The sequence below is a fragment of the Hominisplanchenecus faecis genome (assembly GCF_020687205.1).
Taxonomy (GTDB): Bacteria; Bacillota; Clostridia; order Lachnospirales; family Lachnospiraceae; genus Hominisplanchenecus; species Hominisplanchenecus faecis.
The window spans coordinates 57,672-115,342 of sequence record NZ_JAJEQE010000004.1 but is presented as its reverse complement, the minus strand read 5'-3'; the positions used below and the strand labels follow the sequence as shown (position 1 = coordinate 115,342).

49 protein-coding genes (2 of these 49 cut by a window edge) are annotated in these 57,671 nt (G+C 45.3%); 36 read left to right on the top strand and 13 right to left on the bottom strand.

Translation table 11 applies throughout. The features are described from left to right. The 3 genes in view from LKD42_RS02525 to LKD42_RS02515 are tightly spaced (each overlapping or abutting the next) and all read left to right on the top strand, a layout consistent with a single transcriptional unit that may run on beyond the window. Positions 1-909, top strand: the 3' end of a protein-coding gene (locus LKD42_RS02525) for an ABC-F family ATP-binding cassette domain-containing protein (protein ID WP_248834724.1). It extends 927 nt beyond the left edge of the window; the window shows 909 of its 1,836 coding nt (coding positions 928-1,836); its start codon lies off the left edge, out of view; it ends in the stop codon at positions 907-909. After that, on the top strand, positions 909-2,774 hold the full coding sequence (locus LKD42_RS02520; RefSeq protein ID WP_248834723.1) for a hypothetical protein: 1,866 nt from the start codon (positions 909-911) through the stop codon (positions 2,772-2,774). Before LKD42_RS02525 ends, LKD42_RS02520 begins: the two co-directional genes overlap by 1 nt. Beyond that, positions 2,728-3,270, top strand: coding sequence for a DUF5662 family protein (locus LKD42_RS02515; RefSeq protein ID WP_147631586.1), 543 nt, complete (start codon positions 2,728-2,730; stop codon positions 3,268-3,270). Before LKD42_RS02520 ends, LKD42_RS02515 begins: the two co-directional genes overlap by 47 nt. Here LKD42_RS02515 and LKD42_RS02510 read toward each other — a convergent pair whose 3' ends face one another. Beyond that, entirely contained in the window at positions 3,271-3,750 is a 480-nt protein-coding gene (locus LKD42_RS02510) for an S-ribosylhomocysteine lyase (RefSeq protein ID WP_248834722.1), read from the bottom strand. 210 nt (positions 3,751-3,960) lie between these two features. Here LKD42_RS02510 and LKD42_RS02505 point away from each other — a divergent pair, with 210 nt between their 5' ends. Next, positions 3,961-4,461 (top strand): heme-degrading domain-containing protein, encoded by a 501-nt coding sequence (locus tag LKD42_RS02505; RefSeq protein WP_022118942.1) that lies wholly within the window; start codon positions 3,961-3,963, stop codon positions 4,459-4,461. Here the strand turns inward: LKD42_RS02505 and LKD42_RS02500 are convergent. Beyond that, on the bottom strand, positions 4,406-5,326 hold the full coding sequence (locus tag LKD42_RS02500) for an RluA family pseudouridine synthase (RefSeq protein WP_022118941.1): 921 nt from the start codon (positions 5,324-5,326) through the stop codon (positions 4,406-4,408). The two genes, LKD42_RS02505 and LKD42_RS02500, sit on opposite strands and share 56 nt — an antisense overlap. A 103-nt stretch (positions 5,327-5,429) precedes the next feature. Between LKD42_RS02500 and LKD42_RS02495 the strand changes: the two genes are divergently transcribed. Then, positions 5,430-6,800, top strand: a complete 1,371-nt coding sequence (locus tag LKD42_RS02495) for a sodium-dependent transporter (RefSeq protein ID WP_248834721.1) — start codon at positions 5,430-5,432, stop codon at positions 6,798-6,800. Positions 6,801-6,929: 129 nt separating this feature from the next. On the opposite strand, the gene LKD42_RS02490 is transcribed toward LKD42_RS02495, so the two are convergent. The 4 genes from LKD42_RS02490 to LKD42_RS02475 are packed head-to-tail and all read right to left on the bottom strand — an operon-like array spanning position 6,930 to position 11,211. Then, on the bottom strand, positions 6,930-7,436 hold the full coding sequence (locus tag LKD42_RS02490; protein WP_248834720.1) for a flavin reductase family protein: 507 nt from the start codon (positions 7,434-7,436) through the stop codon (positions 6,930-6,932). A gap of 16 nt (positions 7,437-7,452) precedes the next feature. Beyond that, positions 7,453-9,336, bottom strand: coding sequence for an extracellular solute-binding protein (locus tag LKD42_RS02485; RefSeq protein WP_248834719.1), 1,884 nt, complete (start codon positions 9,334-9,336; stop codon positions 7,453-7,455). After that, positions 9,333-10,148 carry an ABC transporter permease gene (locus LKD42_RS02480; RefSeq protein ID WP_147631576.1) on the bottom strand — a complete coding sequence of 272 codons (816 nt, stop codon included), beginning with the start codon at positions 10,146-10,148 and terminating at the stop codon, positions 9,333-9,335. Before LKD42_RS02480 ends, LKD42_RS02485 begins: the two co-directional genes overlap by 4 nt. Beyond that, entirely contained in the window at positions 10,138-11,211 is a 1,074-nt protein-coding gene (locus LKD42_RS02475; RefSeq protein ID WP_248834718.1) for an ABC transporter ATP-binding protein, read from the bottom strand. The genes LKD42_RS02480 and LKD42_RS02475 overlap by 11 nt, the downstream gene beginning before the upstream one ends. 278 nt (positions 11,212-11,489) lie before the next feature. On the opposite strand from LKD42_RS02475, the gene LKD42_RS02470 reads away from it, so the two are divergent. Further along, on the top strand, positions 11,490-12,551 hold the full coding sequence (locus tag LKD42_RS02470; RefSeq protein ID WP_248834717.1) for a lactonase family protein: 1,062 nt from the start codon (positions 11,490-11,492) through the stop codon (positions 12,549-12,551). A gap of 168 nt (positions 12,552-12,719) precedes the next feature. On the opposite strand, the gene aroC is transcribed toward LKD42_RS02470, so the two are convergent. Beyond that, positions 12,720-13,823, bottom strand: coding sequence for a chorismate synthase (gene aroC, locus LKD42_RS02465; RefSeq protein ID WP_248834716.1), 1,104 nt, complete (start codon positions 13,821-13,823; stop codon positions 12,720-12,722). Between the two features lie 222 nt (positions 13,824-14,045). Here aroC and LKD42_RS02460 point away from each other — a divergent pair, with 222 nt between their 5' ends. The 27 genes from LKD42_RS02460 to LKD42_RS02330 all read left to right on the top strand — a co-directional run bounded on the left by LKD42_RS02460 (position 14,046) and on the right by LKD42_RS02330 (position 43,980). Beyond that, complete coding sequence (locus LKD42_RS02460) at positions 14,046-14,231, top strand: hypothetical protein (RefSeq protein ID WP_248834715.1); 186 nt, start codon at positions 14,046-14,048, stop codon at positions 14,229-14,231. Further along, entirely contained in the window at positions 14,189-14,428 is a 240-nt protein-coding gene (locus LKD42_RS02455) for a LysM peptidoglycan-binding domain-containing protein (RefSeq protein WP_248834714.1), read from the top strand. Before LKD42_RS02460 ends, LKD42_RS02455 begins: the two co-directional genes overlap by 43 nt. Positions 14,429-14,605: 177 nt before the next feature. Continuing rightward, a complete protein-coding gene (locus LKD42_RS02450; protein WP_248834713.1) occupies positions 14,606-15,439 on the top strand; it encodes a DUF1751 domain-containing protein in 834 nt (277 codons plus the stop codon). A 38-nt stretch (positions 15,440-15,477) separates the two neighbouring features. Then, positions 15,478-16,914: a pyruvate kinase gene (gene pyk / locus LKD42_RS02445; RefSeq protein WP_248834712.1), complete on the top strand. Its 1,437-nt coding sequence runs from the start codon at positions 15,478-15,480 to the stop codon at positions 16,912-16,914. 3 nt (positions 16,915-16,917) lie between these two features. Then, positions 16,918-18,933: an LTA synthase family protein gene (locus LKD42_RS02440; protein WP_248834711.1), complete on the top strand. Its 2,016-nt coding sequence runs from the start codon at positions 16,918-16,920 to the stop codon at positions 18,931-18,933. A 168-nt stretch (positions 18,934-19,101) separates the two neighbouring features. After that, a complete protein-coding gene (locus LKD42_RS02435) occupies positions 19,102-20,373 on the top strand; it encodes a diaminopimelate decarboxylase (RefSeq protein WP_248834710.1) in 1,272 nt (423 codons plus the stop codon). A gap of 390 nt (positions 20,374-20,763) precedes the next feature. Beyond that, positions 20,764-21,999 (top strand): CapA family protein, encoded by a 1,236-nt coding sequence (locus LKD42_RS02430; protein WP_248834709.1) that lies wholly within the window; start codon positions 20,764-20,766, stop codon positions 21,997-21,999. 159 nt (positions 22,000-22,158) lie between these two features. Further along, a complete protein-coding gene (gene spoVAD, locus LKD42_RS02425; protein WP_022119649.1) occupies positions 22,159-23,169 on the top strand; it encodes a stage V sporulation protein AD in 1,011 nt (336 codons plus the stop codon). A gap of 24 nt (positions 23,170-23,193) precedes the next feature. Further along, a complete protein-coding gene (gene spoVAE, locus LKD42_RS02420; RefSeq protein WP_022119648.1) occupies positions 23,194-23,550 on the top strand; it encodes a stage V sporulation protein AE in 357 nt (118 codons plus the stop codon). A gap of 21 nt (positions 23,551-23,571) precedes the next feature. Continuing rightward, complete coding sequence (locus tag LKD42_RS02415; protein WP_248834708.1) at positions 23,572-24,504, top strand: RluA family pseudouridine synthase; 933 nt, start codon at positions 23,572-23,574, stop codon at positions 24,502-24,504. A gap of 141 nt (positions 24,505-24,645) precedes the next feature. Further along, a complete protein-coding gene (glpK, locus tag LKD42_RS02410) occupies positions 24,646-26,160 on the top strand; it encodes a glycerol kinase GlpK (protein WP_147631559.1) in 1,515 nt (504 codons plus the stop codon). A gap of 162 nt (positions 26,161-26,322) precedes the next feature. Further along, entirely contained in the window at positions 26,323-28,062 is a 1,740-nt protein-coding gene (locus LKD42_RS02405; protein WP_248834729.1) for an ABC transporter ATP-binding protein/permease, read from the top strand. Beyond that, a complete protein-coding gene (locus tag LKD42_RS02400; RefSeq protein WP_248834707.1) occupies positions 28,059-29,714 on the top strand; it encodes an amino acid ABC transporter ATP-binding/permease protein in 1,656 nt (551 codons plus the stop codon). The genes LKD42_RS02405 and LKD42_RS02400 overlap by 4 nt, the downstream gene beginning before the upstream one ends. Positions 29,715-29,717: 3 nt before the next feature. Next, positions 29,718-30,512 (top strand): iron dependent repressor, metal binding and dimerization domain protein, encoded by a 795-nt coding sequence (locus tag LKD42_RS02395; RefSeq protein WP_248834706.1) that lies wholly within the window; start codon positions 29,718-29,720, stop codon positions 30,510-30,512. 15 nt (positions 30,513-30,527) lie between these two features. After that, on the top strand, positions 30,528-31,364 hold the full coding sequence (locus LKD42_RS02390; protein ID WP_248834705.1) for a hypothetical protein: 837 nt from the start codon (positions 30,528-30,530) through the stop codon (positions 31,362-31,364). Between the two features lie 307 nt (positions 31,365-31,671). After that, entirely contained in the window at positions 31,672-33,411 is a 1,740-nt protein-coding gene (locus LKD42_RS02385) for a fibronectin type III domain-containing protein (protein WP_248834704.1), read from the top strand. A gap of 34 nt (positions 33,412-33,445) precedes the next feature. Then, positions 33,446-35,404: an NEAT domain-containing protein gene (locus LKD42_RS02380; RefSeq protein ID WP_248834703.1), complete on the top strand. Its 1,959-nt coding sequence runs from the start codon at positions 33,446-33,448 to the stop codon at positions 35,402-35,404. 9 nt (positions 35,405-35,413) lie between these two features. After that, positions 35,414-36,412, top strand: a complete 999-nt coding sequence (locus tag LKD42_RS02375) for a heme-binding Shp domain-containing protein (RefSeq protein WP_248834702.1) — start codon at positions 35,414-35,416, stop codon at positions 36,410-36,412. After that, positions 36,405-37,352 (top strand): heme ABC transporter substrate-binding protein IsdE, encoded by a 948-nt coding sequence (gene isdE / locus LKD42_RS02370; protein WP_248834701.1) that lies wholly within the window; start codon positions 36,405-36,407, stop codon positions 37,350-37,352. Before LKD42_RS02375 ends, isdE begins: the two co-directional genes overlap by 8 nt. A 29-nt stretch (positions 37,353-37,381) precedes the next feature. Beyond that, the gene (locus LKD42_RS02365) at positions 37,382-38,395 is read left to right on the top strand and encodes a FecCD family ABC transporter permease (protein WP_248834700.1); all 1,014 of its coding nucleotides are present in this window, start codon (positions 37,382-37,384) and stop codon (positions 38,393-38,395) included. Beyond that, complete coding sequence (locus tag LKD42_RS02360; RefSeq protein WP_248834699.1) at positions 38,385-39,185, top strand: ABC transporter ATP-binding protein; 801 nt, start codon at positions 38,385-38,387, stop codon at positions 39,183-39,185. The genes LKD42_RS02365 and LKD42_RS02360 overlap by 11 nt, the downstream gene beginning before the upstream one ends. A 30-nt stretch (positions 39,186-39,215) precedes the next feature. Beyond that, entirely contained in the window at positions 39,216-39,674 is a 459-nt protein-coding gene (locus LKD42_RS02355; protein WP_248834698.1) for a YbaN family protein, read from the top strand. 289 nt (positions 39,675-39,963) lie between these two features. Continuing rightward, the gene (locus tag LKD42_RS02350) at positions 39,964-41,031 is read left to right on the top strand and encodes an ABC transporter substrate-binding protein (protein ID WP_248834697.1); all 1,068 of its coding nucleotides are present in this window, start codon (positions 39,964-39,966) and stop codon (positions 41,029-41,031) included. 12 nt (positions 41,032-41,043) lie between these two features. Continuing rightward, positions 41,044-41,934: an ABC transporter permease gene (locus tag LKD42_RS02345; protein WP_248834696.1), complete on the top strand. Its 891-nt coding sequence runs from the start codon at positions 41,044-41,046 to the stop codon at positions 41,932-41,934. Continuing rightward, positions 41,927-42,700: an ABC transporter ATP-binding protein gene (locus tag LKD42_RS02340; protein WP_248834695.1), complete on the top strand. Its 774-nt coding sequence runs from the start codon at positions 41,927-41,929 to the stop codon at positions 42,698-42,700. Before LKD42_RS02345 ends, LKD42_RS02340 begins: the two co-directional genes overlap by 8 nt. A 184-nt stretch (positions 42,701-42,884) precedes the next feature. Then, entirely contained in the window at positions 42,885-43,376 is a 492-nt protein-coding gene (gene nrdG, locus LKD42_RS02335; RefSeq protein WP_147631555.1) for an anaerobic ribonucleoside-triphosphate reductase activating protein, read from the top strand. 91 nt (positions 43,377-43,467) lie between these two features. Further along, a complete protein-coding gene (locus tag LKD42_RS02330; protein WP_248834694.1) occupies positions 43,468-43,980 on the top strand; it encodes a dUTP diphosphatase in 513 nt (170 codons plus the stop codon). 579 nt (positions 43,981-44,559) lie between these two features. Here the strand turns inward: LKD42_RS02330 and LKD42_RS02325 are convergent. The 5 genes from LKD42_RS02325 to LKD42_RS02305 form a co-directional block, all read right to left on the bottom strand. Next, positions 44,560-45,684 carry a DUF4340 domain-containing protein gene (locus LKD42_RS02325; RefSeq protein ID WP_248834693.1) on the bottom strand — a complete coding sequence of 375 codons (1,125 nt, stop codon included), beginning with the start codon at positions 45,682-45,684 and terminating at the stop codon, positions 44,560-44,562. Next, the gene (locus tag LKD42_RS02320) at positions 45,684-47,246 is read right to left on the bottom strand and encodes a GldG family protein (protein ID WP_248834692.1); all 1,563 of its coding nucleotides are present in this window, start codon (positions 47,244-47,246) and stop codon (positions 45,684-45,686) included. Before LKD42_RS02320 ends, LKD42_RS02325 begins: the two co-directional genes overlap by 1 nt. A gap of 12 nt (positions 47,247-47,258) precedes the next feature. Then, complete coding sequence (locus LKD42_RS02315; RefSeq protein ID WP_331464759.1) at positions 47,259-48,077, bottom strand: ABC transporter permease; 819 nt, start codon at positions 48,075-48,077, stop codon at positions 47,259-47,261. A 28-nt stretch (positions 48,078-48,105) separates the two neighbouring features. Next, positions 48,106-49,167 (bottom strand): ABC transporter ATP-binding protein, encoded by a 1,062-nt coding sequence (locus LKD42_RS02310; RefSeq protein ID WP_248834690.1) that lies wholly within the window; start codon positions 49,165-49,167, stop codon positions 48,106-48,108. Positions 49,168-49,323: 156 nt separating this feature from the next. Then, positions 49,324-50,001, bottom strand: coding sequence for a hypothetical protein (locus LKD42_RS02305; protein ID WP_173865840.1), 678 nt, complete (start codon positions 49,999-50,001; stop codon positions 49,324-49,326). A 202-nt stretch (positions 50,002-50,203) separates the two neighbouring features. Here LKD42_RS02305 and LKD42_RS02300 point away from each other — a divergent pair, with 202 nt between their 5' ends. Continuing rightward, positions 50,204-50,773, top strand: coding sequence for a TetR/AcrR family transcriptional regulator C-terminal domain-containing protein (locus LKD42_RS02300; protein WP_248834689.1), 570 nt, complete (start codon positions 50,204-50,206; stop codon positions 50,771-50,773). Here LKD42_RS02300 and LKD42_RS02295 read toward each other — a convergent pair. After that, entirely contained in the window at positions 50,736-51,680 is a 945-nt protein-coding gene (locus LKD42_RS02295) for a hypothetical protein (RefSeq protein WP_248834688.1), read from the bottom strand. The two genes, LKD42_RS02300 and LKD42_RS02295, sit on opposite strands and share 38 nt — an antisense overlap. Positions 51,681-51,959: 279 nt before the next feature. Here LKD42_RS02295 and LKD42_RS02290 point away from each other — a divergent pair, with 279 nt between their 5' ends. Beyond that, the gene (locus LKD42_RS02290) at positions 51,960-54,704 is read left to right on the top strand and encodes a YhgE/Pip domain-containing protein (RefSeq protein WP_173897120.1); all 2,745 of its coding nucleotides are present in this window, start codon (positions 51,960-51,962) and stop codon (positions 54,702-54,704) included. A 430-nt stretch (positions 54,705-55,134) separates the two neighbouring features. Next, positions 55,135-57,671: the 5' portion of a discoidin domain-containing protein gene (locus tag LKD42_RS02285; protein ID WP_248834687.1), read on the top strand. Its footprint extends 2,275 nt past the window's final position; 2,537 of the gene's 4,812 nt are visible here — the first part of the coding sequence; its start codon is at positions 55,135-55,137; the stop codon falls past the right edge of the window.

Below are 57,671 nucleotides of genomic sequence, written 5' to 3'. Positions count from 1 at the left end.
GGCATCATCGGACCGAACGGATGCGGCAAATCAACGCTGATCAAGATCATTGCCGGGCTGATCGAGCCGGACAGTGGGAGCGTGGAGATCGGTGAGACGATTCAGCTTGGATATTTTGCACAGGAAGTGCCGGATATGAATACCGAGCAGCGGGTGATCGATTACATCAAAGATGTGGCAGAGTATCTGCCGACAAAAGACGGGAAGATCTCGGCATCTCAGATGCTGGAGCGATTTCTGTTTACACCGGAAATGCAGTATGCACCGGTATCCAAGCTTTCCGGCGGGGAGAAAAAAAGACTGTACCTGCTGAAAGTTATTTTTACCGGGGCAAATGTATATCTGTTTGATGAGCTCTCCAATGATATTGATATTCAGACGCTGACGATTCTGGAGGATTTCCTGAACAGTTTTCCGGGGATTGTGATCACCGTATCCCATGACCGCTATTTTCTGGACAATGTGGTGGACCGCATTTTTGAATTTGACGGAAACGGTCATTTGCAGCAGTACGAAGGTGGTTATACCGACTATCTGGAAACAAAACAGAAAAGAACATCACAAGAAACATCGGAAAGCGGGAATGCACTTTTCAGGAAATCCGGAAAGGGAAAGTCTGAGGAAGGGAGTTCAAAATCTTCCAGAGACTGGAAGCAGAACCGTAAGACAAAACTGAAATTTTCCTATAAAGAACAGAAAGAATTTGAAACGATCGATGACGACATCGCACAGTTAGAAGATGGGATCGCCGCTCTGGAAGCTGAGATTCTGGCAAATGCAACAAATCCGGGAAAATTAAACGAACTGATGAAAGAAAAAGAAAAGGCGGAGCATGCACTGGAAGAAAAGATGAATCGATGGGTTTATTTAAATGATCTGGCGGAAAAAATAGAGTCACAGAAAGGTTGATGAAAGTGGAAACATTCCAGGCAATGGGAGCCGTTCCGGTCAAAGACGGAATCGTCTTTTCGATGGAACGCAAAAACAACGAAGAAGCCAGCCTGCTTCTTTATAAAAAAGGCAGTAAAGAAGTAATGCAGGAAATACCGTTTCCTGCAACAAACACGATTGGAGATATCGTCTGTGTCAAAGCAGAAAAAATAGCATCTGCACGATATGAATACAATTTTTGCATAGATGGAAAAGTAACTTTGGATCCTTATGCAAAAGTACTGATCGGAACCGGGAAATTTGGTGAGGAGCATCCGGAGGGACACGAAGTCCGCTGTGCGATGATCGCCGGAAATTACGACTGGGAGGATGACCGGAAACCGCAGATCGCATACGAAGATGCCGTGATGTACAGCTTTCATGTACGTGGGTTTACAAAACAGCGTTATTCCGGTGTGCGTCATAAGGGAACCTTCCTTGGAATCACCGAGAAGGCAGAATATTTCAAAGAGCTTGGCATCAATCAGATCAAGCTGATGCCGGCCTATGAATTCACTGAAATGGAGTCTGTGAAAACACATGCCCGGTACCGTAAAGAAGAAGAGCTTCCGAAGCGTCTGAACTACTGGGGCTATACAAAGGCCTTTCATTTTGCCCCGAAACGTGCCTATGCAGCGACAAAAGATCCGGTGCGTGAATTTAAAGATATGGTAAAGACCATGCACCGTCTTGGTATCGAAGTTCTGATGGAATTTTATTTTCCGGAAGGATGCAGCCCGCGTTATATTACAGAATGTCTGCAATACTGGGTGCAGGAATATCATGTGGATGGATTTCATGTCCGCGGCGTGCAGGGCATCTGTAACCTGATGGCGACGGATCCACTGTTTGCAGATACCAAGCTTTTAAATATTTATTTCCCGGTGGAGGAGATCTATGGCAAGAAGAATCTGCCAAAAAAACGGATGGTGGCAGAGTGCAACGATGGGTTTATGATCGATGTCCGGCGTTTCTTAAAAGGAGACGAAGAGAGCTTGAAAGCATTTGCAGAGCGGATGAGGCGGAATCCAAAGGGCAGCGGGCTGATCAATTACATAGCAAGCCATGACGGGTTCACATTATGTGACCTGGTATCTTATGAAGAACGTCACAATGAAGATAACGGCGAGCAGAACCGTGACGGAAGAGTGCAGAATTACAGCTGGAACTGCGGAGAAGAAGGAAAAAGCCGCAAAAAGAAAATTCTGGAGCTTCGAAACCGTCAGATGAAAAATGCATGGTGTATGCTGCTTTTGTCGGCAGGAACGCCGATGATCCTTGCCGGGGATGAGTTCTGCAACTCGCAGCTTGGCAACAACAATCCATATTGTCTGGACAATGAGATTTCCTGGCTTGACTGGAAAGGATATAAATCCGGAAACAGTGAAATGTTCCGGTTTGTAAAAGATCTGATCGCATTTCGCAAAAAGCATAAAATCCTGCATATGGGACAGGAACTGAGCATGACGGACAGCTTATCCTGCGGTTTTCCGGGGATTTCCTATCACAGCAGCAGTGCGTGGTATGGGGAACTGGACGGGCAGAACCGTAAGATCGGTGTCATGTACTGCGGCAAATATGCCGATGAGGATGAACTGATCTATATTGCCTATAATATGCACTGGATGGAGCATACTTTTGCACTTCCGGCTTTGCCGGGCGGCTATCGCTGGAATGTGGCTCTGGATACGAGTGAGGGCATTTTGGAAGAGGACAAATGGCGTCTGTTGCCGGACAGCAGACAGGTACAGGTATCGTCAAGGACGGTAATTGTGTTGATTGGAAGGAAGCATAAAGATGTTAAAGAAAGTAATCGGACACTTCACAACCATCACAAGGCATAAGATCCTGGTGATGAAAGAGTGTTTTAAAATCGGACTTTACAAACAGGGACTGACACACGACCTGTCAAAATATTCGCCGACGGAGTTTCTGGTCGGATGCAAATATTATCAGGGCAACCGCAGTCCGAACAATGCAGAGAGAGAAGAGACCGGCGTATCCAAAGCATGGTTGCATCACAAAGGACGCAACCGCCATCATTTTGAATACTGGATCGATTACAGTGTGGAAAAAGACGGCAACCCGATGACCGGTATGCCGATGCCGAGAAAATATATCGCAGAGATGATGATGGATCGTATGGCGGCATCCAAGATCTACAACGGAAAAAACTATAACGATCATTTCCCGCTGCAGTATTATGAAAAGGGGAAGCACCATTATATGATGCATCCCCAGACAGAAAAAGATCTGGTAAAACTGTTGACAATCCTCGATAAAAAAGGCGAAGATTATCTTTACCGTTATATCCGGCAGGTTTACCTGAAAGGAAAGTGATCATTCCGGATAGATCAGGCGGTCTGCTTTGATATCGGTCAGAACTTCATCTAAATATTTTTTTGCCAGGTAGTTTGCCATGGAAAGATTCATATCCAGATAATTGCCGCAGTCTTTTGGTGATGCCCCAGGTACTTCATCGTGGAAATCGCGGATAAAGGTAAACATTTCTGTGACCAGAGGGACGATCTCTTTGGATTCATAATCTCCTGCGAGAAGCAGATAAAAACCGGTGCGACAGCCCATCGGGCCAAAGTATACGGTTTTATCAGCAAAAGTCGGATGATTGCGAAGGAAAGTAGCTCCGAGATGCTCGATCGTGTGGAGTTCAGCGGTATTCATGACCGGTTCCTCATTTGGGGAAGTCATGCGAAGATCAAACGTTGTGATCGTATCTGCACCGATGTGATCCTTGCGGGATACATAAATGCCCGGCTGCAGTTTGATATGGTCTATGGTGAAACTTGCTATTTTTTTCAATGGAAAAACCTCTCTTTCTGTTTTTTTCAATATTTTTGATGTGGGTATCAGACGAGAAGGCACATATTGCGGCTTCCTGTTTTGATCCAGACATCCTGTCTTCAGTATAGCATTTTGAAAGGCATGTGAAAAGCAGAAATTTGTTGAGTCCGGACAAAAAGAGTGGTAGAATAAAAGACAGTCATAGTGATACAAAAGGAGTGATAGCATATGACGATTGATGAATTATTGGGGCTGCTTGATATGCAGGAAGAGATTTTGCAGTTTTCTCACTTTACAAATGCAGATGCATGGGAGGTGGGCAACTGTATCGTGGCGGAAGCAATCAAAAGAAAACTTCCGGTGGCAGTCAGTATCCGTCTGAATAACGGGCTGACGGTATTTCAGTATGCATCTGACAGTGTGAACCTTCAGAGCGAACGGTGGCTTCAGCGAAAAATGAATACCGTGCGTACCTTAGAGAGAAGTTCCCTTTATACGAGTGTGCTTCTGCGTAAAAGTGAAGAGACGCTCGCAGACTGGTATCTTGATGAGAAAGATTACGCAGCCTGCGGAGGAGGATTTCCGATCCGCATCGAAGAAGTAGGTGTGATCGGAGCCATTCTGGTCGAAGGGCAGGATCATTTTTCTGATCACGATCTGATCGTAAAGAGCATCAGCCGTTATCTGCATATTGATGAAGTTCCACGCATCCGCACGCAAATGTTTTAAAATCATCCGGAATCGGGGCAGTAAAATCCATGGGCTTTCCACTGATCGGGTGGCAGAAAGTCAGCCGACAAGAGTGGAGAGCCTGTCTTTTTATAAGCCGGTAATCCGGATTGTAAAGATAGTCTCCGGGAAGCGGGTGGCCGATGTGGTTCATATGAACCCGGATCTGATGCGTACGTCCCGTTTCCAGCTGTAAAAGCACAAGAGAATAAAAACCGTCAAATTTAAGCAGACGATAATGCGTTATTGCCCGTTCACCATGGACAAAATCAACCTGCCGCAGGATGGCAGAATCACAGGCTCTTGCGATCGGTGCATCGATCGTACCACATTTTGGAATCTCTCCTGTAGCAATGGCAAGATACTGCCGGTGGATCTTACGTTCTGCACTCATTCTGGAGAGCAGGGCACCGCTTAAACGGTTTTTGGCCAGGATCAGAAGTCCGGTGGTATCACGGTCCAGTCGGTTGATGCAGCGATAAACAAAATTTTCTCCTTTTTGCCCAAAATACCAGGCAGCAGCGTTGGCGAGTGTATTCTCATAATTATGGATCGATGGATGGATCGGCATATCCGATGGTTTATTGATGATCATCAGATCTTCATCTTCATAGACAACCGGAAAAGGAAGGTTTACAGGAACGATATGTTCCGACGGTGTTTCTTCCGGTATCACAATGGTCAGTCGGTCATCCGGCTGAAGGACATAGTTCATATAAACGCCTAAACCGTTTACAAGAACCGTGTCGTCGGTATGCTTCAGACAGGTCAGAATGTGGCGGGAATAGCCGTGATTTCTCAGGTAATCCGTTATTTTTGTGCCGGATTCTTCGGCAGATATGGAGTAAACAAATGTACGTGTCATAGAAAATCCTTTCAGAGTTACTTTTTGTAAAACTAAAGAAGAGTATAGGGCACAAATTTTTGCTTGTCAAAGAAAAGATGAAAAAGAAAGGAAAAAGTAAGAAATGGAACGAGAGAAGTTTGGTTCAAGACTTGGTTTTATCTTGATCTCGGCAGGATGTGCCATCGGTCTTGGAAATGTATGGAGGTTTCCGTACATTGTTGGAAAGTACGGAGGAGCGGCGTTTGTACTGATCTACCTGGCGTTTCTTCTGATCCTCGGTCTGCCGGTCATGGTAGCTGAGTTTGCGGTCGGACGTGCGAGTCAGAAAAGTGCAGCCTGTTCGTTTGATGTTCTGGAGCCGAAAGGAACGAAATGGCACTTGTATAAATATGGTGCGATCGCCGGAAATTATTTGCTGATGATGTTCTACACAACGATCGCCGGATGGATGATCCTGTATTTTGTGAAGATGGCAACGGGACAGTTTGATGGCTTAAATTCCGATCAGGTAGGGGAGGCCTTCAGTCATATGCTCGAACAGCCGGTCCTGATGACGGTATTTATGGCGATCGCTGTTTTGCTTTGCTTCGGCATTTGTGCAAAAGGTCTTCAGAAAGGTGTGGAGCGTATCACAAAAGTGATGATGGTATGTCTGCTCTCCCTGATGGTCGTTCTGGCAGTTCGTTCGGTCCTGCTTCCGGGCGGACAGGAAGGACTGAAGTTCTATCTGTATCCAGATTTCGGAAAAGTAAAAGAAGCCGGGATCGGTGAAGTGGTCTATGCTGCGATGGGACAGGCATTCTTTACGCTCAGTATCGGAATCGGGGCACTGGCTATCTTTGGAAGCTACATTGGAAAAGAGCGTGCCCTGACAGGCGAGGCAGTCAGCATCTGTGTGCTGGATACCTTTGTGGCACTGATGTCAGGACTGATCATTTTTCCGTCCTGTTTTGCCTACAATGTGCAGCCGGACAGCGGCCCGAGCCTGATCTTTATCACACTGCCGAATGTATTTAACGCCATGGCAGGAGGAAGATTGTGGGGTACGTTATTCTTTCTGTTTATGACATTTGCATCCTTATCTACGGTTATCGCCGTTTTTGAAAATATCATTTCTTTTACTATGGATCTGAAAGGATGGGATCGCAAAAAGGCGGTTTTGATCAATCTGGTCGGCGTACTGGTTCTTTCTATGCCATGCGTGCTTGGCTATAATGTATGGAGCGGCATCACACCACTTGGAGCTGGAAGCACGATCCTGGATCTGGAGGACTTTATTGTCAGCAACAATCTGCTGCCACTTGGAAGTCTTGTCTACCTGCTGTTCTGTACGACGAAGCTTGGATGGGGATATGAGAATTTCCTCAAAGAGACGAATACCGGAAAAGGTATGAAATTCCCAAGACAGATCGCGTTTTATGTGAAATACATTTTGCCGCTGATCGTCCTGTTTATCTTTGTGATGGGATATTATACAAAATTCTTTGCATAAAAAGATACCTGGTTAAACGGTCTTTTGAACTGGCATCATGGTGTCACATATTATAGAAAAAAGTGACAGATTCACAATCGAAATCTGTCACTTTTTCTATGAGCAATTATGCAAGATTGTACAAATGTTTTATTCACGGACCAGTATTTTTTCAATCTCCAGAATGTACATGGTATGATAATCTTTCTGAGGATACCATTTTTCGTCAAGAGATGAATCGATAAAGCATTCTGGTCTGTATTCCTGTGCATAGAGTTTTTTGCCTGTGATCACGGTATTTGCTTCGGCAAAATACGGAACATCGTCCGTGTGAGCTACGGTAAGACCGCTTTTGGCAATCTTGTTCTCGTCTCTTCCGGATACGGAGCCAAGATAGCTGAGTGTCTTGCGGTACTCTTCATCAAGTACAGAGAGAGAAAGCTTATCGGAAGCGTCGATAAATTCTTTTGTATAACGTTGCGGACGGATCACGATAAAGGCCACGTTTCTGCCCCACATCACACCGACACCGCCCCAGGAAGCAGTCATGGTGTTTGCTTTTCCGTCTTTTTCAGCTGTTACGAGCAGCCATTCTTTTCCAATCATCTGAAATGGATTTTTCTGAAGTTCTTCTGGTTTGATCTCTTTAAAACTCATAGTATATACCTCCGGGTTATTTCGATTTTACTTTATTCCAAAGTTCATTATACACCTCATCGTTCTTTGTGCCAAGATACTGAAACGTTTCCAGATTTGGTACAGTGGAAAGATCCGGGAAAGCGATCTTGCTGTTGCGGATGCTTTCAGCCTCGATCAGTTCGCGTGCCGCAGTGTTTGGCGTTGAGTAGGTAATGTATTCAAAATTCATCAGGGCGATATCCGGGCGGCAGAGGAAGTTGATAAATTGCTCAGCATTTTCCTTGTGCTCGGCATTTTTCGGGATCACCCAGGAATCGATCCAGAGATTGCTTCCCTCTTTCGGGATCACGTACTCCAGATTCGGGTTTTCCTGCTGGGTGTAGATGGCTTCACCGGAATAAATGACACCGATCGCTGCTTCATTTCCGATCATTTTGTCACGGACCTGATCGATGACATATGCCTGTACCAGCGGTTTCTGGCGGGTCAGCAGGTCTTTAGCTTCGTTCAGTTCATCCAGATCCGTGGAATTTAAGGAGTAGCCGAGGTATTTGAGTGGCACGCCAAATGCGTCACGGACGGAATCCTGCATCAAGATGTTGTCTTTGTATTTCTCATCCCACAGAACACTCCAGCTGTCGATCGGCTCATCTACCATGGTCTTATTATAGAGGATACCAACGGTACCCCAGCAGTACGGAACCGAGTATTTGTTTTCCGGATCAAACTCTTTTGAACGTTCCAGATAGTCTTTGCCGATATTTTTGATATTCGGAATATTGTCAAAATTGATTTCGGCGAGCAGGTCATTCTCCCTCATTCTCTGGATCATATAGTCTGAAGGACATACCAGATCATAGGCAATGGCACCGGAACTGATCTTCGGATACATGATCTCGTTTGTCTCAAATTCTTCATATACAACATCAATGCCGGTTTCTTCTTCAAACAGGGTGATGACATCCGGATCCATGTATTCGCCCCAGTTGTAGACGATCAGTTTTTCTTTTGTCAGCATCTGACCCTTGGAAGCATAGTAAATACCGCCTCCGACAAATACCAAGCAGATCGCGACAGGGATCACACGTTTGATCAGAATCCTGCCGGCTCTGGAACGGCGGCGGACGTGTTTTCTGGCTGCCGCTGTCTCTGCGTCCTTTTTCGGTGATACGTTGACCAGGATCAGAAGTACCAGAACCGTAACAAACAGCAGGGTAGAAAGTGCGTACATTTCCGGTTTGATGCCCTTACGCACTTCTGAATAGATTTTGGTAGAAAGGGTATCCACACCTGGACCTTTTGTAAAATGTGTGATCACAAAATCATCCAGTGACATGGTAAACGCCAGCATAAAACCGGAGAGCACACCCGGCAGAATGTCAGGAAACGTCACTTTAAAAAAGGCATAAAGAGGAGAAGCCCCAAGATCCAGTGCCGCCTCATAAGTACGTCGGCTCGTCTGTCGCAGTTTCGGTGCCACACTCAGTATGACATAAGGTATATTGAACGTGATATGGGCGATCAGGATTGTTCCGAATCCAAGCGTAACGTGAAAGGCAATAAATAAAAGCATCAGAGAAACACCCATCACGATCTCTGCATTCATCATCGGGATGTTGGTCAGCCCGGAATATAAAGTACGCCATTTCTGTTTCATGCCATGGATCGCGATCGCTGCGGCTGTTCCGATCACGGTTGCGATCACGGCTGCGAGCAGGGAGATGATCAAAGTGGTGTAAAGTGCATTCATGATCTGTTCATTCTGAAAAAGGCTGCTGTACCATTTCAGAGTAAATCCACCCCATTTTGCCCTGGTCTTTGAATTATTGAAAGACAGCACGATCAGAGTGAGGATCGGTGCGTAGAGCAGGATGAAGATCAGGAAAAGATATATTTTTTCGAGATATTTCTTTATCAAAACGAAGAGCCCTCCCCTTCTTTGTCATATTTTGCTACCAGTGCCATGCTGGCAATGATAAATACCATCAGGACCATGGAAAGTCCGCTTCCGACGTGCCAGTTGCTGTTTTGCTTGAAAGACTGTTCGATGACATTGCCGATCAGCAGGATCTTGCCTCCGCCGAGAAGATCGGAAATAACGAAAGTTGTCAGAGCCGGTACAAATACCATCGTAATGCCGCTGATGATGCCGGGGATGCTCAGTGGCAGTATGATTTTTAAAAAGGTATAAGAAGAGCTTGCTCCAAGGTCTCTTGCTGCATTGATGACATCACGGTCGATCTTGATCAGTACATTGTAGATCGGCAGCACCATAAAAGGCAGAAAATTGTAAACCATGCCAAGAATGATCGCCCCCGGAGTGTTGATGATCTCCAGTGCCGGGAGATGCACAAAAGAAAGGATGCTGTTGATCACACCGTTTTTTTCCAGAAGCGTCTGCCATGCCATGGTGCGGAGCAGGAAATTCATCCACATCGGAAGAATGAAAATCAGCACGATAAAACTGGACTGATTGACATTCTTGCTGCTTAAGATCATGGCAAGCGGATAGGCAAGCAGCAGACAGATCGCTGTACTCACGAAAGAGAGGAGCAGTGACATGCCAAGTGCCTTTAAATTTTCCTGTGTGGTGATCTGGGCAAGGTTTGCAAAAGTGATACTGCCTTCATCATTTGTCATGGCATAGTAGAAGACCACCAGCAGAGGGATCACGACAAAAGAAATCGACCAGAACAGGTACGGCCCTGCAAGATAACGTTTATTCTTCAATGTTGACGGCCTCCTCATCTTCAGATTCCGGTTTTTTCATGATCTGGATATCAAAAGGATCTACATGGATGGAAACCTGTGTGCCGATCGGGAACATCTTGGTGCTGTGCACCAGCCAGTCGTATTCATTTGCACGGACTTCCATTTCATAATGAACGCCTTTGAAGATCAGATGCGTGACAACACCGTCAATGCTTCCTTCACCCGGTTTGCGAAGGCAGATATCTTCCGGACGGATCACGACATCGACCGGTTTGTTCTGTCCGAATCCTTCGTCCACGCAGGCAAACGGAACGCCGAGTATTTTTACCAGACGGTCTTTTAACATCAGGCTCGGAATGATGTTGCTCTCACCGATAAAGTCAGCGACAAAAGCATTTTCCGGTTCATTGTAAATACGCTCCGGCGTGCCAATCTGCTGAATATAGCCCTGATTCATAACCACGATCGTGTCAGACATGGTAAGTGCCTCTTCCTGATCGTGTGTTACATAAATAAAAGTAATGCCAAGTTCGTTTTTGAGGCGGATCAGTTCATACTGCATATCCTGACGCAGTTTCAGATCCAGGGCACCGAGCGGTTCATCCAGAAGAAGTACTTTCGGTTCATTTACAATCGCACGGGCAATCGCAATACGCTGTTGCTGGCCGCCGCTTAAAGAATCCGGCATACGGTTTTCATATCCGTCCAGATTGACAAGCTTTAAGGCATACTTGATCTTATCATAAATATACTGTTTGCTTTTTTTCTTGATCTTCAGGCCAAACGCAATATTTTCGGCAATAGTCATGTGGGTAAACAGTGCATATTTCTGAAAAACGGTATTCAGCTGCCTTTTATTAGGCGGAAGATTCGTAATATCTTCACCGTCAAAGATTACCTGACCGCAGTCGGGAGTTTCAAATCCGCCCAGAATACGAAGCGTCGTTGTTTTGCCGCAGCCGCTCGGACCAAGCAGGGTCAGAAATTCATTTTCACGGATATAAAGGTTCAGATCATCCAGAACGGTCTGTGTACCGTAGGATTTTGAAATGTTGATAAAATCAATCAGCTTGTTGCTCATGCTTTATACCTCCAGTCTGAGTTTGTTTTTTAGTGGAGCACCTCCTAATCTTACAACAAAAAAAGGCCGTCTGCAGTGCTTTCCGCGAACATCGGGCATCTTGCCGGATATAGCGCAGAGTGCTTATGCAGTGACCTCTTTGCTTCCAAAAATATCATACACGTATCGATAAAAAATTGCAATATCTTTTTTGTGCAAAATGTTTTAATTTGTCTTAACAAATCAAAAAAAATATGGTAAAATAAAAATAAGACTGACAAGTTAAAGGAGGATTACAGATGAGTAAGGATAAGTATGTTGCATATGTCGGAACTTATACACACGGAAGCAGTATTGGTATCCATGTATACGACCTGGACGTAGAAAATGGTTACATGACAGAACGCGAAGTCGTTCCGGTAAATAACGCATCTCATGTGGCAAAATCCAACAATGGAAAATATCTGTATTCGATTGCAGATGAAGGTGTTGAAGTCCTGAAGATCAAAGAGGACGGCGGACTGGAACCAATCAACAAAGTCGGTATTGACGGTATGAGAGGATGTTTCCTTTCAACAGACAAAGAAGGAAAATTCCTTTTTGTTTGCGGCTACCACGACGGCAAGATCACAGTGGTGCGTATCAAAGAAGACGGAAGTCTTGGAGAAGTGCTCGACGGCATTTTCCATCAGGGACTCGGCAGCGTTGCAGAGCGAAATTTCCGCCCGCGTGTCACCTGTGCGATGATCACACCGGACGATAAATATCTGTGCGTGGTAGACAATGGTATTGACCAGATCAAAGTCTATACGGTAAATCAGACGAACGGTAAACTGAAACTCTATGATATCATCCGCTGCGAACTGGAGTCCGGACCGCGTCTGATCCGTTTCAGCAGAGACGGACGTTTCGCTTATGTGAACTGCGAGCTGACCAACGAAGTGCTGGTCTATGCATACGATGCGAGCGGAGAGGGCGGCAAATTTGAACAGATTCAGAAAGTGGACATCTCCGACAGCAAAGACCACTATGGATGTGCTTCTTCCGGACTGCGTATCGCACCGAGCGGCAAATATCTCTACTGCACTACAGCAGGTTCTGAGACAGCCGGCGTGTTTAAAATTGATCCAGAGACAGGTATGCTTTCCAAGATCTGTATCCTTCCGATCAGCGGAAAATATCCAAAAGATGTCGCTGTATTCCCGGATGAAAAGACCATGGTCGTGCTGAACCATGAGTCCAATGAGATTCGCTTCTTCACGGTGGATTACGAAAAGGGTCTGCTTTATATGAAAGGAAGACCGATCAAGATCGATACGCCGAACTGTATCCTGATCTCCAAAGCCGGACAGCCGGATTAAGGACGGACACCGGATCAAAGGGATTCAGAAAAACAGAAAGAATATAAAAATACCGACTTTCTCTGAAATAAGATTGAAAAATCAAAAAACAGAAAGTCGGTATTTTTTATGTAATGCCTTTCGAATCATATAGAAAGGATTCATGATCTTATATGCTTTTTCAGCATTTTATTTACGGAAAAACCGCTCCAGATTTGTCATGTTGGAAGTAATGCTGCACATCAGCATATCGACCAGCGTGATCGCAGCCATGGATTCAACGACGACAACGGCACGCGGTACGATGACCGGATCGTGGCGGCCTTTTACAGAAATCTGTCTGCTGCCTCCGTCTTTCGTGATGGTGGACTGTTCTCTTGAGATCGAAGGCGTCGGTTTGACGGATACACGCAAAAGGATGTCACTTCCGTCGCTGATGCCGCCCAGGATACCGCCGGAGTGGTTGGTAAGTTTGATAATCTTTCCATCAGGATTCCTTGTATACTGGTCATTGTTTATATGACCGAGTGCATGGGCAACTGCTGTGCCGTCACCGATTTCGAAAGCCTTTACGGCACCGATCGATAAAATCGCTTTGCCCAGGTTGGCACTTAATTTTTCAAATACCGGTTCACCGATACCGGCCGGCATATTCTGGATCACGCACTCAATGCTTCCGCCGCTGGAATCTTCATTTTTCATACATTCTTCAAGAAATTCCCCTGCTTTTTTTGCTGCGTCGGCATCCGGCATATAAAAAGGATTTTCCATGATCACACTGCGGTCAAAGCAGGCCGGATCTGCGGTGATGTCACCGATCGATTTTGTGTAAGTTAAAATCTTGATGCCGAGCTGATCAAGAATCTTGCAGGCGATTGCACCGGCTGCAACGCGTCCGATCGTCTCACGGCCGGAAGAACGTCCTCCGCCACGGTAATCACGGAAACCATATTTCAGATCAAAGGTCAGATCGGCATGTCCCGGGCGGTAGTAGGAAGCGATCTCACTGTAGTCTTTGGAACGCTGATTCTGATTGCGTACCAGCATGGAAATTGGCGTTCCGGTTGTCTTTCCTTCAAAAACACCGGAGAGGATCTCAACCGCATCATCCTCTTTTCGCGGAGTCGTGTAACGACTCTGTCCCGGTTTTCTGCGGTTTAAAAATTTTTGGATATCCTCCTCGCAAAGCGAAAGACCGGCAGGGCATCCGTCCACAACGACACCGACGCCGGCACCGTGAGATTCGCCCCATGTAGTTATTTTAAATAAAGTTCCAAATGTAGAACCTGCCATAAAATTACCTCCTAAGTAAAATAAGATGATGTGGGTGTCAAAAGTCCCCAACTATGATGTCTACGGATTGTTCCGTGCGTTGCACTCCCACAATCCTTTCTACGCTCCATTTCGGTCGGTACTAAACATGTGCCACTGGCACATAGCAGCCCGGTATTCGCATATCGTGGGATTATCATCCCACTTTTAAATATCCCGTATCATCATTTTGAGGTTATTATAATGAAAGATTTCAGAAAATTCAATAGAAAGTTGGAAATAGTGGAAAGTCTTGGAGGCTATCGTTTGCCGAATATCTGTGAACAGCAGCAGGCTGTGATTCATATAATAGAGCAAGCAGAAAGCAATCGTGGAGCTGACAGAGAATGGACAATGCAAAAACATGTCGTTTTGGATTTATTCATGTGATCGAGCAGGGAGATACTTTATATAAACTTGGAAAGAGATATGGTGTAACCGTTTCGGCCCTTCTGTTTGCCAATCCCTGGGTAAACGTATACAATCTGCAGATCGGGGATGAACTGTGCATCCCTGATTTTGGATGCAGAAGATGCAGGGGAATAAAAGAGAATGCTTCAGATAATAAAATACCGGATAAAACATGAAGTATCCCATAATCTAAAGTGTTTGTAAACTTTGTGAAAAATCGAGTGCGTTGATTGACAAAAGATACAATAAAATTTATAATAGACCTGGCATTGGCAAGTAGACGGGACAGAGCATTTTTGTCCCGTAAAAGCTTGCAGAACACACGATGCGGAAAGGAAGATAAAGGAAATTATATGAACTTTTTAAACAAAATGGAACGTAAATTCGGACGGTATGCCATATACAATCTGTCCACGTACATCATCGGAGCTTATATCATCGGTTATTTTCTGTATTTCCTGGCACCGGGTGTACTGTATAACTATTTAAGTCTTGAGCCATATTATATCTTAAAAGGGCAGATCTGGCGACTTGTCACTTGGGTTTTGATTCCGCCGGAATCACCTGGTATTTTTACGATCATCATGCTGATGCTTTATTATTCTCTTGGCAATTCACTGGAGCAGACCTGGGGAGCGTTCCGGTATAATGCTTATATTTTTTCAGGGATCATTTCAACAATCATCGGAGCATTCATTTTATATGCCGTGATGGGAGGAAATATTGTCTTCGGGCAGGCACTGTTTTCCACATATTATATCAACATGTCCATTTTTCTGGCGTTTGCAGTCTGCTATCCGAATATGGAGCTGCTGTTGTATTTTATCATACCGATCAAGGTCAAATGGTTTGGGATTCTTTACGGAGCTTTCATTGTCCTTTCCTTCCTTCAGACAAACTGGGCTGGAAGAGTGGCGATCATTGCATCCATGTTCAATTTCATCCTGTTTTTCCTGATGACGAGAAATTACAACAAGGTTTCACCAAAAGAAATCCGTCGGAAGCAAAATTTCAAAAGGCAGACCAGTCAGACAGGCAGATCCGGTATTACCAAGCACAAGTGTGCGATCTGCGGCAGAACCGAGCTGGACGGTGATGATCTCGAATTCCGTTTCTGTTCCAAATGCGACGGAAATTATGAATATTGCCAGGATCATCTGTTTACGCACAAACATATCAAAAAATAAAAATGTGGTCAGGCCGCAAAGCGGCAGCAGGAGGAATAATGAAGAAAACAAAGATTATCTGTACAATGGGACCAAGAACGATGGACAAGATCATTCTCAAAGAACTGATCGCAGGCGGAATGAACGTGGCACGTTTCAATTTTTCTCATGGAAGCTACGAAGAACATGCTGAGCGTATCGCACTGGTGCGTCAGGTTTCCGAACAGCTTGGCATTCCGGTTGCACTGATGCTGGATACGAAAGGACCGGAGATCCGTACCGGGCTTCTCAAAGACGGCAAGAAAGTATCTCTGGAGCAGGGAAAGGAATTTACACTGTATACAGAAGAGCGAGAAGGCGATGAAACAGGATGTTCCATCACCTATCAGCAGCTTGTCTACGATGTGAGAAAGGGTGACACGATCCTGATCGATGACGGTCTGATCGGTCTGGAAGTACAGCGTGTTTCTGCCGACAAGATTGAGTGTATTATCAAAAACGGCGGTGAGCTGGGTGAGCGAAAAGGCGTCAATGTTCCAAATGTAAAAATACATCTTCCGGGTGTGACACAGAAAGACAGAGAAGATATTCTGTTTGGTATTGAACAGGGTGTGGATTATATCGCAGCTTCCTTTGTACGAAACAGTGACTGCATCATGGATATCCGCGAGATCCTGGAAGATAATCACGGCAGAGATATCGGCATTATTGCCAAGATCGAAAATGCAGAAGGTGTGGAAAATATTGATGAGATCCTGGATGCGGCAGACGGCATCATGGTTGCACGAGGGGATCTCGGCGTGGAGATCCCGGCAGACCAGGTTCCGCATATCCAGAAGAAGATCATCAACAAATGCAACCGCAAATGTAAACCGGTTGTCACTGCAACACAGATGCTGGATTCGATGATCCGCAATCCGCGTCCGACCAGAGCAGAGGCCGGTGATGTGGCAAATGCGATCTACGACGGCAGTGATGCGATCATGCTTTCCGGAGAGACTGCAATGGGCAAATATCCAGTAGAGGCAGTCCGCATGATGGCAAAGATCGCAGAGACGACAGAAGCTCATCTGGATTACTCCAATCTTCAGAAATTAAATAAAAAACAGCGTAAAAAAGATATTTCCATGGCAGTTGGATTTGCAAGTGTGTCCACAGCTGAGATCCTTAAAGCATCCTGTCTGGTTGTTCCGACCATGACCGGCTACACGGCAAGGATGATCTCCAGCCTGCGTCCGAAGACACCAATCTATGCGATCTCTCCAAGTGAGCAGGCAGTCCGCAGGATGCAGCTTTACTGGGGTGTCTATGCGATGCCGGGTGAAACAGAAGACAGCACAAGGCATATGATCACCAACTCCATGAAGATCATTTTACGCCGCAAACTGATTAAGAAAGGAGAACTGGCTGTATTTACAGCGGGCGATCCGGCAACCAACATGGTGTCTGGCCGTGGACGTTCCACAAATGTAATGCAGGTGGTTGAGGCAAAATAGGCGATGACAAAGTCGAAGACGAGAAGAGGAGTTGCACTTGGTGCAGCTCTTCTTATGATTATTTTAGAAATACTGGCAGTAAAAGGCGATGGATTTCAGGTGGCAAAAGCAGGACTGGCACTGCTCCTTGCAATCCTGGCGGGCGGTTTTATCGCCTGGGATTTTAAAATACCAAAGAAATTAAGCCCGATCGTGTTTCTGGCACTTCCGGCGGCAGCCTTGTGCTGCATGGAGTTTTTTACCCATGTGCCATGGGATCTGACACCGTTAATCTTTTTTTTGAACTATCTGTTTTATCTGGTGTTATATCTGATCATAACAGCAGTATCCGGCAATATGAGATGGGGAGCTATGCTTACACCGGTTTTTCCGGCTCTGGCAGGGACAGTCAACTATTTTGTGGTCAGTTTTCGTTCTTCTCCAATCGTGCCCTGGGATCTGTATTCGCTTCGCACGGCAGCAAGCGTGGCAGATAATTATACGCTGGATGTTTCCTGGCGGCTGTATTTTGTACTTATGGGATTTCTGTGGCTCGCGATCCTCGGAGAAAAGATGCACTTTTCCTTTGGAAATGTGAAAAAACGCCTGCTCTCCGTTGCAGTATCTTTGGTACTGATGTTTGCTTTTGTCAGCTATGTGCAGACAGAAAACTGTGAGAAAATTTTTGGACTGGATGATATTCTGTTTACGCCAAATGTCCTTTACCGAAACAATGGTTTTATGGTAGCGTATCTTGCCAACTTGCAGTATCTGCATATTGAAAAGCCGCAGGGATATTCCACAGATGCGGCACAGAAGATTGCAGAGGAAACATCCGTTTCATCCGGAGGCGAAGAGAACCATACCGACAAAACGGATATGGAAGATCAGCCAAATATTCTTGTGATCATGAATGAGGCATTTTCAGATCTTTCTGTCTATGGAGACTTTAACACAACGGAAGATTACATGCCGTTCTGGCGGTCCCTGAAAAAGAATACCGTCCGCGGCAATCTCTATGTTTCGGTAAAGGGCGGAAATACGGCAAATACCGAGTTTGAGTTTCTGACCGGAAATATGATGGCATTTCTGCCGACCGGAAGTGTTCCGTATCAGCAGTTTTTAAACGGAGCCATGCCGTCCCTTGCATCACAGCTTGGAAAACTGGGCTATCAGACAGCAGCTCTTCATCCTTATTATTCAACCGGATGGAACCGGGACAAAGTTTATCCGTATCTTGGCTTTGACAGCGAGTATTTCCGGGATACCGGAGACTTTCCGGATGCAACGTTGCTGCGTGGCTGGGTGGATGATGAGTCTGCTTTTGACAAGCTGATCGAGCTTTATGAAGAAAAAGAGGAAGGCAGTCCACTGTTTGCATTTGAAGTAACGATGCAGAACCACGGAGGCTACAGCAAAGAATATGAAGATCTGACAAATGAGATCCAGTTCAGCGATGCCGGCGAAGATCTGCGTTCGGTTCATCAGGTTCAGATCGAGGCAACTGAGAAATATCTGACCCTGATCAAAAAAACCGATGAGGCTTTTGAAAATCTGATCGACTATTTCCAGGATGAGGATGAAAAGACCATCATTCTGATGTTTGGTGATCATCAGCCTGCAGAATATATCACCAACTCTGTTCTGCGTGTTTTAGGAGAAGACACAGCCACGCGAAACGATACAACGGACAAACTGAAAACCAGCTACGAAGTGCCGTTTGTCATGTGGGCGAATTACGACATCGAGGAAAAAGAAGTCGATGCGATCAGTACCAATTATTTGAGTGGTCTGCTGATGGATACTGCCGGACTTGAAAAGACCGGTTATCAGAGCTGGCTGGAAAAACTGCAGCAGCAGTATCCGGTTGTGACAGCGAACTTCTATCAGGGAACAGATGGCACATTTCAGCAGTGGAGCAATGAAAAACAGAGCGGTATTTTGAATGATTATGCAATTTTGCAGTATAATAATCTTGTTGATAAAAAACATCGGATAAAAAATTTCTTTGCAGATATCAGTGAAAAGGCTCTGGAATAATTCAAAAGTGCATGCATGCAGGTATTGACAAACAAAGGCTTCCGTATTATATTTTTTACATATTGTTGTCTGACAGAGCAGCGTGCTAAAGTTGCAGATATAAAAAGGAATCTGTCGGCAGCATATTCTGCAGGTGTTCATGCAAGTGAACAGGAAAGGAACGTACCGATGAATAAAAAACCATTTGTGACTTACGATAAACTTCAGGAAATTGTAAAAGAATTTCCGACACCGTTCCATCTTTACGATGAAAAAGGCATCCGTGAAAATGCGAAAGCTTTAAAAGAAGCCTTTGCATGGAACAAGGGATATAAGGAATATTTTGCAGTCAAGGCAACGCCAAACCCGTTTCTGATCCAGATTTTAAGAGAATACGGCTGTGGCTGCGACTGTTCTTCCATGACAGAGCTGATGCTCTCCAAAGCGATCGGTGCAACCGGAGATGACATTATGTTTTCTTCCAACGATACACCGGAACAGGAGTTTGCTTATGCAGCATCTTTGAACGGTATCATCAACCTGGATGATATCACACACATTGAAAAAGTGGAGAAAGCTGTTGGAAAGTTGCCGAAAAAGATGAGCTGCCGCTACAATCCGGGAGGAATCTTTAAGATCAGCAATGACATCATGGATAACCCTGGCGATTCCAAATACGGTATGACAACAGAACAGATCTTCGAAGCATTCCGTATCATGAAAGCAAAAGGTGTGGAAGAGTTTGGGATCCATGCATTTTTGGCAAGCAATACGGTCACAAATGATTATTATCCGCTGCTGGCTCAGAAACTGTTCGAACTGGCAGTACGCCTGAAAGAAGAAGTTGGTGTACACATCGGATTTATCAATCTTTCCGGTGGTGTCGGTATCCCTTATCGCCCGGATCAGGAGCCAAATGACATCCGCGTGATCGGAAAAGGCGTGGAGAAAGTATACAATGAGATTCTGGTTCCGGCAGGCATGGGTGATGTAGCGATCTACACAGAACTTGGCCGTTTTATGATGGGACCTTATGGCTGTCTGGTAACAAAGGCGATCAACGAAAAGCACACCTACAAAGAATACATTGGTGTGGATGCGTGTGCGGTAAATCTGATGCGTCCGGCGATGTACGGTGCTTATCATCATATCACGGTTATGGGCAAAGAAAATCAGCCATGCGACCATATGTACGATGTAACCGGTTCTCTGTGTGAGAATAACGATAAGTTTGCAATCGACCGTATGCTGCCGAAGGTAGATATGGGAGATCTTCTGGTTATCCATGATACCGGTGCACATGGATTTTCCATGGGATATAATTACAACGGCAAATTGAAATCTGCAGAAGTTCTGCTCACAGAAGACGGAGAGGCAAAACTGATCCGCCGTGCAGAGACACCGAAAGATTATTTTGCAACCTTCGACTGCTTTGACTTTTACAAAAAAGTACTGGAGTAATCGATAATTTTACCATGGAGAGAATAAAATGGCAAAATGGATCAAGGTACTGACCGGATGCGTGGTCGCTGTTCTGGTATTCTTTTTGAATGGGATTGAAGCAGGAGAACATCTTCCGGAAAACAGAAAATAGAAAAATCAACCAGACGCTTTAGACGCAGAGCCAAAGTCACAGATGTGACAGGGAGCTGCATCTGAAGCGTTTTCTGTTTGCTAAATCAGATGTGAGAGGACTTTCGCTTTTAAAGACGGCGAGCAACAAGCTTGTATCCGTGTCGGGATTCGCTCTGGTATTCTTTAAGATTTATGTTATAATAAAGCAAAAGTGCATGCCAGGTTTCAATGGAAGAATCATTTAGAAAAATACAAAAGAAACAAAGGGAGAGGGAAATGAAGAGATTTTGGAACAAACTTACAGGAGAAGAACGCCTGTGTCGGGCAGAACAGAAGCTGACGATCCTCATCCTGGACTGTCAGGATGAGGAAAGAAGAGTAAAACTGATCCGCAGAAAAAAAGAAGTACATTTAAAGCGGCTGAAGATCCGGAGACGAAATTATATTTTTGCACTGATTCTGGCCTGTATGATGCTCATACTTGCAGTGTATGGGGTAGTTCGTGTGATCGGGAAAACGATCAAAAACGTACCATCTGGTCAAAAACAGACCGAGCAGCCTGCAGAAAGTGAAACACAGACCGAGACGGAAGATACAACAAGGATCAATCTGACGCTTAACTTTACCGGAGACTGTATTCTGGGAACAGATGAGCAGTTTGCCTGGGATACCGGTTTCAATGCTTACTATGAGGCAAACGGTCCGGAATATTTCTTGAAGAATGTGCGGGATATTTTTGAAAAAGATGACCTGACGATCATAAATATGGAAGGTACGCTTACGGAAGAAACCACACGTGCAGACAAACAGTTTGCCTTCAAAGGCGATCCGGAATTTGTGAAGATTCTTACTTCCTCATCGGTGGAAGCAGCAAATATGGCAAATAACCACAGCCATGACTATGGAGAGCAGAGCTTTCAGGATACGGTAAATACCCTGGAAGAAAATGGAATCAAAACCTTTGGCTACGATGATACGTCGGTGATCGAGGTCAAAGGCGTCAAAATCGGATTTTTCGGTATCTATGAGCTGGATGATCATCTGGAACGCATACCACAGGTAAAAAGTGATATTGCAAAACTCAAAGAAGACGGAGCGGAAATTATTGTGGCAGTTTTTCACTGGAGCAATGAGCTTGTCACTGTCCCGGATGAAAATCAGGTAACGCTTGCACATCTGGCAATCGATGAGGGGGCTGATGTGGTCGTCGGACATCATCCGCATATTATCCAGGGGATTGGCGGTTATAAAGGAAAGACGATCGCTTACAGTCTTGGTAACTTCTGCTTTGGCGGAAATACCAATCCGACAGAGATGGATACGATCATCTTTCAGCAGAAATTTACCGTAAACGGAAAACATGAGATCGTAGATGCGTCTTACGAAGTCATTCCTTGCAGTGTTTCTTCGGCAGAGGGTTACAACAATTATCAGCCGACACCGCTTACCGGGGAGGCAGCAGATCAAGTTTTGCAGAAATTAGAAGAGCGAAGCCAGAGCATTTCAGAATAAGCACTTTGCGAAAAATAGATGTCAGGTTTCAAGGTGTGTCAGATCAAAGGAAAAACCAGAAAACCATGGTATACTTTTTCATATAAAAGCCATACTAAAACCAGATTCCAATCAAAAACAAAGGGCGTGAAAAAACGTCAAAAAGGCAGGAATAAGATTATGAATAGTATGACCGGAGAGCAGAGTATCTGTTTTGAGAAGCCGCCCTATCTTTTTGCGAGTGCCTCTGTGGCAGGCAAAAAAGAAGGAGAAGGGCCGCTTGGAGAAAAAATCGACCTGATCTGTGAGGATCCCATGCTTGGGGAAGAAAACTGGGAAAAGGCGGAGAGCATGCTTCAGATAAAAGCAATCCAGTTGGCACTGGAAAAAGCAGGGAAGATGCCGCAACAGATTCGCTATATTTTTGCAGGAGATTTGTTAGGGCAGCTCATTGCCACATCTTTTGGTGTAGAAGAGCTGGAAATTCCGCTGTTTGGACTGTATGGAGCCTGTTCTACCTGTGGAGAGACCCTGTCACTGGCGGCAATGACGGTAAGTGCAGGGTATGCCGATCAGGTACTTGCCGTGACTTCCAGCCACTTTGGAAGTGCGGAAAAGCAGTTTCGATTTCCACTCGGATACGGGAATCAAAGACCTCTTTCTGCGACCTGGACCGTCACCGGAAGCGGAGCTTTTCTGCTCTCAGCACAGAAAAGCCATGCAAAAATCACCGGAATCACGACCGGGAAAGTAGTGGACTACGGTGTGAGGGATTCTCTGAATATGGGAGCCTGCATGGCACCGGCAGCGGCAGATACGATCTGTCAGAATCTGATGGATTTTAACCGACAGCCACAGGATTATGACCGCATCATTACAGGAGATCTGGGCTATGTCGGTCAGACGATCCTGCTGGAGCTACTAAAAGAGAAAGGGTTTGATATCAAAAAGCAGCATATGGACTGCGGAATCGAAATTTATGACCGTAAGTTACAGGATACACATTCTGGCGGAAGCGGCTGTGGATGTTCCGCAGTGACGCTTTCCGCCATGATCCTTCCGAAAATAGAAAAAGGAGACTGGAAGCGGATTCTTTTTGTTCCGACCGGAGCACTGCTCTCTACGGTCAGCTTTAACGAAGGGCAGACCGTGCCCGGGATCGCTCATGCGGTCGTGATCGAACATTGTTAGCGGACAGAAAGGAGCGTATCAAACATGAGTTATGTGACAGCATTCTGGGTGGGCGGACTGATCTGTGCCCTGTGTCAGATCCTTCTTGAAAAAACAAAACTGATGCCGGGACGTGTGATGGTGATCCTGGTCTGCAGCGGAGCACTGCTTGGAGCCTTTAACATCTATCAGCCGTTTGTGGAATTTGCCGGTGCCGGTGCATCGGTGCCGCTTCTCGGTTTCGGAAACGTACTCTGGAAAGGTGTTAAAGAAGCAGTCGATGAAAATGGATTTTTAGGGATTTTTATGGGAGGATTTAAGGCAAGTGCCGTCGGGATCAGTGCAGCTCTGATCTTTTCCTATCTTGCCAGCCTGATCTTCCAGCCAAAGATGAAAGAGTAGCAGAAAGCGGACAGACGAAAGATGAATAAAAAAAACTACCTTATTGAAAAAGCAGAAAAAGGATTGACGATACAGCAATATTTAAAACAGATTGCCGGATTTTCAAATGCACAGATCAGAAGCATGAAATTTACAGAAAATGGCATCTGTTTGGGCGGGCAGCGGGCAAGAGTGACGACCAGACTGTCAGAAGGCGATGTGCTGGAAGTTTTGCTGGAAACAAAAAACAGCAGCTCCGCACATCTGCTGTCCTTTGAACAAATGCCGGACATTCTCTATGAAGATGCGGATGTGATCGCAGTGAATAAACCAGCCGGTATGGCAGTACATCCGTCGCATGGTCATTATCAGGATACGCTGGCCAATCAGCTTGCCTATTATTTTCGGAAGAACACTCAGCAGGTGGAAATTCACAGCATAGGCAGGCTGGATCTGGAGACAAGCGGCATCGTGCTGTTTGCCAAACACCGTGCGGCAGCGGCAAGACTCTCCAGACAAAGAGAAGACGGCAGGTTGCAGAAAACATATCTGGCGATCTGCAGCGGCATATTTGCAGAAAAGAACGGAACATTAAACGGTGCGATCGCACCTTTGCCCGGAAGCCTGATGAAAATGTGTGTTTCAAAAGATGGCAAACCGGCAGTCACACATTATCAGGTGCAGAAACAGTATATGGAAGCGGCACTGGTGCAGCTTACCCTGGAAACCGGACGAACACACCAGATTCGCGTACATATGGCAGATGCAGGGCATCCGCTGATTGGAGATCGGCTGTATTTTGCGGATACAGATCAAAAAGCAGATGTGGATGCAGAGAATTGCTTTACCGGCATCAAACGGGCAGCACTTCATGCATCCAGGATCTGTTTTTATCAGCCATTTGAGGGAAAGCGGATCACCGTTGAAGCACCGTTTCCGGAAGATATGAAAAAATGTCTGTTCCGGGATGAATGAATCCCTGTTTTTTACTGGATTTTTGGTAGATCCAAATGTATAATAAAAGGCAAATAAAAAATCGGTCTTAGCGAGAGGCGGATTTCCGGACTTAGTATAGAAGTGGGAGTCTTCTCCGACTAAGATAAAATGGGGGTAAAAATGCAGAACTATATTATGGCACTGGATCAGGGAACCACGAGTTCCCGGTGTATTTTATTTGACAGGCAGGGAAACATCTGCAGTATGGCACAGATGGAATTTAAGCAGATTTTCCCAAAACCTGGATGGGTCGAACATGATCCGATGGAAATATGGTCTTCTCAGATTGCGGTAGCAGCCAAGGCGATGGGCAAGATCGGTGTAACGGAAAAGAACATTGCGGCAATCGGCATTACCAATCAAAGAGAGACAACGATCGTCTGGGAGAAGGCAACCGGAAAGCCGGTATACAATGCGATCGTCTGGCAGTGCCGCAGGACTGCAGAAAAAGTGGAGGAACTGGTAAAAGACGGATTTGGTGAAAAAATCCACAAAAAAACAGGACTGATCCCAGATGCTTACTTTTCGGCGACCAAACTTGCCTGGATCCTTGATCATATCGAACAAGGCAGAGAACGTGCAAAAAATGGCGAACTGCTGTTTGGAACTGTAGATACATGGCTGATCTGGAAACTGACAGGCGGACAGGCACATGTCACCGATTACACCAATGCATCCAGAACAATGCTCTTTGATATACATAAACGAAAATGGGACGAAGAAATCCTGCAAAAACTGGATATTCCATGCGAAATGCTGCCGGAAGTAAAACCATCGAGTGGTGTCTACGGTTATACAAAAGACTGTCTGATCGGTGACGGTATTGCGATAGCCGGAGCAGCCGGGGATCAGCAGGCTGCATTGTTCGGGCAGTGCTGTTTTCGCTCCGGTGACGTAAAAAACACCTATGGCACCGGTTGTTTCCTGCTGATGAATACCGGAGACTGGCCGGTCATCTCAAAAAACGGACTGCTGACTACGATTGCAGCAGGAGTTGACGATCAGATACAGTACGCACTGGAAGGCAGCGTTTTTGTGGCAGGAGCAGCCATTCAGTGGCTTCGCGATGATCTGCGTATGATCGATCATGCGGCAGAATCCGAAGAATACTGCAAAAAAGTGAAGGACTCGAACGGTATCTATGTCGTCCCGGCATTTACCGGACTTGCTGCACCGTACTGGGATCCATATGCCAGAGGAACGATCGTCGGCATCACACGCGGCACGAAAAAAGAACATCTGATCCGGGCAACGGTAGAGTCACTCGCCTATCAGGTCACGGATGTGATCGAAGCGATGGAAAAAGAAGCAGGTCTGTCACTTGCATCCCTGAAAGTGGACGGCGGAGCCTGTGCTAATGATTTCCTGATGCAGTTTCAGGCCGATCTTCTGAATGCAAAAGTAGAACGCCCGAAATGCATCGAGACGACAGCCCTTGGAGCTGCCTATCTTGCCGGCATCGGAGTCGGCTACTGGAAAAACAGTGAAGAAATCCGAAAAAACTGGGCACTGGAGCATACCTTTTTGCCAAAGCAGGAAGAAAACTGGCGAAAAGAAGTCCGAAAAGGATGGAAAAAAGCCGTTTCCTGTGCCGGAGGCTGGGCAAGAGATCAGCACCCGTCAAAGGATCTCTGATCTGATCGTGATTCTTCTGTGCGGTTCTTTGCACAGAAAGATCACGTTGACATTTCTCAATTCTTTATGTTATACTCCCCTCGTATATAGTTAGCAGACACTAATGAAAGTAAGCAGAAAGTTACCATAATTACTTAAGATCAATTAGTGAGGAAAATGAATATGATGATTGACAAGCGTCTGATCAGAATGGTTCCGGAGAGCAAAAAATACGTTGCCGGAAATGTTCTGATGCAGTGGATTTCACTTGCGGCAAACGTGGTGCTTATGATGAGTATCACTCGCTTTTTTGCGTCCTTATATGCAAAAAATGTGACCGGAAAGGATTTTGCCGTTTTCGCCGTGATTGCCGTTATGGCAGTGACGGTTCGCTTTTTCTGTGCGATCGGTGCTTCCAGAATGGGATTTCTTTCTTCAAAAAAAGTAAAGAAAACGCTCAGGGAGGCTATATATACAAAACTTCTGAAACTTGGTGCAGCCTATAAAGAGCAGATCAGGACATCTGAGATTGTTCAGGTGGCAGTAGAAGGGGTAGATCAGCTGGAAACGTATTTCGGTGCATATCTGCCGCAGTTTTTCTATGCAATGCTGGCACCGCTGACTCTTTTTCTTGTGCTTCTGCGTGTGAATGTACCTTCTGCGGTTGTATTGTTCGTCTGTGTTCCGCTGATTCCGGCGGCGATCGCAGCAGTGCAGACCTGGGCAAAGAAGTTACTGTCAAAATACTGGGGACAGTATACGGCACTTGGCGACACCTTTCTTGAAAATCTTCAGGGACTTACCACTTTAAAAATTTATCAGGCAGATGCCTTCAAAAACAAAGAAATGAATGAGGAATCCGAAAAATTCCGAAAAATTACCATGAAAGTACTGACCATGCAGCTCAACTCAATCACCATCATGGATATTATCGCTTATGGCGGAGCGGCACTTGGCGTGTTTTTCTCGGTGACACAGTACCAGAAGGGAGGAGTTGATCTTGCCGGAGCTTTGTTGGTTATTTTGCTGTCTGCAGATTTCTTTATTCCGATGCGTCAACTTGGAAGCTTTTTTCATATTGCCATGAACGGTATGGCGGCAAGCGACAAGATCTTCCGTTTTCTGGAGCTTCCGGAAGCACCGAAAAAGGCGGCAGAATTTCCAAAAAATGCAGAGATTGTCTGTGAAAATCTCCGTTTTTCCTATGAAGCAGACCGTGAGATTTTAAAAGGCATTGACCTTCGAATCCCAAGAGAAACGTTTGTTGCCATTGCCGGGGAGAGCGGATGCGGAAAGTCAACGGTGGCATCCATTTTAATGGGCAGGAACCGTGGGTACAAAGGAACGATCCGAATCGGTGACATCGAACTTTCGGATATTTCCGAGAGCAGCCTGATGCAGAATATTACCTATATCAGCCATAATAGTTACCTGTTTAAAGGAACAATCCGGGAGAATCTGCTTATGGGAAATCCGGATGCCACAGAGGATGAAATGTGGGCAGTTCTGGAACAGACCAATCTGGCAGCCTTTTTAAGAAGCGAAGAAGGACTGGATACAAAACTTGCGGAAAAAGCATCCAATCTTTCCGGCGGTCAGTGTCAGAGACTTGCCCTTGCAAGAGCACTTCTGCATGACAGTCCGGTCTATATCTTCGATGAGGCTACATCCAACATCGATGTGGAGAGTGAAAACGACATTATGGAGCAGATCCTGCTTCTGGCAAAGAAAAAGAGCGTGCTTCTGATCTCACACCGCCTTGCAAATATCACAAAAGCAGATGTGATCTATGCAATGGAGCAGGGTGAGGTAAAAGAATGCGGAACACACAAAGAACTGCTTAAGAAAAACGGTCTGTATCAAAAAATGTGGACGACACAGCAAAGGCTGGAACGCTATGGAAAAGGTGGTGTGAACGTATGAAAAAAAGAAGTAATTTTGCGGTCATGAAAAATCTGATCCATCTGGTAAAGCCACTGACCGGTTATATGATACTTGCGATCCTGATGGGACTTCTGGGACATCTGTGTGCTTCTTTTATCACAATCTTCGGAGCTTTTGGAGTTTTACAGGTGCTTGGCATGTGGAAAGGCTCACTTGGATTTTTATTTATCGGTGTGGCTGTTTTTGCGGTTCTTCGCGGAATCCTGCGATACGCAGAACAGTCCTGTAACCATTTTATTGCATTCAAACTGCTGGCACTGATCCGTGACGAGGTATTTCAGTCACTTCGGAAACTGACGCCGGCAAAACTGGAAGGAAAAGACAAGGGAAATCTGATCACGGTGATCACATCTGATATTGAACTGCTCGAAGTCTTTTATGCACATACCATCTCACCGACGGCGATCGCAGTACTCTATACGATCCTTTTATGTCTGTTTATCGGACAGTTTCATGTGATACTTGGAATTCTCGCACTGCTTGCTTATCTGGCGGTCGGAGTTTTGATACCGCTCGCTGTTTCCAAGGCAGGCGGGGATGACGGCATGCGATTTCGGACAAAATCCGGGGAACTTGGAAGTTTTGTCCTGGATTCGCTACGTGGTCTTTCGGAAATACTGCAGTATGGTCAGGGACAGGAACGCATGCGGCAGATGAACCATCGGACGGATGAGCTTTCCAAAGAAGAAGAACGTATGAAACGTACCACCGGAAGAAATATGGCGATTACCGGTATGACAATCCTGATTTCAGACCTTCTGATGCTTTTTGTCTCTTCGATGCTTTATCAGAGAGGGACTCTTGGATTTGATGGCGTACTGATCAGTACGGTAGCTCTGATGAGCTCTTTTGGCCCGGTCACGGCACTTGCAAATCTTGGCAGTACCCTGCAGAATACGTTTGCAGCCGGAAACCGTGTACTGGATATTTTGGAAGAAGAGCCGATGGTAAAGGAGATCAACGGCCAGAAAGAAATCGCATTTCACGGGGCAAAGGCAGAGCATGTGACCTTTTCCTATGGACAGGAGACTATTCTCAAAGATGTTTCCGCAGATATTAAAGAAAACAGTGTGGTTGGAATCAGCGGGAAAAGCGGCAGCGGAAAATCTACGCTTTTGAAACTTCTGATGCGTTTCTGGGATGTGCAGGAGGGAAGTGTCTCCATATCCGGAACCGGCGTGAATCAGATCAATACTTCAAATCTGCGTAATATGGAAAGTTTTGTGACACAGGAAACATGTCTGTTCCATGACAGTATCGCGGCAAATCTTCGAATCGCAAAATTGGATGCCACACAGGAAGAACTGGAAGCAGCATGCAAAAAGGCTTCGATCCATGAATTTATCAAAAAACTGCCGCAGGGCTATGAAACACAGGTCGGAGAGCTTGGGGATACTCTTTCCGGTGGAGAACGCCAGAGACTGGGGCTTGCAAGAGCGTTTCTGCATGATGCACCGTTTATGCTTCTGGATGAGCCGACCAGCAATCTGGACAGTTTGAATGAAGCGGTGATCTTAAAATCCCTGGAAGAGGAGCGAAACGGAAAGACTGTTGTGCTGGTATCTCACCGGGAATCTACCATGCAGATCGCAGATGTTGTGTATTCTATTGAAAGAGGAAGGATGAGCTGACAGATGAATATTCCACACAGTGAAGAAGAAAAAGAGGAGGACTTTCTGGAATATCTTTACATGGGATGGAAATCCGGAACTGAAATCCGGCCACATCAGGTGAAAATGCACTTGGAACTTACGGATGCGGAGCTGAAGTGTCTGGAAAGCGGACTTATGGAGAGCGGTTATCTGCGGAAACGAGCGGAAAACAGCGGCTATCGACTCACCGAACTTGGAAAAGTACAGGGCGAAGACTGTCTTTTGCGTCACCACAATCTGACCCAGTTTTTGCAGATGACCTGCGGGCTTGAAGAAGAAGAGGCAGAAGAGAATGCCTGCCGTATGGAACATGTGATCAGCGGAAACGTACTTCAGGGTGTACAGGAATTCTTAAAATACGGAGAAACGTATGACCGCGTAGTGCGGGATGTGGATTTGCGATACCTGTATCCGGAAGGAAGATATTTTTTCTGCATGAGCCTTTATCGCATGGAAGAACGCTTTCCTCGCCGTCTGGCTGAAGAGTCAGAATGGTTTCTGGAAATGGCGGAACTGATCGTCAGTGACAAAGAAAGTTTCTTTATTCTTCATGGAAAAGAGATTGAGAAAGACTGTCGGCTGTGGTATTTGGACGGTGAAAAATGGAGGATGGCAAAACGGGAACAGAATGATTTCCGGCTTCCGCAAAGTGCACTGACCTGCACCGTAAGTGCTGCCTCTCCGCTTACGGAGTGTGATGGAGTCCTTGGTATTACAGAAGGGATTCAGAAACCAGAAGAAGCACAGTGCCGGGAGCTGAATATTCACATATGGTAAAGAGGTGGAGCAAATATGGAAAAAGGTGAAAATCTGAATCGCAGAAATCTGCCTACCTTGCAGCAGCTCCGTTATCTGACAGAGCTGGAAAAAGAAGACAACACACGCGGCATGATCGCGAGGATCGCAGAAAAATGCCAGGTCAGTACTGCACCGGTCAGCCGTTATCTGAAAAGTTGCTGCGAAAAAGGACTTCTTACAGAAGATTATCGGTTTACAAAAGAAGGGCAGGCATGGATTGAGAATTATAAGCGTATTTTAAAAGAACTGCCGTCCTATTTTCGGAGCATCGGCATCCCGGAAGCACAGCTGGAAGCAAACGTTCGGGATATGGTTGAAAACATCAGCTGTTATACGATCTCAACGATGCTGACAAATTATAAGCGGATGCAGAGCAGCCATGTGCGGGAGAAAAGAGAACGTCTGACAGAACAGTTCCTTCGTGAAATGCTGCCGGAAAAAATCGAATGTCCGGTTTATTTTATGCTGTACCGCAACAAAGAAGGAAAGATGGCACTGTCCATGGCAGACCAGGGATTTGAAAAGCCAGCGACGCTCAAACATAATCGCCGCGGCAGCTGGCTGATTTTAAAAAGAAAAGAAATGCAAGGTTTTTCGCGTATTAACAGAGAAAAAATGAGCGGACATCTCGATACGCTCAAATACGACCAGGAGGGCACGCTGATCCAGGCAGAATGTCGGGATGACATGATCCGGATCCCCCTGCGAGCATTCCAGTTTCACAGACGGCAGGGCGGCGAAGTGCGGGGAGCCTTGTCCGTCACCATGACATGCAGCGTCGGAAGGAGCCATATGCCGGAGAGCACAGCCGTTCTCGTATTCTGGATGTAGGTGTGGGAGTGTAAAGCACGGAGCAATCCGTGTAATCCGTGTGATTTATACGATAGCAAAACAGTACAAAGGCAATTAAAAACTGAAAAAAGTTTCCAGACAGAAAAAGACAAAAAGTTCCGAAAACGGCAAGAATCCGACTCCGTGCTTCTTGAGCATGAAAACAAAAAGAATGCTTGACATGGGAATCCAAATGTGTTACCTAATTATAACGAAAAGTAGTCTGAACTAACTTATATACATACACAGGAACACATTCAACATGCCTGGGACGAAATCTTTTGTCCCGCAGGAAAGGAGAATTTCCATGAGAAAGAAGGAATGGTTTTATAAAGCCGCGGCATGTATCGCATCTGCGGCACTGACACTGACTGCACTGCCGGTAATTTCTGCATCTGCGGCAACCTCCGTCAAGGGAACTTCACATGTCACCCAGTTTGGTGAATATAACATTGAAGTGACAGTTGGCGTGGAAGATCAGAAGATCCGCAGCCTTTCGGTAGAAGGAAAGAATTATGCCGGAAACTATGTGAGCGATAACAAAATGCGTCTGGAGATGGCGGCTGAGGTACTGGAAGATGCCTATCTTGGCAAATCCACAGCAGATGCAAAAGAGATCAGTGCCGTGGATGTTGTTTCCGGGGCAACATATTCTTCGAAAGCGATCCGGGATGCCATTTTAGATGCACTGGGTCTGGAGCCGGAACAGGAAGAGAATGTCCTTCCGACCGAAAAATTAAAAGAAGGCACTTACACGGTTATGATTTCTTATTACACCGATAAGATCAAACACAGCCTGATCGAAGATGAGACAAGACAGGCAACGATCCAGGTCGATACGAATGGCAATATGACCCTGGGCACTGATATCATAAGCGGAAGCGAGAAAGAGCCACTTTATATCTATCAGTTTGACGGATATTATGCTAACAACGATATGACAAAAAGCTTGAAAACAGATGCAGATATAACCACAGAAACCATGTCCTATAAAGATGACAGTGAGACAAAAGAGATCAACGTTGTATCAAAAGTCAGCTTTCCGCTGGAAAACGGCTTTGCAGATACTTACAGCAGCAGAGCGAGCATTTATGTGCCGACGATGAAACGTCTGACCGGAACGTATCAGGGAATCACCTTTGATCAGGGAAAATTCAGTGCCGACTGTTTTACCAAAGTGTACTGGAATACCTTAAAGGTACAGGATGAAGCGATCGAGGACGGCGTTTATGATGTGCCGGTTGCACTGATGAGTGCTTCCAATCCGGATAAAGCATCGATGGCAGGTGCGGCGATCGCTCCGACTGCGAGAGTGACCGTAAAAGGCGGAAAGGTTCAGTATAAGCTGAATTTCCACAGCATGGACATCAACATGGCAGGAAGTACCGAAAAAGGACATCTGGAAAAATTCTGGGTTTACGAAGGGGACGACAAATCCAGTCGGGCAGAAGCTATGCCTGGGGATTATTATACCGAAGAAGGTGTTTCTTATCCTGGAAGTTTTTCTTTTGAACGTGCAAAAGCAGGAGAAAAAAATATTTATGCCAGAGTTTCCGTAGATGCTATGGCAGGATTTGACCAGGATGTGCTGGTGACCTTTGACTGGGCAAAACGCAAAGCGGTAAACGATGACAATCCGGGTGGAAACGGAAATAATAATAATGGCGGAAACAATAACGCAAACAACGGAAATGGCAATCAGCAGAACCCGGCAAATGGAAACAGCAGTACCGGAAATCAGAACAACAGTAGCATGAAAGCTCCGGCAGCAGTGAAAAACCTGAAAAAGAAAAAAAGAAAGAAGAAGACATTGACCTTAAGCTGGAAAAAAGCAACGGATGCCAACGGCTATGAAGTTTACCAGGCCACAAAAGCCAAAGGCAAATACAAAAAGATCAAAACCATTTCCAAAGCAAAGACAACAAAGCTTACCGTGAAAAAACTGAAAGCCAAAAAGACGTACTATTTTAAAGTGCGAGCTTATAAGAAAAACGGCAAACAGAAACTTTTCGGAACGTATTCAAAAGTACTGAGAGTAAAAATGTAAGAAAGAGAGCAGGATTCAGAACGGAGGGATCAAAGTGGAAAGAAATGTGACAGGAAGAAAAAGAAAATGCCAGGTATGTCTGCTTGCAGGAGTCGTTTTTTCTGCCGGTCTGATCTCGCCGATGTTCTCTGCAAAAACAATGCAGGTGTATGCAGCCGAAACGGAAGGTGTGCAGGCAGAGACGGTCGCAGACGGTACCTATACGATAAATGGCGTATTGCGTCATGCCGTGCAGGATCAGGATTCGATGGGTAACACTGCCATTTCCAAACCGATGACCTTGCAGGTGTCCGGCGGAAACTGTCAGCTTGTCCTAGATCTGGTTCCGCTTACGATCCGACTTGGGAAAAAGGATTTTAATGGCTATCTGGCAGAAACATTATATTATCCGGATGTGGACGGAAGAGTTCCGACGGAAAGTGATGCGGCATCCGCATCTGAAATCCTTGAGCAGTATGATGGAGTTTATGACAGTTACAACGATCCTGAAAACGGCCTGGATGAAAATGTAAAAGGTATGATCTATCCGAAAAAAATCGCAATTCCGGTTACAGCAGGAGATGGTGAAATCTGGACGCAGGTCTATGTGCCGGTGATGGAAGCCGTCAGTGCAGGAAGCGGTGAGCAGTACGCAAGGCTTCAGCTGGACTGGAGCAGTCTGACACTGGTTTCAAAGCCAACAGAGGATTCGACAGAGCCTTCTACGGAAACACCGTCTACCGGGCAGCCATCCACGGAACAGCCGGGAAATAACGGAAATCAGAATCCATCTTCTGAAAAAGCGGACAAGTCCGGCTTACATACCCTGCTGTTATCGGCGACCAGTTTATCCGGAAGAGAGAATGTATATACAAAAGAGAGTCTGGAAGCACTGAAAAAAGCGATCGCTGTGGCACAGAATGTTTATGATAATGAAAATGCGACAAAGCTTCAGATCACAAAACAGCAAAATGCACTATCCCAGGCGATCATCAATCTGGATCAGAAAAAAACAACTTCTTCCACGGAAGATAACAGCGGCGAGAGTCTGGATATCAAAACGCTCTCGGACGGAGTCTATTATCTTCCGGGCAAAATGATGAAAACCGATAAGCAGTCCTTATCCATGGCAAACGAAGCTCTGGATCATACCGTGAAACTGACGGTAAAAAAGAAAAAATATACGCTGACACTGAGCTTTAACAGTCTGACGATCAATGGTCAGAAAGGTTATCTCGGATGGCTGAAATATTATAAGGTCGGTTATCAGACAGATGCTTACGGCGGACCGGTCGGAAGCCCGAAAGCGGTAGATGTCACCAAAAAACAGAATGGCACCGATTATCCGAAAGAAATTTCTTTTACTATGATCGCGGAGGCAAAAAAAGACGGCTATGTTCCGCTCCAGGTATTTGTTCCGGTCATGGATGCCATCTCCGCCGGAAGCGGTACCCAGAATGTTTATCTGAAGCTGGATCTTGAAAACATCACACTGGATAAAAAAAGTGTAAAAGAAACAGAGGATAACGGCAATTCCGGCAGCCGCACTGATACTGGAAGCGGCACACAGGGAAGCCATACAAATGGAACCACCGGAAATAAAACTGCCGCATCAGGAAACGGTTCCGCAGGAAGTCCACTTGGAAACCAGTCACTTCCGGTAAGCAGCCAGACAAAAGGAACATCCGTACTTCCGTCATCGAATGCTTCAAAAAAGACAAAAGATGCCGCCAAAAGCAGCAGAGAGCAAAAAGAGAGTGAAGCAGCCAAAGAAGATGCAGTGCTGAAAAACAAGATTGAAGATGCAGCCGGACAGGCAGCATCGGTAAGTGCAGAAAGTCAACAGCAGGAAGACAGCGAAAATGGTGACACGGTGACAACAGGACAGGGAAGATCGGGAGCACAAAGCAAAAAAGGAAATCCGGTTGCAGCCGCACTTCCGTCGCTTGGAGCACTTCTGGCAGCAGGAGCCGGTGTCCTTTATAAGATCAGAAGCCGCAGATGGGTGTTATAGGAGAAGATTATGCAGACAAGCATCAGGAAGAAAAAACGGGTTAAATATATCGCAGGACTGCTTCTGGTTTGCGGATTGCTGCTTTTGGGCAAAAAGCAGGTCTTTGCAGAAAGCGGGAGCATTTATACCTGTTCCATAACGACCAGTTATACACATCCGGTGACCGGAGTGATCGAGGATTCGGGCGGAGAAGCCTCTGCCGCAACCGGTCAGGGCATGGCAGAAAGTGCCGTTGGCACACAGGGGATTTTGGAAGTGACCGATTCCGGAAAATACTACCTGACGGTTCGCTTCAGTCTGATGGATTATGCCTCCAGACATGACATATCGGTTCAGAATGTCGGTGACAGCACATGGAGCAGCACATCGGTGACAACAACGGCGACAGGAGCAGACGGAAGCGGAAGCACCGAAGATGCCTGCATCGAAGTACCGTCGGAGAGCTGTATTATGCGTTGCTCGATGTATGTAGAGCCGATGGGAAGAAACGTGATCTTTTATTTTTATCCGGGAGATTATCAGTCCGGTAATCAGACGGATTTCAAAACTGTAAATGTTATGGGAACATCGGAAGGATCGAAGAAGGCTCAGGAAATCAAAACAGAGCAAAACGATACAGACAAGTTGGATGAAAGCAGCCGGGAAACTATGAAATCAGAGGAAAATGATTCTGCAAAAACTTCTGATTCTGCGGATGCCAAAAGCAGCGACAATGCAGTACAGACATCAGAAACGGTAAATACAGAGAGTGAAAACAAAGCAGCCGCTCCACAAGCGGATACGGAAGTGCAAGGACTTGCCCTGTCAACCGCTTCCGAAATCTCAAATACAGAACAGGCGGAAAGTGATGCAGCGGATACCTCTGCTATGACGCCCGGAAAATGGATCCTGGTGCTGACCGTTTCCATGACACTTTCCGGTCTGATCCTGATGGCAGCCGGAACCGGAATTTTTCTTTTTCTGCAAAAGCATGGGGAGCTGTGGAAAGGAGACGAGGACGATGAGTAAGCGGATATGTCTTCTGTTCCTGTCGGCATTTGCAGTGTGTCTGTTCCTGAGCGGATGTGTCGATCAGCATCCGGAAAAAAGTACAGAAGCATATACAGCACAGGGAAACGGGCAGACGGGAGCTGTGGAAGCTGCAAGAGAAAAGGTGATCGCTCTTGGAAGAGCACCACGTATTGTGGCAACCTCACCGGCAGCGGCACAGATCTGTGAAAAACTGGAGCTAAACCTGGTCGGTGTCTGCAGCAGTACGGCAGAGATCCCGGATCGCTATCAGGATCTTCCAACCATCGGAACGGCGATGAGCCCGGATATGGAGATTCTGGCATCGTTAAGTCCCGACTGGATCTTAAGCCCGAGTTCTCTGCAAAGTGATCTTCAGTCAAAGTACGAGACTTTGAACAGTGATTGGGCATTTTTAAATCTTCGCAGCGTTCCCGGCATGTATCAGTCGATTGAAGAGCTGGGCGTAATTTTTGACCGGGAAGAGCAGGCGAAAGAACTGACTGATGCGTATCAGGAATTTTATCAGAATTTCCAGGAAGAAATTGCCGGAAAAGAACATCCGAAGGTACTGATCCTGATGGGACTTCCGGGAAGCTATGTGATCGCTACTGAAAAGTCCTATATCGGGAGCCTGGCAGCCCTTGCCGGGGCAGAAAACGTTTATGAAGATCAGGGACAGGAATTTCTGACGGTCAATACAGAAGATATGAAGACCAAAGAACCGGACATCATTCTGCGTGCGGCACATGCACTTCCGGATCAGGTAGCAGAAATGTTTGCAGAAGATTTCAAGACCAATGATATCTGGAAACATTTTCAGGCCGTGAAAGACGGAAAAGTCTATGATCTTCCGTATGAGCAGTTTGGAATGAGTGCAACGTTTGCTTATCAGGATGCCCTGGAAACGTTAAAAAAACTGCTTTATACCGAATCGTAATAAAAGCAGAACTGGAAGGAGAAAACGTTATGAATCAAGATATGGTGCGGAAACAGAAAAAGTACAGGCGAACCTGGATTTCGTTTGCTGTGATCCTGTTTTTGCTGCTGCTCGTATTTTTTTCGGCAATCAATACAGGGAGTCTTTCCGTAAGTTTCGGTCAGCTGCTTCGCGGTCTGTTTGTAGAATATGATGAGAATGTGGCGGCGGTCTATGATCTGCGTTTTCCGCGTATTCTGATCTCCATGCTTGCCGGGGCGGCGATCGCAGTGTCCGGTGTTCTTTTTCAGGCGGTTTTAAAAAATCCGCTGGCAGACCCGGGAATTATCGGAATTTCAAGCGGAGCTGGATTTGCGGCAGTCTGTGTGAGCACCTTTTTTCCGACACTTTACTTTTTTACACCGTTTGCAGCCTTTTTTGGCGGGGTGGCAGCATTCTTTCTGGTCTATTGTCTGTCCTGGAAACAGGGACTCAGCCCGCTTCGCATCATTCTGACCGGTGTGGCAGTCGATGCCCTTTTCACCGGACTTTCCAGTATCTTCAGTACGATGACAGGCGGTCAGAGGACCGGTGTGGCATCGATCGTAGAAGCACATATCACGCAGAAGACCTGGTCAGATGTCGGAACGTTATTTCCCTATGTACTGGCAGGACTGTTTCTGGCGATTCTGTTTGTAGGGGAATGCAATCTGCTGTCTCTGGAAGACAAAACGGCAAGAGGACTTGGAATCAATGTAAACCGCACCAGGATTGTGATCTCCCTGACGGCAGTTTTACTTGCCAGCGTTTCAACCGCAGTTGCAGGTGCCGTAAGCTTTTTGGGACTGATCGTCCCGCATATCGGCAGACTGCTGGTTGGAAGTGACCATAAGGTGCTGATCCCGTTTTCCACACTTGCAGGGGCTTTTACGTTTCTGCTGGCAGATACGATCGGCAGGACGATCGCCGCTCCGTATGAAGTGAGTGCAGCGGTGATCATGAGCGTAGTTGGTGGTCCGTTCTTTATTCTTCTGCTTCGGAGGTCGAAAAAATATGGAAACTAATGCGATGGAAGTGAAAAACTTAAGCTTTTCCTACGGAAGCAACCAGATTCTCTCGGATATTTCCCTGACGATACCACGCGGGAAGATCACGACAATCATGGGTGCGAACGGCTGTGGGAAATCTACCCTGTTTTCTCTTATGACCAAGAATCTGACACCGGGAAAAGGGAAAATCCTGCTGGAAGAAAAGAGCATAAAAAAATATTCGCTCAGCGAATTTGCAAGAAAAGTGTCGATCGTACACCAGCATAATTCCGCAGCAGAAGATATCACGATCGAACGCCTCGTATCGTATGGAAGAACCCCTTATCAGAAAATGCTGGGCGGAAAAAGTGAAGAAGACGAGCGGCTGATCGAACAGGCACTTCAGGTGACCGGACTTCTGGACCTGCGTGACCGTGAGATCGGAAGGCTTTCAGGCGGACAGCGACAGAGAGTCTGGATCGCCATGGCACTGGCACAGAATACCGAACTTCTGTTCCTGGATGAGCCGACCACTTATCTGGATATCCGCTATCAGCTGGAGATCCTGGAACTGGTCAAAAAACTGAATAAAGAATTCGACATCACGATCGTTATGGTTCTGCATGACATCAACCAGACCATTTATTTTTCTGACAAGATCATCGGTCTGCAGGGCGGTCATGTGGCGATCGAAGGTGCTCCAGATCAGGTGATCACAGAAGAAAGCATTCAGAAACTGTATGGCGTACATCTGATGGTAACACGTGTGAACGGAAGTCCTGTGGTAGCCATTCAGGATTACCGGCTTCCGCCAAGAGAAAAATAACTTCTGTGATGAACAAGAAAGGATAAAGAGATGAAGAAAAACCCGATGAATATAATCTGGATGCTGCTTGGATTTCTGTGCCTGGCATTTGGAACGATCGGTATCGTTCTGCCGATCCTGCCGACCGTGCCGCTTTATATGGCAACCGTATTCTGCTTTGCAAAGAGCTCGGAAAAGTTACATACCTGGTTTCTGTCAACCGGTCTTTACAAAAAACATCTGGACAGCTTTGTGCAGGAAAGAGCCATGACGCTTGGAACAAAACTGAAAATTATCGGGATGGTGACCGTTGTGATGGCAATCGGTTTTCTCTGCATGAAAAATGTGCCGATCGGAAGAATCTGTATCGCAGTGGTATGGGTATGCCATATTTTGTATTTTTTTCTGCGTGTAAAAACAGTGGATGAAAAACAGAAATTTTCATTGACAAGAACGCAAAAAAGTATTACTATTGGTTGCATAGGAAAAACCGATGAGAAAGAAGAGTAGATCTTCCATAAAGGCACAGAGAGCTGCAGACGGTGGGATTGTAGTACGGCGTGGATGATTGAATGGACTTTCGAGGGCAGCCCAAAATCCAGACAGGAGAGTAGGCGTTGTCGGGAACCGAACCCGTTATCAATCAGGAATGTATAACTATGTACATGCAAAGTGGACAGAAGTCAATTTGAGTGGTACCGCGTTGATGAATATCAGCGTCTCAGGCAGAAAAGCTTGAGACGTTTTTTTAGTTATCAGAAAATTGTAACTGTTTCACGGCAGAAGAAGGAGGACTTTTATGAAGAAAAAAGTATTAGCAGGTATTATGACAACAGCGATGATTATGGCAATGATGACAGGATGCGGCAGTTCAGACACTGCAAAAGATACACAGGCATCAACCGGAAGTGAAACATCCGCAGACAGCAGTGCGGCAGATACGGCAGAAGATAATTATACCATCGGTATTTCTCAGTTTGCAGAACACGGGTCTCTTGACAACTGCCGTGAAGGATTTCTGGAAGGTTTAAAAAGTGCCGGAATCGAAGAAGGTGTCAATCTGACAGTAGAATACCAGAACTCACAGGCAGATACCGGAACAGCAAGTACGATCGCTGATAATTTTGTATCCAAAAATGTGGATCTGATCTGTGCAATTGCAACTCCGAGTGCCATGAGTGCCTATAACAGCTGTCTGGACAGTGAGATCCCGGTAGTATATACCGCAGTTTCTGATCCGGTCGGTGCAGGACTTGCAGATGAAGAGGGCAATTCCGTAGGAAATATCACCGGAACCTCTGACAAACTTCCGGTTGAAGAACAGCTGAAAATGATCCGTGATCTGATGCCGGATGCAAAGAAGATCGGTATTCTTTACACAACAAGCGAAGCAAACTCCGTAAGCACGATCAAAGAATACAAAGAGCTGGCAGAGAATTATGATTTTGAGATTGTTGACAGCGGTATCAATACCGTAGCAGATGTTGAGATGGCTGCAAAGGATCTGGCATCCAAGGTAGACTGCATCAGCAACCTGACAGACAACACCGTTGTATCTGCACTGCAGACCGTGATCGCAGCCGCAGATGAGAAGAATATCCCGGTATTTGGTTCTGAAATCGAACAGGTTAAGATCGGATGTCTGGCATCTATGGGTATTGATTATATCGCCCTTGGCAAACAGACCGGCGAGATGGCAGCCAAGATTTTAAAAGGTGAGTCAAAGGCAGAAGAAATGCCGTATGAAGTATGCAGCGGTGCAAGCCTTTATGTAAATACCGCAGTTGCTGACAAACTGAACTTTGAGCTGGATCAGGCTACCGTAGATGGTGCGGCAGAAGTTTTCGATGAGATCACAGTGGAATAATCGGAGGTTGATATGGCATTGCTGATAAGCGTCCTGGAACAGGGACTGATATATGCAATCATGGCATTTGGAATTTATATTACATACAAAATCCTGGATTTTCCGGATCTGACGGTAGATGGCAGCTTCCCGATGGGAGCAGCGATCGCGGCAGCACTGATCAGCAGAGATGTAAACCCGCTGCTGACCCTGCCGATCTGTTTTCTGCTCGGGGCTGTAGTCGGAACTTTGACAGGTCTTATCCATGTAAAATTGAAAGTGCGTGATTTGCTGTCCGGTATCATTATGATGACGGCTCTTTATACGGTAAATCTCCGAATCGCAGGCAGGGCAAACCTGCCGATCTACAATAAAAGTACCATTTTCCAGAACGATCTGATAGATAAAATCATTCCAAAAAGCCTTTCTTCTTTTAAGGTAGTGATCATTGTTCTGATCATTACCCTGATCAGCAAATACATTCTGGACTGGTACCTGAGAACGAAATCCGGTATGCTGCTGCGAGCAGTCGGGGATAATGATCATATCATTACTTCCCTTGGTGTGAACAAAGGAAAGGTAAAGGTAGTCGGTCTTGCGATTTCAAACGGCCTGGTGGCATTAAGTGGCTGTGTGTTTGCACAGCAACAGCGATATTTCGATGTATCTATGGGAACTGGAACGATGGTCATCGGTCTTGCCAGTGTGATCATCGGAACCAGCCTTTTCCGTAAAGTAACGATTCTGCGTGTGACATCAAGCGTGGTAATCGGTTCGGTGATCTATAAAGCATGTGTGGCAATCGCCATTCGTTTTGGTTTTGAGTCCACGGACCTGAAATTTATCACAGCGGCATTGTTCCTGCTGATCCTGGTGCTTGGAATGGAACGAAACAGGAAGGTCAAGGTGAAAGTCGATGCTTGAACTCAGAGAAATTTATAAATACTATAATCCTGGCACAGTCAATGAAATGTGCCTGTTCAACAATTTTAATTTTAAAGTCGATGACGGTGAGTTTGTTGCGGTTGTCGGCAGCAACGGTTCCGGAAAAACTTCCATGCTGAATATTATCTGCGGGAGCATTCCGATTGATGAAGGAGCTGTCCTGATCAACGGCACCAATATCACAAATATGCCGGAATATAAACGCATGGGAAGAATCGGACGCGTTTTTCAGAATCCTTCCATGGGAACCTGCCCGTCCATGACGATCCTTGAAAATATGGCAATGGCAGAGAATAAAGGAAAAGCCTATAACCTTGGAAAGGGTGTCAATAAAAAAAGAGAAGAAGCTTACCGCGAGTTGCTCCGTCCGCTGAATCTCGGACTGGAAGATAAGCTTCATGTAAAAGTCGGAGCCCTGTCCGGAGGGCAGAGACAGGCAATGTCACTTCTGATGTCCACGATGACACCGTTGGATTTCCTGATCCTGGATGAGCACACGGCTGCACTGGATCCGAAGACTGCCGAGATCAATATGCATCTGACTGACCAGATCGTGCGTGAAAAGAAGCTCACATCCATCATGGTTACCCACAATCTTCGCTATGCGATCGAATACGGCACGCGTATTGTCATGATGCATCAGGGAAAAGTAATCCTTGACAAAAAGGGCGAAGAGAAGAAAAATATGAATGTAGATGATGTGCTTGATCTGTTCAATGAGATTAGTATCGAGTGCGGCAACTAAGTGACAGGTAGAAACAGCACTTACAAGTTCTTCATCTGAACATAGATCCATACAGAAAACTACCACTTTTTTTGAAGTGGCAGTTTTTTGGCGTATATCAGATGTGAGATGATTCCCGTCTATAGAAGTGGGCGTCTTCTCCGACTAAGATAAATTTATGTATGATAAGAAACAAGGAGACAATATGAGATACCATAATATAACAAAGGACGATATGTTAAACGGAGACGGATTGCGTGTTGTACTCTGGGTTTCCGGCTGCAATCACTGCTGTGAGGAATGTCAGAATCCGATCACCTGGGATCCAAATGGCGGCATTCCGTTTAATCAGGAAGCAAAGGAGGAACTGTTTAAGGAACTGGGCAAAAGCTATGTCTCCGGTATTACCTTAAGCGGCGGAGATCCGCTTCATCCGGCAAACCGTCTGGATATCCGTGCACTGGTGCATGAGATCAGAGAAAAATTTCCAACGAAAACAATCTGGCTGTACACCGGATATCTGTGGGAACAGATCAGCCATTTTGAAGTGATGCAGTATGTGGATGTCTGTGTAGACGGCGAATATGAGAAAGACAAACGCAATGTGCAGCTTCATTGGAAAGGCAGCAGCAATCAGCGGGTAATCGATGTGCCAAAATCACTGGAAACAGGAAAAGTCTGTCTGTACTGCGAATAGTATGGACAGTATCCATGTTCAAAAAAAGAACCTGAGACAATAAGGGATACCTGTACAACCGTGTCCTATGACACAGAAAATGGAGAAAAGCATGAAAAGAATAGCAAAATTTCATAAAGTAAGTTTTGAACAGTTTAAAGAAGGATGGATGGGAGAGTTCCCTCAGACTACAGAAGCAGAACTGCAGAAAATTTACGAAGATATCAAACTGCCAAAACGTGCAACCGCAGGATCTGCAGGCTACGATTTTTATACACCGGAAACCTTTAGCCTGAAATCCGGCGAAACTATCAAAATCCCGACCGGGATCTGCGTTGAGATGGAAGAAGGATGGGTGCTGAAGTTATACCCTCGCAGCGGCCTGGGATTCAAATACCGCCTGCAGCTGGACAACAGTGTCGGAATCATAGACAGCGATTATTTCTATTCCGATAACGAAGGTCATATGTTTGCAAAGATCACAAACGATGCCAAACAAGAGAAGACACTGACCGTAGAAAAAGGTCAGGGATTTATGCAGGGGATTTTTGTAGAGTATGGGATTACCGTGGATGACGATGCAACGGCAGTCAGAAACGGAGGATTCGGGTCTACCACCAAATAAAAATTGACCGAGCTCTTTAGAGCGAGGGATGCTTCTTGTCCGAAGGGCAAGAAGATGGGCGTTAGAAAAACTTAGATATAAAATAAGACGCCATGATGATTCGAAAACAATCTCCTGACACGCATCGTTTCCTGTTCGGTTCGCTCGTGTGTTAGCCGCCCTTCGCCTAAACTCGCCTCTTCGAGGCTCAGACAGCGGCTCTCTGGGGCGGCAACATCGCAAACCTCACGACGGAAGCCTCGCTACCGTCAGAGCGATTTGTTTTCGAATTCATCATGGTTGTATTATTTTACGCACTATGTTTTACAATGCGGTTTCGTTTGCACATTGCTAAAAGCTCCTGGCCTGCCAGGGGTCGCTTAAGCAAAAAGCTTTCTCAAGCCAAAATTATTTTGCTGAATTCACTTTCGCTTCCATAGCGTAAACTGTCGGGCAGACGGTATGGAGGCTATTTCTTTCTTCTGTGCAAAACAAAAAAAGATTATAGAAGTGTAAATTGTGCCCTGTCTTTTTGCGTCCGGCACTCTATAACACTTTCATTTCATCTTTTTGTACTGAAAAAGAAAAAACAGTAAATTTCTACTCGGCGGAGTTTTCAATTTCTGTACTTTCTTCTTCACTCTCCGGATAATCATCGTAATTTAATCCCTGGAATGCGGACAGTTTATCCGCTGACATCAGATAAATATTATTGCTTCCATCGAGCTGAACATAGTAAGATCCGTCTTCAGCCTGTTCTCCCACATAGAGAGTTCCGCTGAGAATTTCGGCAGATCCGGTTTCGTTTGCTGTTTCGCTTTCTGTTTCGGAAGAAGTGTCTGTTTCTGACTCGGCTTCCGTTGTAGCATCATCCGAATTTGTCGCTTCGGTATATTGGAAGTTTATCGTCATGGACGGATTCTTCAGTCCGTATTTTTCTTTGTTTTCTTCTTTATGATCCACAAAACTGTCAAAAGAAAGATTTCCGAGGTGGTCCACAAGGGTTGTCACGGTGTTTACGGTTGCTTTTTCAGGAGTACTTTCTGTTTTACCTCCGTCCTGAGACTGGGAAATCTGCCAGGTTTTTACCGAACCGGTGGTACTGCTCTCAAAAAGTAGTGTCGTACCTTCTTCGGTTATCGAAAGCTCCTGGACATTATCGGAAGAAATCGTCGGAAAACTTTCGATTTCAGCCAGATCCGTTAACGTTTTATGAAAGGAATCTGCAAGGGAAGAGCTTACGGTATAAATTTCTCCGCTGTCTTCACGTTTCAGATAATAATCACCGGTCATACTGTTGGCTTCGCCAAGAACAAAGCTGCAGTTTGTACTGTCGGAAGAAGTGAGCGTGACCGTAGGAGCGTTTTCCGAAAATCCATAATTTTCCCCATCCTGTGCAGTGCCAAGATCACGCACAGCCTGGAGGGAAGTGAAAGTATTTACCAGTTCGGAAGCAGCATCGTTGGATAACGGAAACGTCTCGTCCTGAACACAGATCCAGCTGTTGTCTGTTTTTGTCAGCGTAAAAGAAGTATCACCGTCTGCCAGCTGAAAAGAAGAGACTTTATCAGAGGCGATCGTTGCTACTGCTACACCGGTTTCCGATTCCGCAGCAGCTGATTCCGACTCCTGTATCCGGTTATGGTTGGCAAGCAGTGCATAACTGCCGCCAAGTACGATCAGAACAGCAACGGCCGCCGCCAGTCCGAATGATTTTTTCTTCATTATTTTTTCCTCCTTTTCAGCCAGATCACACCTCCGGTTACCAGGAACAGAACCGGAAGAACGGCAATGGTAATAATGCTCCAGAGGTTGACATTTGCAGATGTCAGGGTCAGATAAGACAGCTGCATACTCTTGGAAGGAATGGAGATACTGGAACTCTGTCCGCACATCCAGCTTAAAGCGTTTGTGAGAAGTTTTGTATTGCCGCCGGAAACAGCAGAGTCTGTATTGCTGGTCAGAAACTGACTGCTTGCAAGAACGACCAGCCTGGTTTCTTTTGCATCTTCGGCAGCTTCTGTTTCGCTTTCAGCCTCAACCTGAGAAGCACTGCTTTCTCCTTCTACAATAGTTTCTGTTTCAGTCTCTTCTTCGGAATCAGATCCGCTTCCGATGGCTTCGGTAATGGCTGCTGCCAGAGTAAACGGACCGCTTTCATCGTTCTCTTCTTTGGAAAGGCTCTCCATATTTTCCGGATCTGCTTTTAAATATGCAGAACTGGTAGAAGTCAGCATATCGGTTACTGTGATGTCATCGGATTTGCTGTCCAGTGTTTTGATACTCTGACCGATCGGCATCAGCACATAGCTGTTTGAGCCGGAAAGGCTTCCGGTAGCATCGCAGGACTGGATCTCCGGCACCAGATAAAGAGGATTTCCGGAAACATAATGATTGTTGTCACCTTCCAGAACAACGCCTTTTTCAATAGAAACGCCATACTGTTCCAGAATAGAATGATAATTCGGCATTTCCGTTGTGGTATATCCGGATACCAGAAAAGCATGACCGCCATTTTGCAGGTAGGTCAGAATGGCACTGGTCTCATCGTCGGAGAAATCTTTCTGCGGAGCATTGATCATCAGGCAGGAGGCGTCTTCCGGAACCGTTCCGGCTGTGAGAAGATTCAGTTCCTGAACTTCGATATTTTCTTTTTCGATAGCAGACTGCATGGAGGAATCAAGATCATTTTCTTCATGTCCTGTTAATGTATATAGGATCGGAAGATCCTCTGTTGTGACATAGGCGATCGCACTGGTGACCTGACCTTCACCGTCAAATGCAGTTGTTTCCATAGAGTAAGTCTGGTAATTGACACTGCTTTCATACAGATCACTGTAAGGGATCACCTTGCTTCGTTTGTCACTGACAACGATCACACTGTTGGAAGCAAGATCTTCGTCGGTATAGGAAGAAGCAAAGCTTGGATTCAGAACCGGGTCCTTTTTCTCATATTTAATGTGAGAAGAGAGATCTGCATAACGTGTCAGAAGTTCGTTTAATGTAGCATCCTCACTTCCGTCTTCTGCAAGAAGATAAAGGGTAACATCTTCTGTCAGAGAAGAAGCAACGTTCTTTGTCTCGTCACCGATACTGTAAAGTTTATTTTCACTGACATCTATTTTCGTTGCAGAGGAAGGAAGCTCACCGATCAGAAGATTCAGAAAGACGGCGATCGCAAGGATGACAACCGTAAAAGCAAGGCTGTAAGATCCCTTCTTTAAAAGTTTTTTGTTTTTTGGCCGCAGCATATTAGCCGGCTTTTTTGATTTTAAATTGATGTTCATGGCGACAACCTCCTAATTCCAACGTCTTTTCTGAATGCTCTGAACCGTCAGAAACAGCATAATTCCAATAAAGGAAAGATAGTAGACAACACCGGTAAGATCAAGAATACTATTCGTAAAATTGCTGAAGTGACTGGACATATTGAAAAGAGTCAGTATTTTCTGGATGATGCCTTCGAACATGCTTTGTTTCACAAAATAAAGAACGGCAAGGACACCTTCACCGATGACACCGATCACAAGCGGAAGCAGGATGTTCTGTGTGGTATGATAAATCAGCAAACCTATAAGCAGAACAATGACAACAAGTGCAAAAAAGGAAGCACTGGCAGTTTCCGGGAAAAATCCGCTGATTCCATCCATCAGATAACATACCAGCAGAAAAGCGAAGGTTCCGACTGCGGCAAGAATCTGGCTTTCCGTAAGAGACGAGAAGAACAGTCCCACAGCCAGGCAGGTACATCCAAGCAGAAAAAAACCAAGCAGTGCCACGTAAGTAGATGCAAAAGCAATGCTTCCGTACTGTGCCATGATCAGCGGATAGAAACACAGGATCACGACCGGAAGAAGAAAAGTGACGATCAGTGCCAGGTATTTTCCAAACACAATCTGCCATACCGTCATTGGTGCAGTGAGAAGCAGCTGGTCCGTCTTCTGTTTGCGTTCCTCTGCAAGCGTTCGCATGGCAAGGATTGGTGACACGATCAGAAACAGAAAGGTGATGGAAGAGAGCGTATAACTGAACAGTGGATAGCCATAATTCAGGTTATAGGCAGTAAAATAAATACCCACCATCAGAAGCAGGAATGCACCGAACACCCATCCTATCATAGAATGAAAAAAACTTCGGATTTCTCTTTTACATATGCACAGCATTTTCGTTGTCTCCTTTCTCTGTATCCGATTCTGTCGTGTCGGTATCGGTATCGTCCGCATTTTCTGTAGGGGAAGATGGTGTACCGGTAATCACTTTTTTTGCTGCCTGATCATCGGCAGTCAGTTCGAGGAAGATATCTTCCAGTGACAGTCTCACAAGCTGCATGGCAAGGATCGGAAGATTCTTTTCTGCCAGCTGATAGAAAAGCAGTTCCCGGATATCGGAAGAAGGATCGGTTTTGATCTCTGCTTTTACACAATGTTCTTCTTCGCAGTCGCCCATAAAGTGAAATTCTTTCACAGCTGTGATGCCTCGCAGAATTTCTTTCAGCTGCTCTTTGGAAGATTTCACCGTTACGATCAGACTATTTTGTCCCTGCATCAGTGAAGTAAGATTTTCCAGAGTGTCGCTGGCTACCAGTTTTCCGTGTGAAAGGATCAGGACGTAGTCGCAGACAGCACTGATTTCCGAAAGAATGTGGGAACTTAAGATAACCGTATGTTCTTTTCCGAGTTCTTTGATCAGATCACGGATCTCCAGGATCTGTTTTGGATCCAGACCAACCGTAGGCTCATCCAGGATCAGGATTTCCGGTGATCCGAGCAATGCCTGTGCAAGTCCTACTCTCTGACGGTAACCTTTGGAAAGATTTTTGATCAGACGGTTCTGTACGGCATCCAGTTTTGTGGTTGCAGATACTCTGGTTATCTGATTTTTCCGTTCCGCTTTTGGGATTTTTTTCAGCTCGGCGGCAAATGCAAGATATTCTTTTACCGTCATATCAAAATAAAGCGGCGGCAGTTCCGGCAGATAACCGATGTTCTTTTTTGCGGCTTCTGCGTCTTCCAGAATGTCATGTCCGTTGATCGTAACACTTCCGTCGGTGGAAGCGAGATAACCGGTTATGATATTCATTGTGGTGGATTTGCCGGCACCGTTTGGACCTAAGAATCCATAAATACGGCCTTTTTCAATCGTGAAATTCAAATCGTCTACAGCGAGCGTGTCACCGTAGCGTTTGGTTAAATGTCTGACTTCAATCAAAACAATATCCTCCTTAAATAAATAACATATGATCTTATAAATCAGGGCAAAAACGCCCTGATTTTCAATCTTTTCAATATTTTATAAGGATTGTGTGTTTGATATGAGATGAAATTGTGTTTTTTGTTTGAAAATTGTGTGAAATGCAGACAGATCCTAAAAAGAAGGGAAGTGCTGGTAAGGTTCTCCGGAAGGAACAGTGATGCCAAGATCTTCCAGTTCGATGGGGATTTTTTCTCCGTTTTTATCGACGGTACAATAATAGATGGACAGATCCTGATCCTGTGAAAAATTCACCTGTAAGGTATAGCAGATACTGTCAAGAATCTGACGATAAAGCTGATCCTTGCTGTAGATGGGAAATGCTTCCTTTTCAGCGGATGCAGTGCCAGTAAAAAGAGAGCAGGATCTGGCAAAACAGACTGTGAGGCTGTTCTCATTTTCTCCGGTGACAGATTCGGCAAGATCCAGATTCCATCCGGTCAGATCAGCCATTGCAGCGATCAGAGATTCCGGCGTGACAATATCTCCGCCGGCATAGGGATAAGCACGGAAACTTCCATTGCTTCCTATATAAATAGATGCAGAAACAACTTCGGATTCTGTGCTGGATTCTTTTTGGTGTTCCGGTTCCTGGATCGGCAAGCGGATCGTACCGGATACGGACTGTGATTCCGGCGTGCTGCTTTCAGTTTCTGTTATATAGCCTCCGATTTCTGTTTCCACTGCAGGAGCCTCCGTGATCAGAGGTTTCGGTTCCTTTCGTTTGCTGCATCCGCCGGAAACCAGTAGCAGGATGCCAAGAAGAGGCAAAAATAAATGATATTTTTTCATATATAATCCTTTCCAATTTCAGTTACATTCTTACGATTTTGGCAGGAAGTCCTTCGACCTGTGCCCGATATTACAGATACTGTTTTGTTTCATTCAGTATAGAAGAAAAGTGAAAAAAATGCAATAAAATGGAAAAAAGTTGCTTGCACCTTTTGGAAGGATGGTATAAGATACAGGAAAAATGTGTTTATGAGGTGAGAAAATGGCAGATTCCAATATCACAAGGAATGCGATGGCAGCGGCGATGAAAGCTCTGATGAAAGAAAAAAAGCTTTCCAAGATCAGCATTTCCGATATATGCGGAGCATGCGGTATGAATCGCAACAGTTTTTATTATCATTTCAAAGACAAGTACGATCTGATCAACTGGATCTTTTATACAGAATTTGTGAGCAATATCCATCTGGAGGAATATAAAGATGCATTGCAGCTTCTGGAAGATATCTGCGATTATCTATATCAGGAAAGAGATTTTTACCGTGTGGCATTGAAGATGGAAGGACAGAATTCTTTCCAGGAATATTTTTCAGAAGTGATGGATCCATATCTGAAGTATCTTGCGGATCAGATCATGGGTGCCGGAAAAGAAGAAGCTTTTTTTCTGCGGTTTTTCGGAGATGCTTTTTTGATGGCGATTATCCGCTGGATAATGGATGAGAATATTATGCAGCCCAGAGAATTTGTCCGACAGCTGGATGAGACAATTTCCCTGGGGGCGAAAAAGATTCTGGAAGTTAAACAGAAGAAATCAGCCGATTCATCCGTTCTGTGATATGAATCGGGAGCGGATCACCTGAAATAATCTCATTGATCCGTGTGATATCAGAATAAAAATCAACAGCTAAAAACGGATATGCCTGCTTCATGCGGGTATCCACGGCAAATCTGGAAGCGGCACTGCTGGTGTCGCTTTTTCTGTCTTCTGATAAAAAAAACAGAAATGGTGTGCCAAGAGAAGACAGAAGCCCCAGACTTTTCCGTGAAATGCATTCCCGGATATTCTGTTCATTATATAGCTGATAAACGCCATAAAGTTTTTTGTGGGCACTTAATATCTGATGGATTTCAGATTCCATTAAAGCTTCCATTTTGAAGATTGGCATTACATTCTGCACATCTTTATAATCATCCAGATTGATACAGAAAGAATCCACATCCGGAAGAAACCATAAGAATGCACAGTCATTCTGCTTTTGAAATACCTCCGGCAGAAACGTGTTCTCTGAAAAGGAGGCAGATGGAAGGAAAGCATAAGTGCAGACACCATATGTTTTCCAAAAATCAATAAAAGCATTGAGGTTTTCAGCTGTCCATTCGTTCTGTGAGAGATCCAGTATCTGGATCCAGGAAGTTAAGATGCCTTCATTATCCCTTTTTGCACGGATTTTTTTTGCACCGTCCGTCCAGCTGTTGTAACCGAGGTTCATACCGAAAGTAGTCAGATTTTCTGCCGATACATTTCTGACGAGATTCTGCATAACAGAAAAATAAGGACTGTCTTTATATCTGAGACACTGCTGAAAAATGCCGAATATTTCTTTTTGCACCGATCCTCTGGCACATACTTTTCCGAGATCTGCCAGTTTGCGGAGCGTTCGTTTCGGATTACTTTCCATACCGCGAAAAGCTCTTGCAAGTTCCAGACGGATAACGGAGCGTGTTACGTCCTGTGTATTCAAAATATCACCTTCTTTTTTATTTATGAGAAAAAAACACAAACAAACCCTATAGTATTCTTAACTTCTTTCTACTATACTACTTCTTAGAAAGAAGAAAAATAGGCAAAGGAAGCGGCGATGTAAAAAAATTGTACACTTCCGTAAATGTGTCGAAAAATTATACATCATCTCAATAGTGACTAATGAAATATAAAAGCCGCAAAGCATATAATGTCACGTGAAAAGAGGAGCTGGCTTAGAAAATGTCGCAGAAGAGGCGGCAGCAGGAGGTAATAGATCATGGCAAAAAAAATCAGAAAAAATGTAAATACAAAAAAAGTTGTTTATAGAGGAATTGCAGTGGGAATGGCTGCTGTAATGGGTGGCGTGCCGGTAAGTGCAGCTGCCGCAGATGTATCAAAAGAAGAAACCGTTTATGTCAATGCGGATGCATCCGGAAATACGACAGACGTTACCGTATCAAACTGGTTGAAAAACAGCAATGGTGACAGTACGATAAAAGACAAATCCGATCTGCAGGATATCGAGAATGTAAAGGGCGATGAAACTTACACCGGAAGCGGTGACTCCATGAGCTGGCAGGCAGACGGTTCCGATATTTATTATCAGGGTACTACAAGCAAAGAACTTCCGGTATCTGTAAAGCTTAAATATTTTCTGGATGGTGTAGAAACAGATCCAAATGATCTGGTCGGCAAGAGCGGAAAGCTGAAGATTCAGGTAAATTATGAAAACAAAGCAAAAACAACAACAAAAATCGACGGCAAGACAGAAAATATTTATAATCCATTTGTTATGGTGACCGGAATGATCCTTCCGGATGAACATTTCTCCAACATTGTGATCGACAATGGAAAAGTGGTATCCGATGGAAGCAGAAATATTGTGATCGGTGTGGCAATGCCAGGTTTAAAAGAAAGCCTGAACCTTTCCAAAGATCAGGAAAAAGATATCACACTTCCGGAGAGTCTGGAGATTACAGCGGATGTAACGGATTTCGAGATGGACTCCACCTTCACCGTAGCAATGACGGACATTTTAAAACAGCTGGATGTGGACAGCATCTCGGATACCGATGAGCTGACAGATGCCCTGGATGATCTCGAGGATGCTGCACTGAAACTAGTTGATGGTTCCAAAGAGCTGTCTGACGGTGCAGATACTCTGAATGAGAAATATGGAGAGTTTGATGACGGAATCCAGACCTTAAAGGATGGTATCGATCAGTTGAACGGCGGTGCAAAACAGCTGGACAGCGGAATCAACGCGTATACACAGGGTGCAGAACAGCTGAATCAGGGTATCCAGAAATATCTCGGAAGCAAGGGTGTTATGACCGGAAAAGTAACAGAATACAAAAATGGTGTAAACAGCATCGTATCCGGTGTACAGACCTATACAAAAGGAACCTCCACACTGGCAGACGGTGTGACTTCTTACATCGCAGGTGAAAAGAAACTGGCAGACGGTGCAAAAGCACTGAAACCGTTGACAACAGGTCTTTCACAGGTGAGCACAGCGATCGATCAGATGTATGCCGCAATGGACGGAGAAGGCAGTACACAGGAAGATCTCAAGGCGGCTTCTTCTGCTCTGGCAGCCGGAACGGCACAGCTTGAGAGTTCTCTTGAAAGTCTGTCCGGACTGGCATCACAGGTTAACGGACTTGCTCAGACAGGAAGTGAACTGATTACAGAGGGCAAAGAACTTTCAGGTGCAGTAGACAGCTCCATCAAAGCACCGGCAGCACAGCTGATGGCAGACGGACAGTCACTGGCAGCACAGCTTCAGACAATCAGCACTGCCCTTACTACTTTACAGACACAGGCACAGACTGCGATCGCAACAGCAATGGGCACATCCGTTCAGAATGTCAATGCACAGATTGCAGACCGCAACAGCAAACTCGATGCAGCAAAATCCTCTGTGAATTCTGCAGTTGAAAGTGCAAACAGCCAGGTGGCAGCGGCAAATGGTCAGATTGACACGGCGAATGGTCAGATTGAGAGTGCAAGAGCCGCTCTTGATACAGCGATTGCAGCAGCACAGGCAGCCGGCAATACAGATCTGGTAAATTCTCTGACCGCTGCAAAATCAAATCTGCCGAGCGTATCCAAAGTGGATACCACCGTATCTGCAGATACTACTGGCGTGACAGCGGTAGATCAGGTAACGGCACCGGATGTCGAAATCAGCATGCCGGGTATCGACACGGCATCACTGACTGCAACACTTCAGAATATGAAGACCAGCCTTGAGACCCTTCAGAGTGCAGCTGGACAGATGAGCACAAAACTGGATGGCATGCAGACAAAACTGGCAACACTTTCCGGTGTGAGCATTCCGGAAGCACCGATGACACAGCTGACAACCAGTGTCAAAGTACTGAATACAGGCATGCAGGGACTGGATGCTGCAATCGATACACTTGCCGGAAATGTAAAGACTCTGAAAACACAGACTGCATCTCTTCCGAGTGCGGGAGCCGGAATCGCAAGTCTGCTGAGCGGATTCGATTCACTTGGCTCATACAACGATCAGCTTACATCCGGAGCAAAAGAACTGAAACAGAACGCACCGGTACTGAATGCAGGGGTCAAGACACTGCAGAAAGGAACCAAACAGCTGGCAAGCGGTGTATCTCAGCTTTCCACGCAGCTTTCGGCAGGAGCATCTACCCTGGTATCTAATAATGCAACTCTGACAGATGGCTCTGCAACCTTGCTTTCCGGCGTAGATGAGCTCTTCACAGGAGCCGGTACCCTTCAGACCGCAAGCGGACAGGTAGCAGATGGTATCAGCCAGCTGGCAGACGGAGCAAAAGAACTGGCAGACGGAACTTCTGAATTCGAAGAAGAAGGCACCAAGAAACTCAAAGAAACCGTAGAAGATGATCTGCTCACGGTGATCGACCGCATCAAAGCACTCAGCTCTGATGAGTGCACATATGATACTTTCAGTGGAAAAGCATCCGGTGTGGACAGCAATGTGAAATTTATCATTGAAACAGATCCGATTGAGTAATTTACGTCAAACTGGTGTGATATCCGGCATATAGTATATGATTTAAAAAACAGGCAGGTGTATCAGCGGTATAAAGCAGATACACCTGCTTTTGATATACCTGTGCAGCAAAAGAATTCTCAAAAAAATGGTTTTGATATGCACGAAAAATGCAGGAAATAACAGAAAATAATTAAAAAAGCAGCACAAATAATAAAACAGAAACGCAATATTGGTGATAAAACTGGTGATAAATTACAAAAAGACTTGAAATAGAATGAAAAGTATAGTATACTATACCTAATTTTGAGGCGAAGAAGTCTTGGAATAAAATAAGAGTGGAACAGCATGAGATGTTTCACAGTGCAGTAACAGCAGTTACCACAGGGAGAAGCAGACAGCGATACAGATGTCTGCCATAAATATTTATGAAAGGAAAAGGTAAAAACGTATGAAATTCAAACAGGTTTTAGCAGGATTACTGGTAGGTACTATGGTTGTGACAAGTGCACCGGTATCCGGACTTGGAGCATTGAGTGCTCTTGCAGCTTCGGAAGAAGCAGAAACAAAGAATTATAATTATACAAAACTTACAGAGGGTCTGACAGCTTCAGCAGATTGTGCTGATGGAACAAATACAATGAATGCTGTATTAAATGGAAACCCAGACGACTACTGGCATTCAGCATGGGAAGGTGATAATCAGCCGGTTAAACAGGGCGGCGAAGTTATCATGAATTCGAACAACAATATCACCTTGACTTTGACTGAAGCATCAACTGTCAAAAAATTGGAATATGTTTCAAATGGTGCAGGCAATAATGGTACGATTAAAAAATGCAATATTTATTATAAGACATCAGCCGAAAATGCAGAATTCAAGAAAGTACAGGAAGATCCATATACGTTGAGTTTTACAGAAAGTAAAGCAACGATAGAATTTACAGATGCAATAAGTGATGTGAAAGAAATTAAGATAGAAGTACTGAACACTGCAGGTAATCCGAACAATACTTTTATTTCCGGCAAAGAACTTTATGTATACAGGGATGACAATACAAAAATAGACAGTGGCAATATTTTGGCAAAAGCAGAGTGTTCCTCCCAGGGCGATGCAGCATTGAAGAATCTTGTGGATAACAATGAAGCTACAGGATACCATTCAAGCTGGGGCGGAAACGGCGGAACAGTTGCCGCAGATGAAGGATTTACTGAAATAGTACGTCCTGGAACGATGACTACTCCGACTGAACTGATTTCCAGAAACAATCTGTATATCAACCTTGCAGGCTCTGAAACGATCGGAAAGATTGCTTATCTGCCTCGTCAGGGATCGGGATCAGGAAATGGTGTTGCAAACGGAAGAATTACCGCTGCCAATATTTATATCTCCAATGCAGATGTTAATGACGTTTCTGCGATCACAGACTGGAAGCAGGTGGCAACAGCAGATTGGGAGAATAATTCTGATGAAAAAAATGTGACATTCTCGCCGGAAACAGCAAAACATATCCGTATCGAAGTAAAACATTCAGCAGGCGATCAGACAGATGCCTATATTAATGCCGCAGCGATTGATATTTATAAAGCAGAAGAAGTTGTTGCAGAAGACAAAGTCATAAGTAAGCCTGTACTTACAGCAGTCGCACCTGTAACAGGAGAGACACCTGCTGACGTAACTGCGGCTGAGCCGGAAGGGTACACCGTTGCAACTGCATGGGCAGATTCCGATGGCAACACAGTAACAAAATTTGAAGATGGAAAAGATTATACCCTGACAGCTACCCTGACAGCAGAAAAAGGTTATAAATTCACAGACGAAAGCAAACCGTCCACCATCAAAGTTGGCGAAGAAGATCTTGAAGTGACCGCAGAAGTAAAGGACAGCGGAAAAACCATGACTCTGACTCTGGTTTTCAGCGTACCGGCAGAGACAACAAAACCATCCGATAAAGAGTACGGAAAACTGGAAGGGCTGACTGGTAAGGCCGACAGTGTTGAAACAAAAAGCGAAGATGGTGCAATAAATAATGCACTGGATGGCAATGTCAATACTTACTGGCATACAAACTGGAGCGATTCATCCAAACCAAAGGCAACTTATGCAGACGGAAAACTGACCGGTAATAATACATATACCATTACACTGGCAAAAGCCACAAAGGTGAAAGCATTTACTTACATACCGAGAAATCATTATGATAAAGAAGGAAATATTGCAAATGGTGCAATTTCTGAATGCAAAGTTTTTGTATCCACAGATAATGGTGTAAACTGGACTCTGGCTGGAACGGTAGAAGGTGATGCTGCATGGACTTATGTAAAGAAAGATGCAGAAGGTGCAGATCAGAACTTTGTTGAGAAAACATTAGAATTTGGCACAGAATACGCAAATGTCACAGATGTAAAAGTTGAAGTTATCAAGACAGCCGGTGCTGAGGCGAATATGTTCATTAACGCAGCAGAATTCGGCGTGATCGGTGAAAAAGATGCAGTTCCTGTAGAATCAGAAGCACGCAAAGCTCTGGCAGCAGCACTTGCAGATGCAGAAAAAGTAGAATCTGCTGATAAATATACCGAGGATTCTTACAAGACATTCAAAGAAGCCTGGGATGCAGCAAACGCTGTTACCGACGAGACAAAAGATGAGGATGTTCAGACAATCGCAGATACACTGGCAAATGCGATCAAAGCACTGAAAAAAGCTGAAACACCGGCTCCGCCAGTTGCCGAAGATTCTGTGATCACAGCACCGAGGCTTTCTTATACAGCACCGGTAGCCGGAGAAACTGCAGTAGTACCAAGCTATGTTGCAATGGAAGACCAGTCTGCGAAACCGGCTACACTGGAAGTGAAAGATGACGTTCCGACAACGGTCGTTGTAGATGGCGGCGTATTGGCATTCCAGGGAAGACTGACTGCACCGAACAACGGAGCAAACAATGATAAATTTGATGTATCCGGCGATACACCGATGGTTCTTCGCAC

What these genes read in the sequence shown, in the direction of transcription:
- LKD42_RS02520 (WP_248834723.1), top strand. Translation starts at nt 909, where the DNA reads ATGAAAGTGGAAACATTCCAGGCAATGGGAGCCGTTCCGGTCAAAGAC.
- LKD42_RS02515 (WP_147631586.1), top strand. Translation starts at nt 2,728, where the DNA reads ATGTTAAAGAAAGTAATCGGACACTTCACAACCATCACAAGGCATAAG.
- LKD42_RS02505 (WP_022118942.1), top strand. Translation starts at nt 3,961, where the DNA reads ATGACGATTGATGAATTATTGGGGCTGCTTGATATGCAGGAAGAGATT.
- LKD42_RS02500 (WP_022118941.1), bottom strand. Translation starts at nt 5,326, where the DNA reads ATGACACGTACATTTGTTTACTCCATATCTGCCGAAGAATCCGGCACA.
- LKD42_RS02495 (WP_248834721.1), top strand. Translation starts at nt 5,430, where the DNA reads ATGGAACGAGAGAAGTTTGGTTCAAGACTTGGTTTTATCTTGATCTCG.
- LKD42_RS02490 (WP_248834720.1), bottom strand. Translation starts at nt 7,436, where the DNA reads ATGAGTTTTAAAGAGATCAAACCAGAAGAACTTCAGAAAAATCCATTT.
- LKD42_RS02475 (WP_248834718.1), bottom strand. Translation starts at nt 11,211, where the DNA reads ATGAGCAACAAGCTGATTGATTTTATCAACATTTCAAAATCCTACGGT.
- LKD42_RS02470 (WP_248834717.1), top strand. Translation starts at nt 11,490, where the DNA reads ATGAGTAAGGATAAGTATGTTGCATATGTCGGAACTTATACACACGGA.
- aroC (WP_248834716.1), bottom strand. Translation starts at nt 13,823, where the DNA reads ATGGCAGGTTCTACATTTGGAACTTTATTTAAAATAACTACATGGGGC.
- LKD42_RS02460 (WP_248834715.1), top strand. Translation starts at nt 14,046, where the DNA reads ATGAAAGATTTCAGAAAATTCAATAGAAAGTTGGAAATAGTGGAAAGT.
- LKD42_RS02455 (WP_248834714.1), top strand. Translation starts at nt 14,189, where the DNA reads ATGGACAATGCAAAAACATGTCGTTTTGGATTTATTCATGTGATCGAG.
- LKD42_RS02450 (WP_248834713.1), top strand. Translation starts at nt 14,606, where the DNA reads ATGAACTTTTTAAACAAAATGGAACGTAAATTCGGACGGTATGCCATA.
- pyk (WP_248834712.1), top strand. Translation starts at nt 15,478, where the DNA reads ATGAAGAAAACAAAGATTATCTGTACAATGGGACCAAGAACGATGGAC.
- LKD42_RS02440 (WP_248834711.1), top strand. Translation starts at nt 16,918, where the DNA reads ATGACAAAGTCGAAGACGAGAAGAGGAGTTGCACTTGGTGCAGCTCTT.
- LKD42_RS02435 (WP_248834710.1), top strand. Translation starts at nt 19,102, where the DNA reads ATGAATAAAAAACCATTTGTGACTTACGATAAACTTCAGGAAATTGTA.
- LKD42_RS02430 (WP_248834709.1), top strand. Translation starts at nt 20,764, where the DNA reads ATGAAGAGATTTTGGAACAAACTTACAGGAGAAGAACGCCTGTGTCGG.
- spoVAD (WP_022119649.1), top strand. Translation starts at nt 22,159, where the DNA reads ATGAATAGTATGACCGGAGAGCAGAGTATCTGTTTTGAGAAGCCGCCC.
- spoVAE (WP_022119648.1), top strand. Translation starts at nt 23,194, where the DNA reads ATGAGTTATGTGACAGCATTCTGGGTGGGCGGACTGATCTGTGCCCTG.
- LKD42_RS02415 (WP_248834708.1), top strand. Translation starts at nt 23,572, where the DNA reads ATGAATAAAAAAAACTACCTTATTGAAAAAGCAGAAAAAGGATTGACG.
- glpK (WP_147631559.1), top strand. Translation starts at nt 24,646, where the DNA reads ATGCAGAACTATATTATGGCACTGGATCAGGGAACCACGAGTTCCCGG.
- LKD42_RS02405 (WP_248834729.1), top strand. Translation starts at nt 26,323, where the DNA reads ATGATGATTGACAAGCGTCTGATCAGAATGGTTCCGGAGAGCAAAAAA.
- LKD42_RS02400 (WP_248834707.1), top strand. Translation starts at nt 28,059, where the DNA reads ATGAAAAAAAGAAGTAATTTTGCGGTCATGAAAAATCTGATCCATCTG.
- LKD42_RS02395 (WP_248834706.1), top strand. Translation starts at nt 29,718, where the DNA reads ATGAATATTCCACACAGTGAAGAAGAAAAAGAGGAGGACTTTCTGGAA.
- LKD42_RS02390 (WP_248834705.1), top strand. Translation starts at nt 30,528, where the DNA reads ATGGAAAAAGGTGAAAATCTGAATCGCAGAAATCTGCCTACCTTGCAG.
- LKD42_RS02385 (WP_248834704.1), top strand. Translation starts at nt 31,672, where the DNA reads ATGAGAAAGAAGGAATGGTTTTATAAAGCCGCGGCATGTATCGCATCT.
- LKD42_RS02375 (WP_248834702.1), top strand. Translation starts at nt 35,414, where the DNA reads ATGCAGACAAGCATCAGGAAGAAAAAACGGGTTAAATATATCGCAGGA.
- isdE (WP_248834701.1), top strand. Translation starts at nt 36,405, where the DNA reads ATGAGTAAGCGGATATGTCTTCTGTTCCTGTCGGCATTTGCAGTGTGT.
- LKD42_RS02365 (WP_248834700.1), top strand. Translation starts at nt 37,382, where the DNA reads ATGAATCAAGATATGGTGCGGAAACAGAAAAAGTACAGGCGAACCTGG.
- LKD42_RS02360 (WP_248834699.1), top strand. Translation starts at nt 38,385, where the DNA reads ATGGAAACTAATGCGATGGAAGTGAAAAACTTAAGCTTTTCCTACGGA.
- LKD42_RS02355 (WP_248834698.1), top strand. Translation starts at nt 39,216, where the DNA reads ATGAAGAAAAACCCGATGAATATAATCTGGATGCTGCTTGGATTTCTG.
- LKD42_RS02350 (WP_248834697.1), top strand. Translation starts at nt 39,964, where the DNA reads ATGAAGAAAAAAGTATTAGCAGGTATTATGACAACAGCGATGATTATG.
- LKD42_RS02345 (WP_248834696.1), top strand. Translation starts at nt 41,044, where the DNA reads ATGGCATTGCTGATAAGCGTCCTGGAACAGGGACTGATATATGCAATC.
- LKD42_RS02340 (WP_248834695.1), top strand. Translation starts at nt 41,927, where the DNA reads ATGCTTGAACTCAGAGAAATTTATAAATACTATAATCCTGGCACAGTC.
- nrdG (WP_147631555.1), top strand. Translation starts at nt 42,885, where the DNA reads ATGAGATACCATAATATAACAAAGGACGATATGTTAAACGGAGACGGA.
- LKD42_RS02330 (WP_248834694.1), top strand. Translation starts at nt 43,468, where the DNA reads ATGAAAAGAATAGCAAAATTTCATAAAGTAAGTTTTGAACAGTTTAAA.
- LKD42_RS02325 (WP_248834693.1), bottom strand. Translation starts at nt 45,684, where the DNA reads ATGAAGAAAAAATCATTCGGACTGGCGGCGGCCGTTGCTGTTCTGATC.
- LKD42_RS02320 (WP_248834692.1), bottom strand. Translation starts at nt 47,246, where the DNA reads ATGAACATCAATTTAAAATCAAAAAAGCCGGCTAATATGCTGCGGCCA.
- LKD42_RS02315 (WP_331464759.1), bottom strand. Translation starts at nt 48,077, where the DNA reads ATGATAGGATGGGTGTTCGGTGCATTCCTGCTTCTGATGGTGGGTATT.
- LKD42_RS02305 (WP_173865840.1), bottom strand. Translation starts at nt 50,001, where the DNA reads ATGAAAAAATATCATTTATTTTTGCCTCTTCTTGGCATCCTGCTACTG.
- LKD42_RS02300 (WP_248834689.1), top strand. Translation starts at nt 50,204, where the DNA reads ATGGCAGATTCCAATATCACAAGGAATGCGATGGCAGCGGCGATGAAA.
- LKD42_RS02290 (WP_173897120.1), top strand. Translation starts at nt 51,960, where the DNA reads ATGGCAAAAAAAATCAGAAAAAATGTAAATACAAAAAAAGTTGTTTAT.